General features: G+C 64.4%; 43 protein-coding genes and 4 pseudogenes (1 of these 47 only partly in view). 22 read left to right on the top strand and 25 right to left on the bottom strand.

What is annotated here, in order from left to right; translation table 11 throughout:
- Window positions 1-855 precede the first annotated feature (855 nt).
- The gene (gene mihF, locus CJ179_RS34625; protein WP_073366961.1) at window positions 856-1173 is read left to right on the top strand and encodes an integration host factor, actinobacterial type; all 318 of its coding nucleotides are present in this window, start codon (window positions 856-858) and stop codon (window positions 1171-1173) included.
- Between the two features lie 81 nt (window positions 1174-1254).
- On the opposite strand, the pseudogene CJ179_RS34630 reads toward mihF, so the two are convergent.
- Window positions 1255-1429, bottom strand: a pseudogene (locus CJ179_RS34630) (histone-like nucleoid-structuring protein Lsr2); the annotation flags it as partial.
- A 546-nt stretch (window positions 1430-1975) separates the two neighbouring features.
- Between CJ179_RS34630 and CJ179_RS34635 the strand changes: the two are divergent.
- Window positions 1976-2455 carry a helicase associated domain-containing protein gene (locus CJ179_RS34635; RefSeq protein WP_073366968.1) on the top strand — a complete coding sequence of 160 codons (480 nt, stop codon included), beginning with the start codon at window positions 1976-1978 and terminating at the stop codon, window positions 2453-2455.
- Window positions 2456-2758: 303 nt separating this feature from the next.
- On the opposite strand, the gene CJ179_RS34640 is transcribed toward CJ179_RS34635, so the two are convergent.
- Entirely contained in the window at window positions 2759-3871 is a 1113-nt protein-coding gene (locus CJ179_RS34640) for a hypothetical protein (RefSeq protein ID WP_073366960.1), read from the bottom strand.
- Between the two features lie 260 nt (window positions 3872-4131).
- Window positions 4132-4908: an integrase gene (locus tag CJ179_RS34645; RefSeq protein ID WP_255284930.1), complete on the bottom strand. Its 777-nt coding sequence runs from the start codon at window positions 4906-4908 to the stop codon at window positions 4132-4134.
- A 2392-nt stretch (window positions 4909-7300) separates the two neighbouring features.
- On the opposite strand from CJ179_RS34645, the gene CJ179_RS34655 reads away from it, so the two are divergent.
- Together CJ179_RS34655 and CJ179_RS34660 are read left to right on the top strand one after the other, a co-directional pair.
- Window positions 7301-8221 carry a ParA family protein gene (locus CJ179_RS34655; RefSeq protein WP_073366958.1) on the top strand — a complete coding sequence of 307 codons (921 nt, stop codon included), beginning with the start codon at window positions 7301-7303 and terminating at the stop codon, window positions 8219-8221.
- Complete coding sequence (locus CJ179_RS34660; RefSeq protein WP_073366957.1) at window positions 8218-8937, top strand: hypothetical protein; 720 nt, start codon at window positions 8218-8220, stop codon at window positions 8935-8937. The genes CJ179_RS34655 and CJ179_RS34660 overlap by 4 nt, the downstream gene beginning before the upstream one ends.
- 863 nt (window positions 8938-9800) lie before the next feature.
- Here the strand turns inward: CJ179_RS34660 and CJ179_RS34675 are convergent.
- The 4 genes from CJ179_RS34675 to CJ179_RS34700 all read right to left on the bottom strand — a co-directional run bounded on the left by CJ179_RS34675 (window position 9801) and on the right by CJ179_RS34700 (window position 21278).
- Window positions 9801-10658, bottom strand: a complete 858-nt coding sequence (locus tag CJ179_RS34675; protein WP_095864385.1) for a ParA family protein — start codon at window positions 10656-10658, stop codon at window positions 9801-9803.
- Between the two features lie 120 nt (window positions 10659-10778).
- The gene (locus tag CJ179_RS34680) at window positions 10779-12377 is read right to left on the bottom strand and encodes a ParB/RepB/Spo0J family partition protein (protein ID WP_257015929.1); all 1599 of its coding nucleotides are present in this window, start codon (window positions 12375-12377) and stop codon (window positions 10779-10781) included.
- 4499 nt (window positions 12378-16876) lie between these two features.
- A complete protein-coding gene (locus tag CJ179_RS34690; RefSeq protein WP_005262432.1) occupies window positions 16877-17104 on the bottom strand; it encodes a hypothetical protein in 228 nt (75 codons plus the stop codon).
- Window positions 17105-20924: 3820 nt separating this feature from the next.
- Window positions 20925-21278, bottom strand: coding sequence for a DUF3500 domain-containing protein (locus CJ179_RS34700; protein WP_095864388.1), 354 nt, complete (start codon window positions 21276-21278; stop codon window positions 20925-20927).
- Between the two features lie 117 nt (window positions 21279-21395).
- Here CJ179_RS34700 and CJ179_RS34705 point away from each other — a divergent pair, with 117 nt between their 5' ends.
- Together CJ179_RS34705 and CJ179_RS34710 are read left to right on the top strand one after the other, a co-directional pair.
- Entirely contained in the window at window positions 21396-22802 is a 1407-nt protein-coding gene (locus tag CJ179_RS34705) for a DUF2252 domain-containing protein (protein ID WP_073366952.1), read from the top strand.
- A 487-nt stretch (window positions 22803-23289) separates the two neighbouring features.
- Window positions 23290-23877: a histone-like nucleoid-structuring protein Lsr2 gene (locus tag CJ179_RS34710; RefSeq protein ID WP_095864791.1), complete on the top strand. Its 588-nt coding sequence runs from the start codon at window positions 23290-23292 to the stop codon at window positions 23875-23877.
- A gap of 176 nt (window positions 23878-24053) precedes the next feature.
- Here CJ179_RS34710 and CJ179_RS53170 read toward each other — a convergent pair.
- Window positions 24054-24265 (bottom strand): annotated as a pseudogene (locus CJ179_RS53170) (alpha/beta hydrolase); the annotation flags it as partial.
- 105 nt (window positions 24266-24370) lie between these two features.
- On the bottom strand, window positions 24371-25423 hold the full coding sequence (locus CJ179_RS34720) for a 3-keto-5-aminohexanoate cleavage protein (RefSeq protein ID WP_073366950.1): 1053 nt from the start codon (window positions 25421-25423) through the stop codon (window positions 24371-24373).
- Window positions 25424-25610: 187 nt separating this feature from the next.
- Here CJ179_RS34720 and CJ179_RS34725 point away from each other — a divergent pair, with 187 nt between their 5' ends.
- The 3 genes from CJ179_RS34725 to CJ179_RS34735 all read left to right on the top strand — a co-directional run bounded on the left by CJ179_RS34725 (window position 25611) and on the right by CJ179_RS34735 (window position 28656).
- On the top strand, window positions 25611-26615 hold the full coding sequence (locus CJ179_RS34725; protein WP_095864389.1) for an AraC family transcriptional regulator: 1005 nt from the start codon (window positions 25611-25613) through the stop codon (window positions 26613-26615).
- 217 nt (window positions 26616-26832) lie between these two features.
- Window positions 26833-27240, top strand: coding sequence for a carboxymuconolactone decarboxylase family protein (locus CJ179_RS34730; RefSeq protein WP_095864390.1), 408 nt, complete (start codon window positions 26833-26835; stop codon window positions 27238-27240).
- A gap of 57 nt (window positions 27241-27297) precedes the next feature.
- Window positions 27298-28656, top strand: coding sequence for an MFS transporter (locus CJ179_RS34735; protein WP_095864391.1), 1359 nt, complete (start codon window positions 27298-27300; stop codon window positions 28654-28656).
- Window positions 28657-29302: 646 nt separating this feature from the next.
- Here CJ179_RS34735 and CJ179_RS50835 read toward each other — a convergent pair.
- Both CJ179_RS50835 and CJ179_RS52270 read right to left on the bottom strand, forming a co-directional pair.
- Window positions 29303-30085 (bottom strand): IS630 family transposase, encoded by a 783-nt coding sequence (locus CJ179_RS50835; protein WP_218834862.1) that lies wholly within the window; start codon window positions 30083-30085, stop codon window positions 29303-29305.
- Window positions 29974-30444: a helix-turn-helix domain-containing protein gene (locus tag CJ179_RS52270; RefSeq protein ID WP_095864392.1), complete on the bottom strand. Its 471-nt coding sequence runs from the start codon at window positions 30442-30444 to the stop codon at window positions 29974-29976. Before CJ179_RS52270 ends, CJ179_RS50835 begins: the two co-directional genes overlap by 112 nt.
- A 617-nt stretch (window positions 30445-31061) precedes the next feature.
- Between CJ179_RS52270 and CJ179_RS34755 the strand changes: the two genes are divergently transcribed.
- On the top strand, window positions 31062-31256 hold the full coding sequence (locus CJ179_RS34755) for a hypothetical protein (protein WP_095864394.1): 195 nt from the start codon (window positions 31062-31064) through the stop codon (window positions 31254-31256).
- A gap of 104 nt (window positions 31257-31360) precedes the next feature.
- On the opposite strand, the gene CJ179_RS34760 is transcribed toward CJ179_RS34755, so the two are convergent.
- The 4 genes from CJ179_RS34760 to CJ179_RS34775 all read right to left on the bottom strand — a co-directional run bounded on the left by CJ179_RS34760 (window position 31361) and on the right by CJ179_RS34775 (window position 34495).
- Window positions 31361-31852: a hypothetical protein gene (locus tag CJ179_RS34760; protein WP_095864395.1), complete on the bottom strand. Its 492-nt coding sequence runs from the start codon at window positions 31850-31852 to the stop codon at window positions 31361-31363.
- Between the two features lie 255 nt (window positions 31853-32107).
- On the bottom strand, window positions 32108-32347 hold the full coding sequence (locus CJ179_RS34765; protein WP_095864396.1) for a hypothetical protein: 240 nt from the start codon (window positions 32345-32347) through the stop codon (window positions 32108-32110).
- A 59-nt stretch (window positions 32348-32406) separates the two neighbouring features.
- Window positions 32407-32730, bottom strand: coding sequence for a hypothetical protein (locus CJ179_RS34770; protein WP_257015930.1), 324 nt, complete (start codon window positions 32728-32730; stop codon window positions 32407-32409).
- 820 nt (window positions 32731-33550) lie between these two features.
- On the bottom strand, window positions 33551-34495 hold the full coding sequence (locus CJ179_RS34775; protein ID WP_095864398.1) for a phospholipase D family protein: 945 nt from the start codon (window positions 34493-34495) through the stop codon (window positions 33551-33553).
- 168 nt (window positions 34496-34663) lie between these two features.
- On the opposite strand from CJ179_RS34775, the gene CJ179_RS34780 reads away from it, so the two are divergent.
- Entirely contained in the window at window positions 34664-34885 is a 222-nt protein-coding gene (locus tag CJ179_RS34780) for a hypothetical protein (RefSeq protein ID WP_095864399.1), read from the top strand.
- Between the two features lie 112 nt (window positions 34886-34997).
- On the opposite strand, the gene CJ179_RS34785 is transcribed toward CJ179_RS34780, so the two are convergent.
- A complete protein-coding gene (locus tag CJ179_RS34785) occupies window positions 34998-35549 on the bottom strand; it encodes a maleylpyruvate isomerase family mycothiol-dependent enzyme (RefSeq protein WP_095864400.1) in 552 nt (183 codons plus the stop codon).
- Window positions 35550-35927: 378 nt separating this feature from the next.
- Here CJ179_RS34785 and CJ179_RS34790 point away from each other — a divergent pair.
- Window positions 35928-36825 (top strand): IS5 family transposase gene (locus tag CJ179_RS34790; RefSeq protein ID WP_257015979.1). Its coding sequence is split into 2 segments (ribosomal slippage): window positions 35928-36266 and window positions 36268-36825, totalling 897 coding nucleotides; the frame shifts between segments, so codons are not numbered across the junction.
- A gap of 223 nt (window positions 36826-37048) precedes the next feature.
- On the opposite strand, the gene CJ179_RS34795 is transcribed toward CJ179_RS34790, so the two are convergent.
- Together CJ179_RS34795 and CJ179_RS34810 are read right to left on the bottom strand one after the other, a co-directional pair.
- Window positions 37049-38224 carry an IS701 family transposase gene (locus tag CJ179_RS34795; RefSeq protein ID WP_373560174.1) on the bottom strand — a complete coding sequence of 392 codons (1176 nt, stop codon included), beginning with the start codon at window positions 38222-38224 and terminating at the stop codon, window positions 37049-37051.
- 728 nt (window positions 38225-38952) lie between these two features.
- Window positions 38953-40077 carry a helix-turn-helix transcriptional regulator gene (locus CJ179_RS34810; protein WP_095864401.1) on the bottom strand — a complete coding sequence of 375 codons (1125 nt, stop codon included), beginning with the start codon at window positions 40075-40077 and terminating at the stop codon, window positions 38953-38955.
- 107 nt (window positions 40078-40184) lie between these two features.
- On the opposite strand from CJ179_RS34810, the gene CJ179_RS34815 reads away from it, so the two are divergent.
- The 3 genes from CJ179_RS34815 to CJ179_RS34825 all read left to right on the top strand — a co-directional run bounded on the left by CJ179_RS34815 (window position 40185) and on the right by CJ179_RS34825 (window position 43138).
- Complete coding sequence (locus CJ179_RS34815) at window positions 40185-41204, top strand: methyltransferase (protein WP_095864402.1); 1020 nt, start codon at window positions 40185-40187, stop codon at window positions 41202-41204.
- Between the two features lie 27 nt (window positions 41205-41231).
- Window positions 41232-42359 (top strand): NAD(P)/FAD-dependent oxidoreductase, encoded by a 1128-nt coding sequence (locus CJ179_RS34820; RefSeq protein WP_074873023.1) that lies wholly within the window; start codon window positions 41232-41234, stop codon window positions 42357-42359.
- 431 nt (window positions 42360-42790) lie between these two features.
- Complete coding sequence (locus CJ179_RS34825; RefSeq protein WP_073370088.1) at window positions 42791-43138, top strand: Lsr2 family protein; 348 nt, start codon at window positions 42791-42793, stop codon at window positions 43136-43138.
- A 688-nt stretch (window positions 43139-43826) separates the two neighbouring features.
- Here CJ179_RS34825 and CJ179_RS34835 read toward each other — a convergent pair.
- Together CJ179_RS34835 and CJ179_RS34840 are read right to left on the bottom strand one after the other, a co-directional pair.
- Entirely contained in the window at window positions 43827-44216 is a 390-nt protein-coding gene (locus CJ179_RS34835; protein WP_257015931.1) for an RES family NAD+ phosphorylase, read from the bottom strand.
- Window positions 44217-44267: 51 nt separating this feature from the next.
- Window positions 44268-44774, bottom strand: coding sequence for an antitoxin Xre/MbcA/ParS toxin-binding domain-containing protein (locus CJ179_RS34840; RefSeq protein WP_073370094.1), 507 nt, complete (start codon window positions 44772-44774; stop codon window positions 44268-44270).
- A 147-nt stretch (window positions 44775-44921) separates the two neighbouring features.
- Here CJ179_RS34840 and CJ179_RS34845 point away from each other — a divergent pair, with 147 nt between their 5' ends.
- Window positions 44922-45635, top strand: a complete 714-nt coding sequence (locus CJ179_RS34845; protein ID WP_095864403.1) for an HNH endonuclease family protein — start codon at window positions 44922-44924, stop codon at window positions 45633-45635.
- Between the two features lie 76 nt (window positions 45636-45711).
- On the opposite strand, the pseudogene CJ179_RS34850 reads toward CJ179_RS34845, so the two are convergent.
- Window positions 45712-46297 (bottom strand): annotated as a pseudogene (locus CJ179_RS34850) (helicase associated domain-containing protein).
- Between the two features lie 763 nt (window positions 46298-47060).
- On the opposite strand from CJ179_RS34850, the gene CJ179_RS34855 reads away from it, so the two are divergent.
- The 4 genes and pseudogenes from CJ179_RS34855 to CJ179_RS34870 form a co-directional block, all read left to right on the top strand.
- Window positions 47061-47228: a hypothetical protein gene (locus CJ179_RS34855; RefSeq protein WP_240319533.1), complete on the top strand. Its 168-nt coding sequence runs from the start codon at window positions 47061-47063 to the stop codon at window positions 47226-47228.
- A 17-nt stretch (window positions 47229-47245) separates the two neighbouring features.
- Entirely contained in the window at window positions 47246-49036 is a 1791-nt protein-coding gene (locus CJ179_RS34860; protein WP_095864404.1) for a hypothetical protein, read from the top strand.
- Window positions 49036-49833 (top strand): hypothetical protein, encoded by a 798-nt coding sequence (locus CJ179_RS34865; RefSeq protein ID WP_095864405.1) that lies wholly within the window; start codon window positions 49036-49038, stop codon window positions 49831-49833. Before CJ179_RS34860 ends, CJ179_RS34865 begins: the two co-directional genes overlap by 1 nt.
- Before the next feature lie 365 nt (window positions 49834-50198).
- A pseudogene (locus CJ179_RS34870) lies at window positions 50199-51418 on the top strand (cutinase family protein); the annotation flags it as partial.
- A 107-nt stretch (window positions 51419-51525) separates the two neighbouring features.
- Here CJ179_RS34870 and CJ179_RS34875 read toward each other — a convergent pair.
- Together CJ179_RS34875 and CJ179_RS34880 are read right to left on the bottom strand one after the other, a co-directional pair.
- On the bottom strand, window positions 51526-52452 hold the full coding sequence (locus CJ179_RS34875) for a ScbA/BarX family gamma-butyrolactone biosynthesis protein (protein WP_095864795.1): 927 nt from the start codon (window positions 52450-52452) through the stop codon (window positions 51526-51528).
- A gap of 346 nt (window positions 52453-52798) precedes the next feature.
- Window positions 52799-53062 carry a hypothetical protein gene (locus CJ179_RS34880; RefSeq protein ID WP_179377744.1) on the bottom strand — a complete coding sequence of 88 codons (264 nt, stop codon included), beginning with the start codon at window positions 53060-53062 and terminating at the stop codon, window positions 52799-52801.
- A gap of 107 nt (window positions 53063-53169) precedes the next feature.
- On the opposite strand from CJ179_RS34880, the gene CJ179_RS34885 reads away from it, so the two are divergent.
- On the top strand, window positions 53170-54036 hold the full coding sequence (locus CJ179_RS34885) for an N-acyl homoserine lactonase family protein (protein ID WP_095864407.1): 867 nt from the start codon (window positions 53170-53172) through the stop codon (window positions 54034-54036).
- Window positions 54037-54090: 54 nt separating this feature from the next.
- Here CJ179_RS34885 and CJ179_RS34890 read toward each other — a convergent pair whose 3' ends face one another.
- On the bottom strand, window positions 54091-55182 hold the full coding sequence (locus tag CJ179_RS34890) for an AbrB family transcriptional regulator (protein WP_095864408.1): 1092 nt from the start codon (window positions 55180-55182) through the stop codon (window positions 54091-54093).
- A 4-nt stretch (window positions 55183-55186) separates the two neighbouring features.
- Window positions 55187-56317 carry a zinc-binding dehydrogenase gene (locus tag CJ179_RS34895; RefSeq protein ID WP_095864409.1) on the bottom strand — a complete coding sequence of 377 codons (1131 nt, stop codon included), beginning with the start codon at window positions 56315-56317 and terminating at the stop codon, window positions 55187-55189.
- Between the two features lie 152 nt (window positions 56318-56469).
- On the opposite strand from CJ179_RS34895, the gene CJ179_RS34900 reads away from it, so the two are divergent.
- On the top strand, window positions 56470-57671 hold the 5' portion of the coding sequence (locus tag CJ179_RS34900; RefSeq protein ID WP_257015932.1) for an aldehyde dehydrogenase family protein. It continues 235 nt past the right edge of the window; only the first 1202 of its 1437 coding nucleotides appear in the window; the start codon lies at window positions 56470-56472; the stop codon falls past the right edge of the window.

Raw genomic sequence — 57671 nt, forward strand, 5'->3', positions numbered from 1 at the left:
CGTGACCGAACAGGGCGAATCATGCCGTACCGACGCAAACATCACCACCGAACTCCGCTGCGCAATCGATTCGGCGCGCCTCAACCCGGAGTTTCGCAAGCTTTCGCAGGACATCTATTGCGCCGGCATGCATAGGCATAGCGCCACCCACGCGACAGGGCCGGCGCTCGAATTATCCACCCTGCAGGAGAGCACTTCGGTGGAGAGCACGGATTGGGGTGGCACACGCGAGATCGCCTCTCGAAGTCGCACAGCAAGGTTCCAGAACGAGCGGGTACCACCTCAACCGAACAAGTAACTCCGTCGATCCCAAGAGTGCGCCACAACCCCATGAAAGGGGAGGCCCAATTTCAATCGAGCATGCGGGATCGAAGAAACGACGGCAAACTGCATAGTGGTTCCACCGGGCTGAAGACGGCGCGAACGGCGGCAACACACCGATTTGGCCGCATCGACCTTCCCGAACTCGACCTACTTCGATGACGTCACACCGCCCTGACGCTCCGCGAGCTGATGGTTCAGCGGAATCATGACGATCCTCCGGCGGACACCCGCCACCCGCGTCCTCTGCATTCGTCTCAGCCGCAATAGCTTCCGCTTGAGGCGGATCTGCTCGGCGATCATCAACCACCCCAGATGTAGGAACATGTTCGCTGTAAGTCAAGGACGTCCATCGCCAGCGAGGGACTCACACCTATCACTCCATCACCAACGGACATATCCGGCGGACGTGAAAAGAGACACCCGAAAATCAGTCCCAAGTCGATCAGTGGACGGGCATGTCCGCCCGACCTGGCACGATGACGAGGGACAGCCGGACAATCTGGCTGAACAACGCACTAAGGAGCAACCCTCATGGCATTGCCTGTCTTAACTCCGGAACAGCGCGCCGAGGCACTGGCGAAGGCAGCCGAAGCACGCAAAGCGCGTAGTGAACTCCTCTCAGCTGTGAAAGCTGGAGACCTCAGCGTCGAAGCGGTGCTCGCTAAGGCCGAGACCGACGAAATCGTAAAGAAGACGAAGGTGTCGGCACTGCTCAAGGCGCTCCCCGGCGTCGGATCGGTGAAGGCCGCGAAGCTCCTTGAGGAACTGTCGATCGCCGAGACCCGCCGTATCGGCGGACTCGGAGCGAACCAGCGCCAGGCACTGATCGAAGTGTCGTCCGCCTCCTGACCTTGGCCTGATCACAGCCTCCGGCCAACGCGAAATGAGCTGGCTGGAGGCTGTTTGTCGTATTCACACGTCAGCGTGAAGTCAGTGTGCTGCGCTGTACGCTTCCTCGATCTGAGCGGGGATACGTCCACGTGCGGACAACTCGTATCCCTCCGTGGTTGCCCATTCTCGAATTTCCTTTCGCCCGCTTGCGCCCCTACGAGGGTTCCACCGCGGGAGTCGCCCGACGTTTCCTACCATCGACCCGAGTTGCATACGGCCACTCCGTCGCTCTTCATTCGCACGAAAACTCCGAGAACCTGCCGTAAGTCGACTTCAGCCTTCAGGCGTAGACGTTCAGAGATAGCCCGTTACTCCTGCGACCACGGCCGGGTCACAGCGAGCGGATTCTGCCGCATCTCGGCGGCTGAAGGACCAGTGCAACAATGAATTTTGCGGGCCGGATAGAACCCCGCCTCAGATTCAGAACCCCAGAATCCGCGAGAGGCAACGGCGTACGACCGTGACGCATCTCAACAGTGCCGCGTGCCATCGCCCGCTGACCCCTTCCGTCCGAGCACGCTGGCAAGCGCAATTGAAATGACCTTCACGCACTTGTGGACCCTCGGATCCCGCACCGCTCAACACAAGGCCGGACAGCACGATCGAGCGGTCCGAGGCGTGCCGAGTCCAAGTCCCAATCTGGCGGTCGCCCACTGTTCTCCGGGTGATTTTCGTGACATGCGGTCAATCCGGTTGACATACTTGAAGATGGGCCTATCTACTTGACGAATATATGGTTTTCAAAGAAGGACTGATTTCGATGCGAACTCAGCGGTCCGCGGCCTCGGCGCTGGAGCTGTACTCAGCTTTCCGGCAGCAATACCCTCGAACCCCAATTCCGGAGAACTACGTAACTGAGTGCGGCTTCCGGCTCGGTCGCTGGCAATACCGCCAGCGCGTTGCTCGGATGCTCGGCACTCTCCCGGCAGAGCGAATTCATCAGCTCGATTCGATCGGATTCGTGTGGAGCGAGGATGATGCTCCTCTCCCAGCCGTGACCCGGACCGACAGCAAGCGACGTCGAATGCTGGCCGAGATCGCCGCTTATCGAGAGCAACACGGCAATGCACTCGTTCCCGCGAACTATGTCAACGCTGATGGCGAGCAGGTAGGTCAGTGGCTCTACCGGGCGGTGAAGAAGTGGAGAGCTGACGCGCTCCCTGACGAAGAACGTGGCCCACTCGCACTTCTTGGAGTCTCACCGGGACCGCGACCACGCGGACCTAGAACCGCAGCGTAACCGCCGACGCACAAATGAAGACACCGATCCTGCGCTCGCAGTGATGGCTACCGGCGCCTACGCATCTTCGTGAGATCTGAGTTGCAGAGGTCCCGGGTGCTCCAGGTGCCGGGAATGTCGCAGATCACCCGACGGCGGTTCTGACACAATGTGCCCCGGGGCATCGCATACGTCCGTAGTGCACGATGGAAATTCGCACCACTGCTCGGGTCTCAGGCACGGGGGCTGTTCATTGAACTCTCATCAGGATCGAGCCGTCACTCCGGACTTGGATCATCGGCCGGCGGTCGCACCGATCCAAGACTAGGACAGACCCATCTGAGCGAGTAATTCCTCAGTGCGACTGAGGATCGCGTCGGCCTTCCGATCGATGTCCTCGAAAGTCTCAGTAAGGTCCCCCAATGCCCGGACATCTGCATACTTCCGTGCGATGGCCGCTTCGTACTGCTCGGTGAGCTGATCCGGGTCGAGCGATACGCAGTCCGTCTCGTTCTCGGAGCTGTCGCCCGAAGCTGGAGACACCTCACCCTCCAACTCGATCGCAGCAGATGTCGTATCTGGCGGATCGGATCGGGTGTGCCTCGATGAGGCGGTGCCCGTCAGATATGCGGTAGCGATCGCCGAAACCGACTTGCTCGACACCCCTCGGCGATCGCGGCGGAGTGCAGCGAAATGCCCCCACTGATCGAAGCTGGGCAACAGGGGACCGTCTTGGCCCTCACACAGACCCGGAAGCTTCCCATAGGACTCAACCGTGTCATCGGAGATTTCGTGAGCACTGGCAAGACTTCGAGCGAGCACGCGGTTCGAGGGGTAGCGATCAAAGAACGCCTGCAGCCGCGCCCATCTCAGATAGATCGCGACGGGGCAGCAACGAGGGTTGTCCGCCAATGGATGGAGGTCCACATCGTGCCCGGCACCAACGGTCACGATGTTCCCGTCATACGTGATGTCGCTACGTTGAAGGTGCCCGACTTCGGTCGCGGATATTCCGACGATGCAGTTGAGAACCAGGAGCAGCGCATCCCTTCGGCCGAATAGTCCGTGAGGCCAACCGACCGTCGGCACGGTCGGCAGCACCTCGCGTGCGGCGCGAGAGAGTTCGTCATGCTTTCCTGCACGCGCTGACAGCGCCTGGCGGATCATGCGCGCAGAACCAGGCGCTGGGTATCCGCTGGCGGTGTGAACCCAATTGATCGCTGTGACACGGCGCCGTTGGGTGGCACGGGCCGCCGGATGCGCATCAAGGAAGCTCGCGAGAGCAAGAGGATCAGCGGGCAGTGCCGATGCCTGGAGCGCTGTGCACCAATCAGCGAAGAGAGCCCAGTCGTATCGGTAGCGTGAGCCCTGACCGCGCCGGGCGAACAGCGCGGAAATATCCTGCACGCCTTTGAGTTCTGCCTGCCCGATCGCCACTGTATGAGGTTATGCAATCCGACGTCGCCAAGCACGCACCCGAGTCACTGTGTCGCAACAAAGACCTCTTGCCGCCTGAGACGGGTCCACCGCGCGAATTCGTTCGGCGGTCACCCGCGGGCGTGTGCTGCGGTGCGAACGATGAACTCCGCCACAGCACCCTCGCCAGGCCGACCCTTTTCCCGGTGAGCTCCATGAGTGTTGTCGGCCCGGCGCCAACTTGTTCCGACGCTCATGCCCGACGCCCGATGCTATGCCACTCAGCCCGTGCGGCGAATAGTTCGGCAAGACGGCGAATCATTGTCCAGGCGCTCCGCAACAGACCCGGCCCGCAACGACTCTCCCCCGACCCGTTCGACGAACTCGCTTGAATGGCCTGCGAGCGCTGCGCGCCGGCGAATCGCGGCGTGGATCGCAGCCCCCGATAGCGCGACCAAGTTGATGTTGCCGTTCGCGCGGATGGCGCGGAAAACGGGTACCGCCGGACCGTTGACGCCTGGCGCCGTGGAAAGGCAGACGTGGCCTTCGAACTCGTCGTGTTGGTGGAGCAATCGAATTACACCCGGACGACCGAAACCGTCGGCAGCCGAAACCACCTCGAGCCAACGCCCGTATGCGCAGGGAACGCACATTGTGTGGTCCGGCGATGACTGGACGTGCTTGACCAACCCATCGCCGGCAAGGTCCTCCTGCAACCGAGAGCTCCGGATTCGCAGACCTCCGTCGCGGCACCACGTCACGTCGGCAACGGTGAGCGTCGACAGCTCGCTGCGCCGAAATTCAAACGCGAAACCCAATAACAAGAGTGCGCTGTCGCGACGCTCTCGCGCACGCTTGACCCAGGTGGTCGCATCGCGGCGACTCGAACCGACAATTCCTTCGAGCTCGCCGATGCGAAGTGGGTGTGCCCGTTTAGTTGGGCGGTCGCCGTTCTTTCTGTATTCCCAACGTGCGTTCGCGAGCGCATCCTTCACGCAGGGTGACCGACCTGGCACCGGCAATCCGCATACGCGATGCCAATAGTTGATGGAAGCCACCCACCGACTCAAGGTCGCAATGGAGTACATCCGATCGCCGGTCTCGGACCTCTTCTCCGCACTCTCACGCACATAGTCAGAAACCGCACGCGGATCGGTGGGCATCAACGAAACTTCGCGAGGTGCACACCAACTCGCGAACCTAACCCAGTCCTGCCGGTAGTTTCGCGCAGTGCTGGCCGATTTCATTCGGTCGAGTTCAGCGGTGATTCGAGCATCAACTCCTGGCAACGAGTTCGTCGCTCCGCCGACCGCGGGAACAGCAAGCATTACCTCCGCGGACGGCGAGCTTCCAGGGTGTGAAGCATCTTGATGGCTCACGTGCACATCATGACAGGCGTAGGCGTCGACTTCGTGGATCTCCGATGAACTGCGCCGCGATCGCGCCGCCACGGTCGAGGGTATCCCGTTGCTGGAAGTGGTGATGCACCGTGCATCACCCCTGTCACTGCCGCGGTCAGCGGTGTCACCGCTTGTCGGAAGTCGTGATGCACCGTGCATCACCCCCGTCACTGCCGCGGTCAGCGGTGTCACCGCTTGTCGGAAGTCGTGATGCACCGTGCATCACCCCCGTCACTGCCGCGGTCAGCGGTGTCACCGCTTGTCGGAAGTCGTGATGCACCGTGCATCACCCCCGTCACTGCCGCGGTCAGCGGTGTCACCGCTTGTCGGAAGTCGTGATGCACCGTGCATCACCCCCGTCACTGCCGCGGTCAGCGGTGTCACCGCTTGTCGGAAGTCGTGATGCACCGTGCATCACCCCCGTCACTGCCGCGGTCAGCGGTGTCACCGCTTGTCGGAAGTGGTGATGCACCGTGCATCACGCAGTTGCACCCCCGAGTGTCCACTCCCCATCCCCCTTCGACGCTCGAGCCATCCCCCGATGGCTACTCTGTACGCGGCGAGAGTCCGGCGCCGCTCCACGCAATTGACGATCACAACTTCCATCGCTGTGGTGATGTCTATACTCTGAGAAGGGCCCTGACCTGGGAAGTCCCCGTAACATCGCGTTCTACGATTCTTTTAGCGTGGGTCTGATAACCGATTGCGGAAGTGACTGGCCGCAGGTCCTTTTGTTCGGGATTCCGCCGGACTCCTCCTCGCCGACGAGGAGTCCGGCGGACGTATATGCTTGCCCGACGATCCGCACCGAAACCTCCTGGCCAGGCATTTCGTGGCCATTGGGCACTCCCTTTGGCCAGCACGACATGTGTGACGGTTCCCAGTTCGCCGGCATCAATTGGTCACCGGCTGGTTCTGCAAGACCGATACCTAGAGCTAGTTGATGCTGACGTAGCGAGTACGTCCGACTTTCCCCCGGTGTAGTCGGAATCCGCTGGAGTTCGTCCGTTTTCCTCGATTGGGCGCTCGATGAGGCCGATCGCAGGGAAGGTGCGTACCCTGCCGGTATTACGTCACGTGACGTAATATCGGACGGGTGCAGCGCCGTTCCAATGCTGGTCAGCCACAAGGTTCACCCGGGTATCGGTGCGGCTACCATGGCGCGTCCCGGGGACATGCTTCACCGATCATCGCACTAGCCGACGATTCCATCATCAGGTCGTGCAAGTGACCAGACGTATGGCCTTGCATATGGCCTTAAGAGGCGTCCGTGGGAATCTTTGCAGGAGTCGAACATCGACACCATCTGTGAACAGTCTGCGCTCGTGGTGGCGCTCAGATTGAACCTCGGCCAGCGCCTCAGCCCCTCCCCCAGATCGGGGATACGGCAGAAGAGGCCACTTCACCCCTCTGAGCAGGAGGTTCTTGATCGGCACGGCGCAGAAGCCGCGTGGCCGCCTTCGACTGCCGCTGGCAAGAACCAGGTTCCTGTATCCGCTGGAAAGCGGTGCGGCGAACGACTCATCGCCCTCCAGTCTCGTGCCGCGGAACGCGCAAAGGCCACTCCCCCAATGTGCAAAGCCAAGCATTCGGGAGGCCACACTGCCTCCATCCGAGTCGCTTTGGTGTGCACATTGGGAGCGAAAAATACCTTCTGACATGGACTTATGTCTATGACACTAGATATGGCCTTAGCTATGACGTAGGCAAGTACCTCAGCTCTGGGCGGACCGAAGATCCTACCAACGCCCTGATCAGGAACCTCTACATCGACCATCTCAATCACCTTGACCATGACCTGGTCAACCACCTTTGAATCAGCCATGTGCATGATCGTCATCCCGACCAATCCCACGATGGTCTACAAGACCTTTGTCATCACCAGTCGACAAGACCAAGACAAAGATCCGTGACACAGCCTTCCCAACTACTCCTGAACAGACACGGATCATCGCCTGAGCCACGGTGGCACTCATGACGTGTTACACCCCCTTATCCAAGGGCGTGTCGTTGGCCGTCCCACCTATCACACAGTCGTACCGTGCTAGGCATGTCACCAACGCAGCTCCCGCGCAGTCTGCTAGTCGCCAACCAAAAGGGCGGTGTCGGCAAGAGCTCAATCGTCGCAGCGGTCGCAGCCATGGTCTCAGCGGCGGGACGCCGGGTACTCGTCGTTGACGCGGACCAGCAAGCGAACGTCACAACCTCGGATCTGGGTGCCGAGGGGGACAACGGGAAGAGCCTCAGCATGGCCCTTCAGTACGCACACCCACTAGGACCCATCAGAGAGGTCCGACCGAATCTCGACCTCATCTCCGGGGGACCGGCACTCGCGGTTATCGGCGCGATCGCGGCCACCGCCGCCCAATCAGGGATGGATCTGCGGGCCAATCTCGTCTCCGCCCTCACCGAATTGCAGTCAGTCGAACACTACGACCTTATTCTGATCGATTCAGGCCCAGGAGATGCCCCACTACTCGACGCACTGTTGGGTACCGCGCGGTATCTCCTCGTGCCGACCAAGGAAGACGATGCAAGCTTGTCCGGTGTGGAGCTCCTCGCAGCTCGCTATCTTCGAGCGCGTCAGAGCGGTTCCCTCATCCAACTTCTCGGTGTCGTTCTCTTTGATGCAAACCCTCGCGCGACAGCCCGGAACCGTGAGATTTTCGAGCAGGTTGAGGATCTGCTCGACGGCAGCGGCGCTGCGCCGTTCAACACCTTCATTCGGTCCGAAAAGGCAGCCGCCGTTGACCTCCGGAACGGTCACCTGACCCCTGCCGAACTGGTCGCCGCCGCCGAGGACCACCTGAAGAATCGGATCCAGCGACTACGCGACAAGAAGCGCATCGGCGAGCGCTTGTGGTCCCGAGACCCCTCCGGTCTCGCAAGCGACTACCAATCACTTACCCGCGAAATTCTCAGCCGCATAACGTCGGCGGAGAAGAATGAAATCTCCGGGGGAGTGGCGTGAGCGCCCGACGCCGGAAGGCTGCATTCAACCCGGGCGCCCTTGGAGATCTCGATGACTTGCTCCCCACGCTGAGCATCGTCACCGAAACGGTCGACGAGACCCCGCAATCCGCGCCCTCATCGGACGATCAAGAAGAAGAGGATGCGAAGGCCGTCGCGAAACCCTCACCCCTGGTGTTGCCCGAGCCGCCCGAATCAGACGACGCCTCGCCAGAATCAAGGAACGTCGAACCTGAAGCCGCCCAACCGCAGTCTGAAGCGTCAAAGCCGGTCCTCGCACCCCGCCGGAAGCCCAAAACACGCAACGACAGCAGCACCGCACCGATACGGACCGCTCCTCCTGAGGTCTATCTACCCCCGGCGGTGTACACAGCACTGCGCCAACTCACGCTCGAGGAACGGCAGCGCGACCGTGCGACCGCGCGACCGTACGGCCAAGTGGTCCTCGATGCAGTTGAGAGGCACGCTGGCGAACTTCAACGCCGTTGGAGCACAGAAGAACCTCAATCAAGCGCTGGGCTCTTCAAGCGGCGGGAGACCAGTGCACAACCGCGCCGCCGACGGCACAGCGAAATCCAGGCTCGTGTACCCCTTGCCGGGATCATTGCCTCCGATACCGCAACACTCGATGCGCTTGCCGAAGAGTGGTCGGCGGGTAGCCGCAGCGCGCTGGTCGAGCACGCACTCCGCCTGTATCTCGGTGTCAGGGCTGACTGAGACCGACAACCGAACCGGGGCACGCACGTCGATCATCGAAAGCGGCGAAGTGGTGGGCGGGGAGGATGGCCCCGGTGGAGACCCCTGTCCCGATATGGTGACGCGGTGACAGTGACCGCAACCAGGTTCTCCCGAGACACAATCGTGGGTCTCGTCGTGCTCCTCGCGTTCGGCCTCGCAGCGCTCGGACCCGGTCTCTCGATGGGCTGGAGTTGGATCTGGGGCCGCAGCGTTACCTCGGTTGCCGGGATCTCGTTCCTGATCATTTTGATATTCGGCGGCAGCGCTGCAACCGCGTACGCATGCCGTGGACTGTGGAGCCGAATCCGTCGCCCATCACGAGATTGACTGTTCGCCACGACACGATCAGCGCGAACGAACCCGCCGATGCACTATTGATCGCGACGAGGCACCGGACGGCCACCACCTGATCCTGGCTCACAACCCACGGCGCGGCGCGCGGCACTCGATCGGCAACCCCTGGTTGGACCATGACCATCCAGCACAGGGCTCCCGCGCCGCCCAATTACGCCGACGACGGCTTGCTACGCCAATCCGCCCTGCCCTGGAGACTCTCCGCGCCGGGCGCCCTACCTCACACCGCCTTACCGGGCTCCAACGGCTCAGCATCAGGCTGGATCGCGCGACCATCGTTGTAGGTCTCGGCTATCACTCTCAGTTGCGCAGCGAACGCCTCCTGCGTGAACTGCATCAGAGAGTACGGCCGCCCAGTCTTGCGCCGCACGAGGCGTACAGCGGCCCGGGCGAGCGCGTGCAGATCATGAGGCACATTGACGGTACTCGTCCCACGCGAAGGCCGCATATGCCGCCCAACATCGTTCACCACAGGTGGCCTCCAGCCCCTACGCGACCACTGCCCGTTGTCCGAACAGACCCAGCTTCTGCATGTGAGTCAGCGCGGCTCGGTAGTCGCTGGTGACCGTCTTTGCCCTGTAACCGTAGATCGGCACCGGAACGTAGTTCGTGTAGGCCTCGTCCACGATGCTCGCGCGGCGAATCGGAGGCGTCACCCGGTCCTCGTACTCACTCAGCAGATCGTCCATCTGCTCACGGTAGACGTCGCCGATCGGCGGCACCGCGCAGGGAACGATAGACAGCAACGGAACATCGACTCGGTAAGTCCGCTTGATCTTCCGCAATTCCTGCTCCAACGCCGGGATGCCCTCGTTCTCCTTACCGGACGGCTTCGTGCACGTGATCAGACCCCACGACCCGTACGGTCCTTCCTCCTCGACCGTTGTCGCGAGAATACCGGCGATCACGAGAACATTCAGAGAGCCGGGGGAGTCGATCAGGGTGACGTCGACCGGATCCGCTTCTTCGAGGGCGTCACGCAGATGGAGCACACCACCGGTCACCGCGGGCAACTCCACGATCAATTTGTCGAGCGTGTCGCGGGCGGCGGGCACAATCGTGAGGTTCGGAATCTCCTCATATACCGGTTGGTCACCTTCGTCGTAGCCCCGAAGCACCCGCGCGGGGCGTTCGACCTCCTTGATGGAAGCGTTGCGCCGCAGAACATCGGCAGCGGTCTTGCCAGAGGCCTCGGGATATCCGAGCCACGTACTCGCGTTTGCCTGACTGTCCATGTCGAGAACTCGGACGCGGTATCCATCCTGGGCGAGCAACGTCGCGGTCGACGTGACCGTCGTGGTCTTGCCGGCACTACCGGACAGGGTTGCTACAGCGTAGGTAGCCACGGGAACTCCTTGTGGTTTGAAGGTTCTGGATTTGGTTGATGTCCACTTCCGGGTGATGCACGGTGCAACACCCGGCGGAGGGAGATACGAACGTCGGTGATGCACCGTGCATCACCGGGATCACTCGGCGACCCGAAGCGCGCGTCGCGCAGCGTCGAGGCGGGCTTCCTCCCAAGCGGTCGGCTTATAGTCGGCTCGCTCAGACAGCAGGTCCAGATACGTGAGGTCCGACGGCCCCCACTCGCGAGATCCATCCGCTGCCGCAAGTTCATAACCTGCGACCGCGCAGGCCCAGGCAATCTCACTGCGGCGCTTCTCGTCGCCGTTCTGAGCGCTCACCCGGAACTCGGTCGCGTCGAGACCCTCCAGCCGCACGTATGCCTGCGCCAACCGCCACCCCTCCGCACTCGTCGCGAGCGCGGAAACGCCATACGCGTACTGGTCGATGAAGTAGGTCACCAACTTCTCCCGCGACGGGACAGTTGCCACGAGCTTTATGCCCGCTTCGCGACGCGCCTTCACTGCGGCCGCCCTCGCTTCCGCCTCTAGCTTCGCGGCATCCTCAACCTCGTCAGAGGGTTTGTCGACCGCATAGTAGACAAGCGTTCCCTGACCCGGATCAATCGCGCCGACGACGTCGGCGCTCGCGAAATCGACATCGGATACGTCGAACAGACGATGCTCATGAAAGCTCGCACCGAACCGCTCGCGGGGATCCACAATTTCGAGACCCGCAGCCAATGCTTGCGCGCGCGAGTTCCGCTCGGTCAACACACGTTCAGCGGCACGCGTAGGGCTCATTCCGCGCTCCGCAATCAGCGTGAACGCCGCGAGTTGCTCGGAACGACGGGCGTCCGTGTCCTGACCTGGTTCCCCCTTCTTCTGCCAGCTTCGAGCAGGACCGTAGGGGAGTGCTCCCGCCAAAGCGGCACCCTCGGCGCTGCGAATCGCGTCCTCCGCGATCGCCGCCTGGACCTCGGGGGCAAGAAGTAGCAGCGACAATCGCCTGGACACGGTCGCCTGATCGACGCCGAGCTTCTCGGCTATGGCGCGCTGCGACAACCCCAACTCGGAATACCGAGCGAACATCTGGGCCTCAGCGATCTCCGAGAGATCCTGGCGTCCGAGATTCTCCAACGTCATGGCGTCGAGGTCGCCGTGATCGTCCATCACTGCGTCATCGATCACCGCCGGAATTGTTGCCAAGCCGGCTGCAATAGCGGCGGCGCGGCGACGGTGCCCGTAGATGACGACATACTCGGCATCGTCACCAATCGCGTGCGCGAGGTCGGGCCGTTTCGCGAGGAATCCCTCCCGGGTTACGAGCAGCCCGGGAACCTTGATTCCGCTCGCCCTCGCACCATTGACCAGTTCATCCCACTTCGGATCACCAGTCTGAGGCTTCGACCTGTCCGGATCGTTGAAGGGGTGTGGGACGGTCTGATGCACCGGCACCTGCACAACAGTCTGACCATCGGCGGCTGCCAGACCTACAAGTGCGGCGGTGATGCCACCCGTATCTCCGTCACCATTAGACTGCGCAGGGACACCGGAGGATGCTGCGGCGGCGAGTTCCTCACTTTCCTCGCCGCCCGCGTATTTGCGAAATCGACTCGCCGTCTTCCTACCTGCCGGTTTACGCGCGGCCGGCTTGCGCTTCACCTCGGCCGGACTGGTCGATGAGCTGGCCACCATTTCGGATGTAACTCCGGCGTTCATCGTCCTCCATTCTCGAAGCATGCTTTGCATGTATTTGAGAAGGAGCGTACTGGGAACGAACTGCCTCCGTTGGTATCTCCTGCGGCGTGTCGCACCTTGGGTGATGCACGGTGCATCACCCAAGGTGCGCGCCTGGTGATGCACCGTGCATCACGGGCCCGTTCACGCTCCGACGAGCATGCCATCAACTCACTACCCAGTAGTCAACGCCACCGGCGCCGGGCGGGGACCCCTGGTGATGCACGGTGCATCACCGGGGAGGATTGCACCGGGTGATGCACGGTGCATCACCAGGGTTGGTTTCACTGCCAAATCAACCCTCAGCGGTCTAACGCTTACGAGTGAGGAACGGGCCATTCACCCCCGGGGTGATGCACCGTGCATCACCGGATGGTTCTCACTCAGAACTACCCAGCTGCGTCGACTGGGGGCCATGCCGTCCGCTCAACTCCTGCGAGTCAATGGCACCGAAACCAAGGTCGATAGTCCGCCGTCCGGTGATGCACGGTGCATCACCCCAGAGGAGCGGGTCCGGTGATGCACGGTGCATCACCGGGGGATCGCGCCGGGTGATGCACCGTGCATCACTCAAGTTGGTTTCACTGCCAGTTCAATCCTGAGCGGTCTAACGCTTACGAGTAAGAGACGGCTATTCAACCCTCGGGGTGATGCACGGTGCATCACCAGAGCGTTCACTCTCAGAACCACCCAACCGCATCGACTGGGGGCTCATGCCTTCACCGGAAACAAGGTGCACAGTCCACCCGTGTGATGCACCGTGCATCACCCGGGGAGTATCGACGTGATGCACCGTGCATCACGGAACCGTTCACACTCGGAACGACCGTGTCATCGACTCACTACCCAACAGTCAACGCCACCAGGTCACCGGGCACGGACCCCTTGGTGATGCACGGTGCATCACCCAAGAGCGGATCTGGTGATGCACGGTGCATCACCAAGGGATGGCTCACGATGGATACTTCATCCGCTTGCTGACTCAGCCTGCACGCCCACGCTCACACACGAAGCGCTCAGCAAACCTTCTTAGCCACTGCTTCAAGCTCCGCGCCGGGAGGCTTATCAATTAGCGGGCGCCGATGCCATTTCGGTGGCCCCTCTACTTCGCCGAAGGCCAAGCTGTCCAGTGGCGATATACGCAGGCGAACTCGACTCGCTCCAGTCGGCAAACACTCAATGCGGGATCCCGGACAAGTAGCAATCTTTGCCTAGTGCCAGGCAAAGGACTACCGCGGCAAAGATCGCGGCTTCATAGCCGGCCAATGCGACTCGGATCATGCGCCGCTCGATCCGTCCAGTCGCGAGTTGGCTGGATCCTGCAGTCATCCGCACCGTGTGCCCCTGCCGGCGAACGTCAGGACCCGTCCGACCGAACTCATGGGTGATGCACGGTGCATCACCCAACAGGTTCAGGCCAGCAACTCACGAACCAAACCCCCGAGGTTCCAGCTCGGCGTCATCGCATCCACGCGACCGCATAGGAGTTGTCGGTTGCCAGTACCCAAAAAGTTGTCGCCGATCATCCGTAGCGACACAGACGACAGACTAGACGAGCCCCGTGAACTGCCGCCGGACACAGACACGGACACGGACACGCGACTCCGCATCCTTGTTGGAATGGCGAGCACGCATCCACGCGGGTTTGACGTCGCACCCGAGGAGCTGATCGATAGCACGCCTTCACTGCTTACGTTCACGCCCGTCGATGTTGGACAGCGGCTCGACGTCCATCCTGCAGTGCCGCTCGCGTCCGAAGCCGACGCCTTCGATCGCGGCAGAGATGGTCAGCTTTCCGACACCAATTTTGCGCCGAGCCTGATGCGACAGTCACTTGACTCAGCAGCTTCGAAGGATGGTGGTCCAGTGGGTTCGTGGGTTCCATCGTGGCTGACAGTGTGTTCGAGTAGGCGGCCCTGTAGCCAGGTACCGCGGATCTATTCGGGGGAGGGGCACCCAGCACTCGCGGTTCTCATCGCGGACGACAAATGCTCTCCGCCGACAGTCATTCGACTCAAGATTCGCGGAACGAGACCCCAGTAGAGGCGGTGCTGTCGATCAGTTCGCATCAGTCACAGGCGCATTCAAATTGCGGTGGGTCATGCGCTTCGTGCATTGCCGGCGTTGTGCTAGCGCTCAATCTGCAATCTTGCTGCGGTCCGTGAATCGTGTCTCACGCGGGAGCCCGGTGGTGTCCCTGTCAAACGAGGTGCCAAACTACTGCTGGTCGGCTAGTAGTCCATGCGCACCCTCGAATACTTGCGGTGAATCGGTTCGTAAACCCGTTACCGCCGAATAGTTTCGACGTCGGTCCGACTGCGGACACACAGGCACGGTTCACCCACCCCTCGTCAGGATCAGCGGCGAACCGATCCCGATCGCCGTGCTTCCTTGCGCGTAACACTTCATCTCAGCTTCGAGGGAGCGGGCAAACGAAACTGCGGCTCACTCGCGTTCTTTGCTTGCAGTCAAAGGCTATGCGACAGACGGAAAACGACGCTGGTGTCCGGAGCGCACGGACAGTCAACCTGTCCTGCCGATGGCAATTAGTGGCGGTGCTACACGCGAGGGTCGCGGACGCGGTCAGACAACGTCCTGAGGTCTAGGAAATCAGGTGGGGTCGTTGCCTTTCTGCATTCCACTCGTAGCCGGGATTGATCCTTGGACCGGCCACGCGCATTGCGGTGGCAAACGACGATGCTGCGAATCACCGAGGGACGTCTGACCTCCGCGCGTCACCTGCGCCAAACTGGTTTGCCGCATCGGCCGTGTTCAGATCTGTGCCCCACCCTTTCGTGGATCGTGCATCGCCGCGAATGCCTGCCTACACCTCTGACGATGCCCTGGGGACGCCGCCAGCTGATCTCGGCGACTGAGACGCGCATCGCGGTCGGCAATGCGCTGACGGGCCTCCTGGGCCGCTTTTTGGGCCATCTCTGAGGGTGAGGGGCGCGTCCAATCGATCTGCTTCATCCGCCAACGTAGGTATCCGACTGGGTTCTCGATGTGCTGTGGCCACACCCAGCCTCTCTGCTGGGTGTCACGCGTGAGCTCAGCGGCGATGTCACGTCCGGACCAGCGACTTTCGTCAACGCCAGTACTCGCGAGAACCTCGCAAACTGACCCGATATGCGCAGTTGAAGCGAAAACGGGTGAATGAAAAAGCAGGTCGGCGGCAGTGCGTTGCAGCTCAATCGGTCGCGGGTGCCGCCCCGGGATCCCTGCATTTTTTGGTTGCTCGCCTGCGCGCGTTCGCGCGCGCTTTGGTGATAACTCTCTAACAAGAGATAACAACTTAAATCCCCTAGAAGGGGATAGGGGGCCACGAGCGACCAATTGGGGATAAGTCGAGCGAGGACGAACGTTGGAGCGACGAACCTTCTTAGCTACCTTCTTAGTCGCCCGCCCTACCGCGATGACCACGGACTTCGGCGACATCAGTGCCCAGACAGACGCCGCGCGACGTTGAATCCGCCCGTGATGAGATTCAGCAGCGTGCGCTTCGTCACCGCTCAGGTACCTCCCTCGCACCATCTCTCGGGCGACGGAAAGAGTTCGAAGTGCCCTCCTTGCGCGTTTCACCACTGACACGCTGACTCCGCTGCGATGGGCGATCGTGTCTCTCGAGGCGCATACGCGCCGGCCCGTCGACCGCTCTGCGAACGAGGCCATCGTCACAGCCACTGCGAACACGAACTCTGTGCTGACATTGAACCGTCGGCAAACCTCGCTTCCGGTCCGGGAGTTCAGCACTTTACGGACCTGAACTTGCCAAGCAGCCCTCCCGGTCCATGCCGGCGTAGAGGCCTGTCGGCCAGGATCAACGGGTAGCGACCAGGAACGACCCCGCTGCTCGCTCTCCGCGTTGAGCTGCTCGACACGATTGACGCGGTCAACAGCTGCGGCGACGAAAGCGTCCCATTCGGGGTCTTCGGTCGAGGAAACGCCCTCACCGGGGTTAATGGGAACAGGGTTGGAGGAAAAAACGGCCGCAATTGCGGCGGAATTGGGGTGCATGACGCGCCTTTCACGCGCCCTTAACCAGGTTGTTGCCGTGAGTCGCTGGCATCACCAGCAGGACATGGCTTACCCTGACAAGAGCGCACGGTATCGACACGACTGCTCGCGGGACTGCCAATCACAGGAGCGGTCGTGTTGGAACGGCCAAATATGGGCGGTGGGTCTCATCCGAAAACGGTGGGACCCACCGACGTTTTCACTACTGGAAGCGACACCTCCTCACGGCATGCGTGAACGCCAGCAGAGCCGGCGACATGAGGTCTGCGTCTACGGAATTGTCACGTTGACGCTGAGATGAGAGGCCGCGTACACCACTATCACGTCGTGTCGCGCGCGCACGACGAATCGAACGCTCTATACTCATAGAAGGCAGACCTCCTCCCTTGCGTGGCGGTTTGTACGACGAGCGGAACCCCCGGAGCTGGCGAGCGAAGGGGGGTTTCGCCTTTTTTGGGCTCTGTTCAGCCCGTCATCGGCAACTCTTCCTGTCTGGCTTGCGCCGGAATCGCTGGCTCGTTCTCGAGAGCCAGCTGAACAAGCGCGATCATTCGATCGGTGATTGTCTTGACACGACCATCGTCAACCGGTGCGAGAATCCGGTCGGCGATCTCCGCGGGGAACTCAACCCCGATATGGCGAACGGCGACGTCGCGGGCTGGGCGCCCGCCCCGACTTTTCCGAGTTGTCATGCCTTAAATCCTGCTCTTTGGGTTTAACTAAACCGCGCAGCGACACGCCGAGTTAAATAAAACTCGAGATTGACGCACAGAGGCCTCTTTCGGACACAAATCTGGGTCCGAATCGTATGCGAACGGCACCCCGCGATGGGCCGATATATTTGATCAAATAGTGCGTGAACTCCATAGGCAATCACACCACCCCAGAAACGTCACGTGATGAATCAAATCTGTGTGATACCGAGAGTCACACTGCCCCACGGTGTCCGGAAGCCGGGCCACAGACAGCCACCACGACCGTCGGCGTGCCACGGAACTCAGCCCAAATTGAGAATCGGCCATCCCGGCGACGTCATACTTTCAGCGCCACGAGAAAATGGTGGCAGGTCTCGCTCAATTGATGGCGTGCAAACGCCCCCGACGCTTCCACGTCGTCACCGAACCCGAACTCCCGTCGAAACCACAAATGAACGCTCTACCTCAGAACTTCCCATGTGGAGATGCCGCGAATATGCCATTCATCCGGCGAAAGAATCAGATCTTCCACGCCAAAGTTTCCTCGTGTGAAAATGGGCGCCGCACCGCAGTAGGCGCATCGACGTGCGGGGGACTCCGAAAAGACCGACCGGGTGCTCGCACGGTTCGACAGATCGCCGGCAGTGTCGTCCGCGCCGGCGTGCAGTATCGGCCGCACCTCGGTACTGCAGCAGCGGCGCATCCAAGTGCCGGCGCTGTTCAAATCGCCCGCAAACGATGGTGCTGGGCGGATGCGTGATTCCGCATGTCGTGAACAGACGAGGGAATGTCGTGCCACAAATACGTCAGTTCGACAGACTTGGTGAACAGAATCGCTGAATGCCACCGACTGGACCGGGCACAGCACCTCTGTTCACCTCTGAGCGTGCCGCGATCGATGTGCATATCGATGAATGCCGCGCGGGGGACGCAGACTGGTCTGCCGCTAGCGAACCGTATTTAGCTCGGCGGCTCTGTGAAGGGCAGCATCTGGTAGCCGAACGAGACGGAATATTGGGATGCCCCGCGAGAGCGAATTCGTGTCGCCGAACCGCATCGGCTCGCAACGCTCAACGTTGCAGTGCGCGCGACACCCTGGCGGGCATCCAACGCCGCACTGCTGTGGAGTCTTCCGTGACGGTCGTCGGGAACTGATACCAACCACCGGATTCGGCAACGACCTCTCTGGCGTACCGGTCGCGGTCGACCTTGAACGGCGTCGATCTCGGTTGCGGCGTCGACGAACGAGCAATTCCTGCGCCGCGCGGAAGCTGACAAGTGCGGCCTTCGCGACGCCATGTCATCGGTTGGAACTGGGTGGGTCGGATCGTCGAGGTTAGAAGTGTGGTGGCTTCACGGCTGAAGCGGAGGGGAGCGGTCGTGATCCAATTTGCGGATCCTTGAAGTCGCAGGAGTCGACGGACCTACGTCGCTCCGCTTGTTGGGGGTGTGCTTCCGGATGGAGTGAGTAGCAGCGGGGTAGTGATGGGAGAGTGTCGGGCCGTGTCGCCAGACGGGCGCGTCGAACGGTGATGGCTTCACGTGATGCACGGTGCATCACGTTGAAGTTGGTGATGCACGGTGCATCACCGGAGGCGGACGTCCGGTTAGGGGTGTTGGAAGGCGCTTAGCAACCGGCGTGATTCTTGAGCCGGCTGGTGGGGATGCTCGCGCGTGATGCACGGTGCATCACGTTGAAGTTGGTGATGCACGGTGCATCACCGGAGGCGGACGTCCGGTTAGGGGTGTTGGAAGGCGCTTAGCAACCAGCGTGATTCTTGAGCCGGCTGGTGGGGATGCTCGCGCGTGATGCACGGTGCATCACGTTGAAGTTGGTGATGCACGGTGCATCACCGGGGGCGGACGTCCGGTTAGGGGTGTTGGAAGGCGCTTAGCAACCAGCGTGATTCTTGAGCCGGCTGGTGGGGATGCTCGCGCGACGCGACACGCATCCGTCATTCGACTGCTCGCGAGAGGTACCTCAATGCCGTTGCAGCGTGGCTTGCATTGAAAACGCAACGGGCAGACATCGCTATTGCTTGCCTGTTCGCCTAGAATCCCGCCGTGACGCGCGAAGCTTAGCTCTCCGATAGGAGATGAGCGGGAGATCGCCCGGCTTCCCCGAACCGCGCGGCGCATCTGCGTCGACGGTCTTGACGTTCGCGCTATTCCACCCACTCAAGCGCAGTGCTGCGAATTTCGACCGGACGCATCGGTCTCCAACTCTTCAGGCTCGCCTGTCCGGCGACGTGGACTTCTTCACGGAAGGGTGCAGAACCGCCCACCTTAGCGCGGATGTCGACGGGCGCTTGGGCCAGATCGGGCCGGGTCTTCGCGGCGATTTGCACCGGATCTCGCGGGCTTCACATTGCTGTCCGGTGGCCCTCCGGCCCGAGAAGTTGGATCCACGGGCATCTCTTGCGACGGATCTTCTCCTCTCCGCGAACGAAGTTGGTGTGATTGCACGGATGGCGCCAGACGGACATTTCGGCAGCGCGGTCTGGTTTGAGATCCGCAGCGTGCTGACAATATGCACGGTGCCTAACGTGGCACCGCTTTCTGCTTTGGCCCACGCGCGGAAGATTCTTGGGGGCGGCAGTGCGGGCGCCTTGCGGAGGAGAGCTTTTCGAACCGGAGCGAGTCGCATCGCGTAGAGGGCGATCGGATCTGGGTGATGCACGGTGCATCACCCAGAACGTCTTCATACGCCGTGCATCAACAAACATGAAGTGCATTGCGATATCGGTTGATGGCAAGACGGAGTCGTGGTCATTGTCGGAGCAAGCGCTTGAGGCTGCGACAGAATGACGGCTGGTCCATTCTGTCGCGATGGGTCGGATACCCCGGCTTCTCATCGAGCCCGTAGTCGAGTCTGGCAGGCGCTGCGTGCTGGCTTCCGGGCAATCCTAGTCGGAGTGAGTCACCCGCAAACGGTCCTGTCAAACTGTCTGAGGTAGCAAAATGGTTGCTCCCCTTAGTATTTCGTCGATTTCCGAAGCGCACATCAATAGCTCGGTGAGCTGTGGGATCGGATGCCCCGACGGGAAATCGCGCCGGTCAAACAACCCGATAGCTAATGCGCGAAACCCCGCCGGAGCTGGCGTACGGCGGGGCCGCTACACCAGCGGTCGAACGTGGCTGCAAAGTGTGAATTGCACTCAGCTGCTGTGTGTTTAGCTGGCCGAGTGGACACCGGCAACCCGCAGATCGGATCAGCCGGTGCAGAACAGATCGTATGATGCCGAACGCCTACGCCCCAAAACAGTGGCGTACAACACATCACTTTCTTTTCCTCGTGTATCAGATGGGCGCGACCCACCGGCGCACATCGTCACTTTTCGCTGCGCGTGCAGTTCTAGAAACGTTTCGGGGTACATCGTGGCGCCGCGTTGTGCTGTCGGTCAAGGCAGCGATGACATGCCGATGGCCGCTGATCCAGCCGCCGTGACGGGCGCCCTCTGTCTGGTTGTGGCGGTTGCGAATCTGACCAGAGTTTCCAGCTTCATCGCCGACGACGGGACCCGCAAGGCCTCCCGCGCGGCCCGCACCCACCACGAAAAGACGCCACGATCTGGCGATCTACCCCTGCGCCCACCGAGGCCAGGACGGTGACGTCGAGGGCTTTCACATCGGGCACCGGCCAGAGGGGTTGGGCCGCGGAAACATCGACCGGGACACGCTCGCCGAGAATCAGCGGACAGCGCTTTTCGAAGGCAGTCCGCGGACGGGGGTGCGCAGTGACACTGATACAACGCCAAGGGATCACCGTCGGCCATCGAAATCGCTTGTTCCATTTACTGATACGGAGAATGGAGATTCATGCGACAGTACTTCCCGCCCGCTGCGGCATGCGGACAGGTCCCCAGCTCGAGGTCGTAACGCCCTCGATGTCGGCACCGGCTGATCCTTGCTGACTTGCGATTTCGACGTAGACGTGGGGCCCGGAGGTCTGGAAGTAGGTGCCGTCCCCCCGAGTCATGTCGTATTCGATTGCCCCGGAACAATTGTTGTACGTCTCATCGATGGTCGCCTCGATTTCCGCGAGCGTCTGGGAGGTGGTTTCTTCGTCGGCTGGTCCCACCCATTTCGAGATGACGTCGAGAAGAAGTTGTTTCTCGGCTGGCGACCGTTCGCCGCGAGTGTTAGGTATCCGTCGATATGCTGCACGCATCCTTACTGCTCACAGCGAAGAGACGGTGATCGAGTTGTCTGATGCGCAACGTGGCCAACCCGGACAAGCTGCACGCTGTGGTGGCCGGCCCATCCTCGACGTCGGCGCGCAGTAACCGTGGACGCGCACATCGTGTTGCCAACCATCGACGGGCAGTCGTTCGCGTCGTTGCGCCGCCGGGCCACGCCGAGGGCGGAGCGGTACGCGCTCGGCAAACGCCTGCGCAAGCAGGCACCGCGGTCCGCGCTCGGCGAGTGGCGCGCACCGGACGATCGCCCCGACGTGGTGGATCAGATCGGTGTGTCGCACCAGGGTCGGGTGGAATCGCTCATACCGGTCAGGGTGGGGCGGATGGCGGCCTCGCCGTACGGTTTTCTGCGCGGCACCGCGATCGTGATGGCCCAGGACCTCGCCGGGCTGCCGGCGACCGGAATCCGGCCGGTGATCTGCGGGGACGCGCATCTGGGCAACTTCGGGTTCTACGCCTCGCCGGAGCGCGACCTGGTGCTGGATCTGAACGACTTCGACGAGGCGCATCCCGGCGGCTGGGAATGGGACCTGCGGCGCTTGACCGCGAGCATCTGGGTGGCGGGCCGGCAGAACTCGGCGACCGAGGGGCAGTGCGAGAGTGCAGTGCAGTCCTGCGTCGCCACCTATCGCGAGCATGTGCGCTGGCTCGCGGAACAACCATTGCTGGCGCGCTCGTTCGAGCGACTCGACCTCGACCGGCTGCACGCGACGGCGTCGGACGAGTCGCTGCGCCACGAGATCACCCGCGCCGCGGAGCGGGCTCGGCGCCGTGTCAGCGACCGGGCGCTGCCCCGGTTCACCGAGCAGGGCGAAACCGGCCGGCGCATTGTGGAGGAGCCGCCGCTGATCACCCGGGTGTCCGAGGCGGAGGCCGAGCATCTCGCCGCCGGGCTCGACGAATACCTCACCACGCTGCCGAGCCACTGGGCACGGCTGCTCAGTGGCTACACCGTCGTTGACGTCGCGCACAAAGTGGTCGGCGTGGGAAGCGTCGGACTGCGTGCCTACGTCGTGCTGTGCGAAGGGAGCAGTGCCGACGACGTGGTGTTCCTGCAGCTCAAGCAGGCGCGTCGATCCGTCGTGGCGCGCTTCGTACACGGCGAGTCCGCCTGGCACGATCACCAGGGCCGGCGTGTGGTCGAGTACCAGCAGGCCCTGCAGACCGTCAGCGATCCGTTGCTCGGCTGGACCACGGTGGAGGGCCGGCAGTACTACGTGCGGCAGTTCCGGAACATGAAGGGAGCGGTCCCGATCGACAACCTCAGCGCGGCAGCGCTGACCGACTACGCCGGCATCTGCGGGCGCCTGCTTGCGAAGGGCCACGCGCGGACCAGTGGTGCGTCGATGATCGGCGGCTACGTCGGAAAGTCGGACACGCTCGACGTCGCACTGAGCCGGTTCGCGCACGCCTACGCGGATCAGACCGAACGCGACCACGCCACTTTGGTCGACGCGGTGAAGCGAGGGAAGTTGCCGTGTGAGCCGCCGACGTGAATCGGTGTGTATTTGTCGTCCGGCTTCGCGGCGGCCACACGTCACTGCTCTTCGCGTACCCAACCGTCGCCGCTACCTGGGGCAGCTCCTTGGCGTCGTAGAGCCGTTGAACGGGTTCGATCTGGTCCACCGCCGCCCCGACGGCCGGTCGACGAGGGCGTCACGATCGGCGTGAGCCGCCACGGTCCGATCGAAGTTGTCTCCGAGCCATCGGCGTACGCGGCACGGGAATCACCGGCCTCGTGACAGCATCCCGTGGGCCCGGTGGCAGAGTAGCGGCGGCCTGCGCCGTCACATGCGGAGAAAACGGGGAAACTTCCGGCATTGGGAACGCCCACCGCCGATGGACGGTGTGTGCTGATGATTAAGCGCCCCTGCCTGGGGTACGGCTTAAGCACCCCCGCCGGGAACGGTTCCAAGACGTATCTCGTCGCCCGCCGACGCCGAGGTGCGCGGGGGGGCAACTCGGGAACTGTGGGTGAGGGCGATGAAAACCAGAGGTCAATTGGTGGTGGCCGTCGGGACGGGTTATCTGCTGAGGGGCTGGACTGCGAAGCTCGCCCGTTCCCCGGAGATCGCCAAGCTCGGTGAGACGATCCGGGGAGAATTGATGAATGCCGCGAAAGCCGCGACGGTCACCGCGGTCAACTCGCGTATCGATTCGCTGAACAGCCGGCTCCAGTCGAGCGGTGAGAAACAGGTCTGGGACATGAGCGAGGCGACCGGCACCAAGCGAGGGTCGGGCCAGATCCGCGACAGCGACGTCGTCGAGGCGGAAGAGAGCGAGGAAGAGCCCCCCGGGGGTTACGAGTCCGCAGATGGCGAACAGGAGTGGGAAGACGGAGCGCTACCCGAGGACGATGGACAGGAGCAAGCCGAGGAGACGGACGAGAGCGAAGAGGCCGAGCGGCCCGCACAGGAAGAACAGCCGAGGCGCCGCCCCCGCACCCGACGGACCCGGGGCGCAAGCACGGCCAAGGAAATCCGCGAATGGGCCGTCCATGAAGGTTACGAGATCTCCGCGCGCGGCCGCATACCCGCGGACATCGAGCAAGCTTTCCGCGACGCTCACTGATAACCGGGTGGTGTTCGACTGTCCAGGCTCGTGAGACCAGTGCCGGATTGGTCATCTGGTGCAATACCGGGCGTGCTAGTTGACATAAGGCAGTCATTATCGTCACGTCGATAATGACTGCCTAACAAGATATATGGTACATACTCCGGTCTCCGGCCTGCTCGTGGTGTTCGCAGGTGCACGGCGATCAGGACACCGGCGCTGTGCGCCACCAGGACCACCGGCCCCTCGGCCTGGGCGAAGAGCGCTTCGAGGGCGGCGATCCGGGCCGCCACGCTCAGCTTGTCGTGCTCGAGCGGCGGAACGACGCGCACCCGGTCGAGTCGATCGGCGAGAGAGTCTGCCAGTGCTCGGCGACGTGGTAACGCAGGCCGGGCACGATGACCACCGTCGGTTAGCCGTTGCTGTTCATTGCGCTACCAAAGATGTTCTCTCACAGAATGACCGGCGGGCCCGACGTTCACGCGAACCCCGACCTCGGTCAGCGGTTAGGTCAGGCGTGCCGGGTGAAGCCGACCTGACCGGTCTTGCGGTTCGGCGCGAAGCCCAGCTTGGCGAGGGTCTCGTCCGCGTCACGGTAGGTTTCGCCGATCCGGTAGATCTCACGGGCCTCCTTGCCGGTGGCCACCTCGCGGCCGAGTTCGCCGGCGATCCGGACCAGCTGCTGGATCTGCTGGACCGAGGTGAATTTCTCGCCCTTGCGTCCCCAGATGGTGTCTTCATTGCCGCAGCGAGTGTGCAGGCCCATCGCGATCGCCATCGCGTTGACCGGCAACACGCTCCGCATCAGCGTCTCGAGCGTCAGGCACCCACCGTCCGGGACCCGCTGGATGAAGTTCATGATGTTGTACGGGTTCGGGCCGTCGAAGCCGCCGCCGATGCCGACCCACGTCAGGTTCAGTGGGCCGGTGTAGACCCCGCGCCGGATCAGCCGTTCCACGGTCTCGAGCTGGGGGATGCTCGACAGCTGGAAGTGCGGCTGAATTCCGGCCGCCTGCAGCCGGCGCAGGTGCTCCTCGACCCACGTCGGGCCGGCGGGCACTGTCATCTCCCGGTAGGTCTCCATGAGCTCCGGACGCGCGAGCGACGTGCCGGCGATGTCGTCGGCGGTCATCAACTCCATGATGTTCATCTGCGAGGTGTTGATCGCGATCGTCACCTGGTCGGGTGCGGGATCGAGGTCAGCGAGCATGTGCCGGGTATCGTCGGACAGCCACTTCGCATCGGCGCCTTCGCCTTCGGGTGCGAAGGAGATCGATCCGCCGACCTGCAGGATCATCTCCGGCACCGCCTGGCGCAGCCCGGCGAGGAGCTCGTTGAACTTCGAGAGCCGCTTGGATCCCTTGCCGTCGAGTTCGCGCACGTGGATGTGCAGGACGGTGGCGCCGGCCTCGTAGCAGTCCACCGCCTTCTGGACGTGCTCGTCCATCGTCAGCGGCAGGTCCTCGCGGAAGTCGTCCGGCTCCCACTCCGGGCCGTACGGAGCGGCGGTGATGACCACCTTCTCCTGGTTCTCGGGGAAGAGCGCGTCGTCGTGGAAATGCATCGTGAGACTCCGTTTCTCGGTGGGGCAACGAATGCGAGGAAGGGGCAGAAGGCCTGTCGCGCTGCTCTTCTGTGACTTAGCTAACACGACCGTAGTCAGGAGGCCCTCAACACACTTACCCTTGCGGGACATATTTATTAACCCTTAGGGACATCCCGGCCTCGCAGCGGGCCGGAGAGGAATCACGGTGTCGAAGCCCCTCGCGCGTTACGCCGCACTGACCGGATACGTCGAGCTGGGACGCTCGCTGTCGATCGACCCGGTCCAGCTGCTGCGCAGCGTCGGCCTCGACCCGGCGGGCCTCGAGATCCAGGACCGCTGGGTGCCGGCCGCCGCCGTTGCACGCCTCCTCGAACTCTCGGCCGCCGCGTCCGGTCGCCAGGACTTCGCTCTCAGGCTCGCCGAACGTCGGCGCCTGTCGACCCTCGGCCCGCTGAGCGTAAGCATCCGCGAGGAACCGGATGCCCGCAGCGCGCTGCGGATGCTGATCCGCTACCAGCACACGTACAACGAATCCCTACGCATCCGGGTAACCGAACGCGACGGTCTCTCCGCCATCGCGCTCCACGTCGAACCCGGCGAACCGATGCCCGTTCGCCAGTCCGTCGAACTCGCCACCGCCGTGACCCACCAACTGCTGCATTACCTTCTCGGGGACCGATGGCAGCCCGTGTCGGTGTGTTTCGAACACGGACGACCCGACGACGACAGCACCCACCGCCGCATCTTCGACGCACCCCTGACCTTCGGCGGCGACTACTCCGGGATCGTCACCTACACAAGCGATCTTGATCAGGTGAACCGACTCTCCGATCCGCTGCTGCGCAACTACACACAGCCGTTTCTCGATGGCCTGGCGGCGCCGGAGGAGCCCACCCTCACGATCCGGGTCCGTGAACTCGTCGAACTCCTGCTGCCGACCGGCCGCTGCTCCGTCGAGCAGGTAGCCCGCAGCCTCGGTGTGGACCGGCGCACGGTACACCGACACCTGGCCAAGTCGAACCTGACGTTCACCGGGGTCGTCGACGCGACCCGCGCCGAACTCGCCGGCCGCATGGTGACGGGCCGACGCCACACGTTCACCGAGATCTCCGAGATGCTGGCGTTCTCCGCACCCAGTAGCTTCTCCCGCTGGTTCCATCAGCAGTTCGGCATGAGCCCGCGCGAATGGCGCAAGCGCTCGGAGGGCTGACCGACCGCCCGGGCCGGTGTGTGAACGAACGGTTCAAGGCCGCCGAGAACCTGAACGGTCCGTTCACGTGGACGGCTGTCCCGAAATGTACAGAATGATGTCCCCGAGGGTTAACTACCCGGAGCGCGCCGGAGCTAACGTGATGCACACCACATCCGCTGTGAAAGACAGCCTGCATCACGCCCCAATTGCCCCTCCTCTGTGAAACGAGTGCCGCGTGCCGACGAATCCCGACACGATCCCCACGCCGACCCTCGACGCCATGCGTCGCGACGGCAACTGGAACCCCCTGTGGAACACCCTGTCCGACTGGGATCCGGAGTGGACCGAGCAATTCATGGCGATGAACGCCACCCCGGCCCGACGCGGGGTCTTCACTCCCGAATTCGTCGAACTCCTCAGCATCGCGATCGACGCCGCCGCCACCCACATGTACGCACCCGGCGTGCGACGGCACATCCGGATGGCCCTCGAACTCGGTGTCTCCCGCGAGGAGATCCTCACCGTTCTGCAGATGGTCAGCGTCCTGGGTATCCATGCCTGCAACCTCGGCGTCCCCATCCTCGAAGAGGAACTCGACGCTCACGAACGTCGCCAGATCGCCGCGCTGCGCACCGCGCCCTGATCCCCGACGTCCGCACCCTCACCCCCCACTTCGGTCCAGTAGCCCCCAGGAGCCCCCATGGGACTGTCCACCACCACCGATCAGCCGGCCGAACCCGCCGTCGACCCCCAGTTCACCGGAACCGCCGCCGAGCGACCCGCGACCCGCCGCCGGATCTATCCGTGGCTCGTGTTCGCGCTCACCTTCGGTTTGCTGCTGTCCGACTACATGTCCCGCCAGGTGCTCAGCGCAGTCTTCCCGTTCCTGAAAGCCGAATGGGCCCTGTCCGATTCCCAGCTGGCCTCGCTCACGAGCATCGTCGCACTGATGGTCGGCCTGCTCACCTTCCCGCTGTCACTGCTCGCCGACCGGTGGGGCCGGGTGCGGTCGCTGATCCTGATGGCGGTGCTCTGGAGCATCGCCACCCTGTTCTGCGCGGTGGCGGCCAACTACGAGCAGCTGCTCGCCGCCCGCTTTCTCGTCGGGGTCGGCGAGGCCGCCTACGGCAGCGTCGGTATCGCGGTGATGCTCAGCGTCTTCGCGCCCCGCGTCCACTCCACTCTCAGCGGTGCGTTCATGGCCGGCGGCTCATTCGGTTCGGTCGTCGGCGTCTCACTCGGCGGAGTCATCGCTGTGCACCTGAGCTGGCGGTGGTCGTTCGCGGCGATGGCGGTGCTCGGCCTGATCCTCGTCGCCATGTTCCGGGCCGTGGTCACCGAACGCCGACTGGCCGCGCACGCGGTCGACCAGGACGCCGCGCCGGCCGCTCGCCCCGACAGCCGCCCGATCCGGGTCCCGGTCTCGACGCTGTTCACCAACCCTGCCGTCTGGTGCGCGTACCTCGGCGGCGGACTGCAGATTTTCACCTCCGCCGTGCTACTCGCCTGGACCCCCAGCTTCTTCAACCGCTACTACGGCATGGCTCCGGACAAGGCCGGCGTGATCGCCTCGGTCTTCGTGCTGCTGATCGGCACCGGCATGGTGGTGTGCGGCATGATCACCGACCGCGTCAGCCGCCGCAACCCGGCCGGGAAGTGGTCCAGCGCCATCGCGTTCTGCGTCATCTCGCTGGCCGCCCTCGGCATCGGACTGCAATTGGAGACCGGTGCGGCGCAGTTGACCCTGATCGGCATCGGCGCCTTCTTCTCCGCCGGCTCCTCCGGTCCCACCGCGGCGATGGTGGCCAGCCTGACGCACCAGTCGGTGCGGGCCTCCGCCCTCGGCAGCCTCACCGTCGCCAACAACATCCTGGGACTGGCCACCGGACCGTTCGTCATCGGCATCCTCGCGGACCATCGCGGCCTGCTCGGTGCACTGCAACTGGCCCCGCTGGTGTACCTGCCGGCGATCGTGGCACTGTTCGTCGGCAGGCGGATGTACGCGGCCGGCCTCGCGAAGCTCGCGGCACAGAGTGCCGCCGCAGCAGCCAAGGCCTGATCCGCGGCCGCCCCGGACGGCACCTGGTACACCGCCAAGCCCAAACAGATCACGCTGCTCGAGACCTGGGGCGGGACATGCCGGTGATCCCGAGCACCGAACCCCCACACGGGCGATCTCCCAGGTGCACATCACCGCGGATCGCCGGGTCGCGGACCTGACCTCGAACGCGGCCGCCCAGTTCGCCGTTCACCGCTGAAGCTTCACCGAGACCAGGCCCTGTGCTGTGCAGAAGTCGTTGATGGTTCGATCGCTAGTGGCAAGCAAAGTCATTTTGATTCATAGCATTGAACTGCAAGTGCTTTCGTAAGTTCCGCCATAGTCCACATGTGTTTTGGCCTACGGCGACAACGTCTTCGCCGGCTTTCTGCCGCTTTTACGGTGCGCGACACCAAAATGGGTGAGCACCGTTCAGTCGCTCGGTGGTTGGCGAGCGCGTCTCGCGCGGCCCCAGGTGGCAGGGGAGAGCGGGCGGAATTTCATCACATTTCATCACGGTGACGTAAGTGCCGAGGCGGGACCGGTTGTCTATTTTCTTCGCTGGTAGCCGGATGGTGCCGCGGAAATGGCATGGTCATGAATCGTGCGCTGAACAGTTCGCGCGATGGCGGTGGCCACAAGGGAGGCAACTAGTAGACCGTCGCGGCTAAGTTTTGGGATACAGGTGGCGGAGTTTGATGCGGGCGTCGTCGGTGGTGAAGTGCCACTGGACCTGGCGTTGATCGGCATTGGTCTGCCGTTGCCAGGCGGCGAGTTCGGCGTTGAGGGTCTCGAGGTCCTCGATGCGCCGGCCCAGACACTGACGGGTCAGCACAGAGAGTTCGATCTCGGCGATGTTGAGCCACGAGCCGTGCTTGGGGGTGTGGTGAATCTCGAGCCTCTGTGCGAGCGCGAACGCCTCGGCCGGCTCGAAGGCCTCGTAGAGCGATCCGATGCCGTGAGTGTTGAGGTTGTCCATCACCAGCACCACCGTCTCCGCGTCCGGGTAGTCCACGCACAGTAGCTCTTTGACCTGCCGAGCCCAGTCGACTTTGGTGCGCCGGGGCTGGGCATCGGCACGCCGCCATCCGGCCAGAGGCTCGACCCAGCAGAAGATCGAACAGGTCCCGTGCCGCACGTACTCGGAGTCTTCCTTCAGGTCGCGCCCCGGGCCTGCAGGGATCGGGTCACGCACGTGAGCGAGGAGCTGGTAGGGCTTCTCGTCCATACACACCACCGGGCGAGAGGGATCGTGGGGGCGGGCGTAGACCGACAGGACATCTTCCATCCGAGCCGCGAACTCCGCGTTCGCTTTTGGTGGGATGGTCCAGCACTTCTTCAGGTGAGGACGAAGTTTCGTTTTTTTAAGATCCGGCCGATGGTCGAGTGGTCCAGGTCGGGGATGTCGTCGACCAAGGCGACGTGTTTCTCCAGCAGTCGCAGCGACCACCGGGCATGTCCCGCCGGGGGTTGCGTGCACGCCAACGCAATCAACCTGGCCTCGATCTCGCCGGTGATCTGCGACGGGACCGGCGGGAGGTCACGCTGCTTGCGCCCGATCGTGGCCTCCACGTCCTGACTGGTTTCAGCGAACCGCTTGGCCACCAGCCGCACCGTCTCACCCGAGACCCCCAACCGTGCTGCGATCACCTTCTTCTCATCGACCTCCCCGACCGAGGTGTCCAGCGCCAGCAACACCCGGGCCCGTCGGATCATCGAGGCCGGATGCACCCCGGTGGTGGTCAATCGTTCCAAGAACTCACGATCGGCCGAGCTCAACGTCACCGGACGCTTCTTCTGCGAAGGCATGACAACAGTCCTGACCGGCAGAGGGGAAGGTGAAGTCTGCCGCCCCCAACCTAAACGAAACAGGGCAGAGCTAAGAAGCGACACGCTACTAGCTATCGCCGCTACGCTAGCTAGCGGCGAAATTGTGTTGCGTGGGTAGTCCAAGACGAGTTTGTCGCGTCAATATCGACTACCCGGAAGTCGGTTTCGCGTCGAAGGAGGCTGAGGTGGAACCAGTCGATGACTTTGACGGAGATCTTGTTCAGCGGTAAGGGCGAGAGCATCAGCTACGCGATCGACGGTGTCGACTACGCGATCGATCTCGAGGATGGGCGCGCCACCGAGTTTCGCGACACCCTCGACCACTGCATCGCGGGTTGGTGGCGGTGCGCGCCGTTCATTCCGTGGCCGCATCCGCGCCGAGACTGGAATCCTTCCGCGAGGCCCACTGATCCGGCATTGCACGCCTGGGGATCGGTGACGACCGAGCGGCGCCAACTGAGACTTGTCGTAGTAGATGACGCTGCCAGTTTCGGGTGTCATGAATGCGTCAGGACCGGTCTTCGGATCTCTACCTCGTCGGTCGGTCGTGCCATGCTGGTGCCACGGTTCGGCGTCGTTGCGAGCGTGAGGGTGACATGACTGTGCAGGTGATCCAATCCCGTGGACACAATGGGTGGACGGTGCGGTGCGATCTGTGTGAGCACCGATTCGATGCCGCGGTCGCCGGAAAATCAGCGGCGGTGGCGTTCGCCCGGATCAACGGGTGGGTCGTCGGCGAGACCATCTGGTGCCCGATGTGCGCGACTGCCCGCATCACTCGAATCGCCTAGCGTCTGAGTGTCAGACGTCAGCGCTGCGGTTCGTTCACCGGACAGTTCCGACAACCAGGAATCGTCCACACCCGCTCAACATCAGCTCTCGGGGTCTCCCACGGTCACCGATGGGCATCGGAGCCGAAGGTGGTGGGGAAGGGGCTGGGCCCGAGCGTGAGGGTGAACGACGTGGGGTGGAGTCCGACCTGAGGCCAGCTGGTGATGACGGTCAGTGATCCGGTGGTCGGGTAGGTGCCGATCCAGTGCTGCGGCGTGGTTCGGTAAGGCCCGGATCCCTCCGGGTCGGGTTCGGGGATCGAGTGGAATGGGTCGGCAGGGCCGCCGAGGTCATCGGAGAGGATGCACACGGCCAGATAGGACCACTGCGCCGACCAATCGAGGGCGTTGGTGAGGGGTCGGGTTTCATAGCGCACGAGGTCGGCGCGGACACCGGTGACGCACAGCGCGAACCGCAGCAGCAGCCCGGCCGCGAACGCGGTCGCCGCTGACAGTTCGAGGGTGAGGTCTTTCTCGGCCACGATCGGCATCGCCGCGTGCACGGCGATCCCTCCGGTGGTGGGCGGCGCGAGGGCCGGCCAACGATGGCGGCGCATGCTTCATCGTCGCATCACTCGGCCCGACGGGGTCTGTGAATTTCCTGAGAGTCCCTCCCCGCGACAACGATTCGGATACGAAGCCCTAAATCCGCGGAGCTGATATCGGGGTGCCAACCCCTTTGGGGGTGTGGTGCCGCCGAGGAGTGCAGGTTCTGCTCCCGGCCCACCGAGACAAGACGTACGCATGACGCGGGGTGACCCTGCGCCACCACCGGCACGAACACGCCAGCGGAGCAGAGCATGCTGGCAGTGTCAGAGGGCGGCGGTGATCAGGCCGGCGATGCCGGAGACCGCGACGAGCGCGAGGAGTGCCAGCGCGACGGACCCGAGGACGGTGCACATGAGGGTGGTCAGCAGGGCCAGGCCGATGGTCACAGTGATGCCCGCTTCCCAGGACTCGAGGAGCGCCGTGTCGTTCGGTGCGGAGTGGTCGCGGTCGGTGTCGACGGTGGTCGGCGTCGTGGGTAAACGCGGGCCGGAGACGGCGGTCACGGCTGGTGCGAATCCTTCCGAGGGTCGGGCAAGGGAGATGTTAAGGCTGGGTGCGCGGATCACAGGTACTCCAGCACGGGAAAGAGAGCGATCGCGGACACAGTGATCCCTGCGACTCCAGCGACGACACCGAGCAACGCCCGCAGCGAGGCGGGCTCATCGTCCGCCACACCGGACCGGGATGCGGCGAGAGCGCCGCACACCACGGCGCTCACGCCCAGGACGAACCCGAGTCCGAACACCCAGAGCGACGCGATCGACAACGCCCCCAAGGCGATCGACACCGATGGCAGCCGTGATCCACCGCGCGGCGCCCGCGGTCGTGCGTGCGCGGAGGAACTCGTGTCGCCGGTGACAGCTGATCGGATTCGAGCGGCGGTCATGAGCCTCCTTCATTGCGTCGGGTGGCCCGGTCGTCGATGCCACGAAATCCAGATGTGTCTCGTCGTTCCCAGGGCAACCGTCCGGCTCGGAGCCTCGGCCCGGATCGCAGCAAAGCGGCTACGCCTGGACCGGCGACTGTGTTGGGGCCCGGCGGTGTCTCGCTGGTCTGAGTCGTGGGTTACCGAGAATTTAGCACTCGAGGTGGTGGAGTGCTAATGATTTTCCGGTCGGCTCAGGAATCCTCGCGGAGGACAGGTCGACGAAGGCCGCGTTGTCCTTTCATTTCTCCCCACCGAGGTGATCGCCGAGTCTCGCGGTGAGGACGATCGACGGTGAGTCAGCGCTGGCGCTCGAACAGATCATGATGTTGTGTCAAGTGATGGCCTGTCGGATCGTGGAACACCCATGCGGGCCGGGGACAGGATCAAGCTCAGCGCTGAGGATCGGGGCCCTGCGGGCACCTGTCGGGATTGGGTCACCGCCTGCAGGAGTTGACGGTCCGCGCGGTGTCCGAGGGGATCTGCGGTCGAACCTCGATCAATCCGCCGGGGTCCGGGAAGGCGGTGATCGGGGCGTTCACCGGCGACAGGCCATCTCACGAGTCCTCGCTCACCGGCCCGACCTAGAACAACGGATCGACGACATGAAGAGGGCGGTACCACCCGGGATACCGCCGGAACGCCGGCCGGGACCGCATCGGCACCCTCCAACCGGGCCGCAACAGTGTCGCCGCGATATCCAGTGCCGTCCAGCGTTTCAACGGTCGGGCTCATCGGGTTTGTGCAGCTGACTTTCACGCTGACACAGGCTCGCTGAGGATCAGAGGTCCCATAACCCCAGCAACGCGGACCGGAGGCCAGGGGAGCGGACGAAGTGGTCGGTCCGCAGCCGTGAGCCAGGGTGCCCGAGATCGGTCAGCGCCTTCTCTGCGTCTGGGAGGGGGAGCGGGGACAGGCCGGTGCGCAGGCGCAGGAAGTACAGAACCGCTCCACCGGACCGCGGGATCTTCATGGGATCGGACACCACGACGGCCGGGGCGTAAATCCACTCGTCATCGGCGGAGACGAAGACGATCACGTCGCCCCGCTTCACACCGCTGGGCTTGTCGAGGCGAAGCGATTCGAGCTGGTACTTCGCCGCCGGGCCGCCGCGGCTGTGGTGCCGGCCCCGCTGCTCGTCGAGGATTTGTTGTTCGGTGCGGGTGGGTTCGTAGTCGACGGCGTGTTTGACGAACATTCGGGTCACCGGTGTGGGCAGGAAATCTGTCTCGGTGCGAACGCGGCCGGTGACCCCGGGCAGGGGGACCGCGCGGCCGGTCTCCCACTCGAGGATCGCGTCGTCGAGGAACACCTGGTCGACCTCGGTGATCTCGTCGAGGCTGTCGATGAACTTCCGCACGGAGGCGATGATCTCGGGGTCGTCGGTGATGACTACGGCGTCGTCGGCAAGGGTGGAGTTTTCGGACGCGTTCGCCGACCCGATCACCGCCCGGGTGTTGGTCGCGATCACCTTGGCGTGCAGGGTCGGCGAGGACAGCACCCGTACCCCCTTGTTCAGGTAGTGCGCGAGGGCGGCGGGGGAGGTGGCGTGTGCCCGGATCGCGGCCTTGGAGGCGTTGACGACCAGGACGTCTCCGGTGCGCAGCGGGAGCAGCTCGGGTGCGTCCTGTCCGAGGTAGCCGATCGCGGCGTACCGGGCGCCGCGGGTGCGGATGGCGCGGGTGATGTGTGGCCACGGACTCGGCCCGTGGAAGGTGGTCCCCATACCGACAGACGGTAATCGACGCCGGGCTGGGGTACTGCGCCACTCGTCACCACGCCCGGAACCATCAGGATATGGCCCCTGTCTCGCACAGGTTTCGGCATAGCGACGGCCGTCCGGCGCAGACGCCGACAGCACGAACGCCGAAAGTGTCAACGGTGTGGTCGCCAGATGACGCACGTTTGCCCCGGCACCAATACCGTCAACCGCACCGAATACCACCTGCGCCGCCGCAATCTCGCCAGCCCCCTCGCCGACGTCCGCGGCCCCGCCGTACGTACCCGCGCCGTCGCCACTGCGATTCGCATCGGCCTCACCCGTGGCGAGGCCACCGCGACGATCGAGGAACGCATCCGGGATGCCGAGACCGCTGGGCGACCTCTCACGCTCTGATAGCGCATCGACGGCACACCCACGAAGTCAGCCGGATTGTGATTCGTCGGCCGGGAGCCTCGCATGTGCTCTGCGCGGCAGTCGCTTTGCTCTACGCAGTTCCATTGAGGTGCTATACGGCGCGGCCGAGGAAGTTCAGCAGCCGGGTCTGCACGTCGGCACTGTCTGTGGCCGCGATCTTGGCTCCGTAGGCGTGGGGAAGCCGGATCTGGGCATCCTCTGCCGCCAGAAAGGACCAGGCCACCTCGACAGCCTCGGGATCGAGGCGCTCGGTTTGCCCGGTGGCGCGCGCGAAGTCCCACGTATGGATCAGGGTGTCGGCGCACGCCATCCGCCGCACGAAGTGCTCGAAAGGCAGGTCGCCGAAGTCGACACCCAACACTTGTCGGGCGGTTGTCTCCGACTCCAGTGCGGCCTGGACCTCGGCCGTGGCATGCAGCCAGGCGGCCACCACGTCCTCCCCCGCGGCCGGAACCTGGTAGTCGTCGCCGGTGAGTCCGGCGCAGGCCCGCCGGTGGTTTCCCACCACATGGGCAGCGACGTCCCAGGCGGTCCAGCCGGGGCAGGGGGACGCCGAATTCCAGCGGTCCTGCGGGCAGCCCTGCAGGCGATCGGTGAAGTCCTGCGCCACGCGCGAGTACAGACCTGCAATGCTCGATTCCATCCCCAGAACCGTACGCGACCGGCTCTCCCGGAATCTGTGCGGAAGCGACCTTTACCCCCGAGCGTCAGAGCCAGCGCTGTGCGGCAAATTCCTGCAATCGGACGATCCCGAATTGTATTCCTCGGTTTTCGATATCGCTTGAAGCACACGGATGGCATTGCTCGCAATCGTGGCGAAGCTGTCCACGCGAGCCAGAGCAAATGCGTCTTGATGCGTCACGAATTGCGTGGTTAGCGTCGGTGTGGACGCCGCCGATCGGTCGGTACATGCACCAGCAGGCCGGAGCACACGAAAGGCTGAACCTTGACCAAGGAGCTAGGGCGTGTCTCCCAATGATTTGGGGTGTTATGCGGCAACATGTTTGCTGTGACAGAGGTGATGGATCGATATCAGGTGTTGACCGAGAAGCAGTGGGCGTTGCTTGCGCTGCTGTTACCCAGTTCGGATGGGCTGCGGGGGCGGAAGTTCCAGAACAACCGGCTCGTGGTGGAGGGGATGCTCTACCGGCTTCGTGCCGGGATCCCGTGGCGGGATCTACCTGCGCATTTCGGCCCCTGGAAGACGGTGTGGAAACGGCATCGACGCTACGCGGGGGATGGAACGTGGGATCGGGTACTCATGGCCCTGGCCGCGATGGCCGATTCCGGTGGCGATCTGGATTGGGCGGTGTCGGTGGATTCCACCGTGGTGCGGGTGCACCAGCATGGCGCCAACGCCGCGCGTGACACAGGGGGATCTGCCGAATTACACGAATCTGCTTGACGAACCGGTCGATCACGGCATCGGCCGGTCCCGCGGCGGGTTGACCTGCAAAGTTCACCTGGCATGCGACGGTGCCGGACGTCCCTTGTCGGTGCTGGTGGGTCCTGGCCAGGCCGGCGACAGCCCGATGTTCGGCCCGCTCCTGGAGGGCATCTGCGTGCCGCGCATCGGTGGCGGCGCACCCCGCACGCGCCCGGACGAGGTCCGTGCCGACAAGGCGTACACATCCAAGGCCAATCGAGAACTGCTACGCAGCAAGGGCATCAAGGCGGTCATTCCCGAGAAGTCCGATCAGGTGGCCAACCGCAAGAACAAGGGCAGCGCGGGCGGGCGGCCACCGAACTTCGATGCCGAGTCGTACAAGGGCCGCAACGTGGTGGAAAGGGCCTTCAACAAGGCAAAACAGTGGCGAGCGGTGGCAACCCGATATGACAAGCTTGCCCTGACCTACCGGGCCGGATTCCTGCTCGCCGGCATCGTCGAATGGCTTAAATTATTGGGAGACATGCCCTAGTACTACAGGGCTAATGCCTGGATCTTGAGTCGGCGTCTGAAGTGGTGTCTGCGGGCATCGGCTTGGTGCTCGCGTCGGAAGCATGACCAGTGCAGTGCGTGCTCGATCGCGTCTTTGGCCAATTGGCGGACGTTGAATAGCCGTCTGATTTCGGCGACGGTGAGGGGAATCTTGCGTCGGGGCCGGATAGTGGCCTCGGTTGGGTGCTGCCTGCCAGGCGTCGCTATTGTTGATCTTGGGTTTTCAGGTCTTTCAGCAGCGGATCGGGCGACCCCTTTTTGTTCTTGTGTTTGCGGGCGCAGACGGTCAGGAATGCGTGGGCGAGCATCGCCAACGTGACGTGCCGATACCAGGCGTGGTACAGCCGCACCTGGTAATCATCAAGTCCTACACCACCTTTGGCGGCCTCGAAGCATTCCTCGATCGGCCAGCGGGCTCCGGCGACTCGAACGAGCTCTCCGAAACCTTCGCGGCGCGGATTGAAGCAATGGTAGAAAGCGAGTTCGCCGTCATCGATCGAGCGGCGAATCATGTACTGGTGCTCTGGGTCGTCGGAATTGATCAGCGCCCAGTCGTAGACCCGGAAGCCTTTCGAGCCGATGCCGCAGGCGCGCCGCTGCCAGTCGTTGGCGGCGAGCCGTGCGGCGCGCTTGTCGATGGCGCCCTGTCGGCCGGTGTGGTCGGTGAACGCGGTGTTCTTCGGTACCGCCATCACATAGGCGATCTCGGCTTCCTCCAGGTAGGCGCGCAGCCCCGGGTTTTGCCCGAACTCTTCGTCGGCGGTGAACCACTCGAACAACAGCTCGCTCCACCGCGCCCGCTCGATCATGGCCATGACCTGCTTCGGCCTGGTCGCAAACGTCAGGTCGTCCGGGATGCCGGCTTCGGCACACCGAGCCGGGCTACCGAACCAGGAGTCCTCGGGCACATAGAGTTCGCGATCGATCAGGACACGGTCGCGGCCGGTGGTGACGTAGGCCAAAAAGGTGCCGATCTGGCAGTTATCGACACGCCCCAGGGTTCCGGAGTATTGCCGTTGCACGCCAGCAGATTTCTTGCCCTTCTTCGCAAACCCCGTCGGATCGGCGACCAGAATTCCGCGCGGGTCATTGAGATGCTCGATCGCATAGTCGCATACCAGGTCGCGCAGCGCGTCGGCATCCCACAAGGCAAGGTTGAGGAACCGCTGCATCGCCTTCGGTTCCTTCTCCCCGACATACTCGGCGATGGTCCAGCCGTTCTTCCGCTCGATCGGCGCCAGCAGCCCCCGAAGATACTGCCCGGCATGCCGGAGCGAGTTTTCGTGAACAAACAACGGCTCGATGCGGGCAAGGACCTTGTCGAACTCGGACGCCCATTCCTCCAGATCTACGACAGACACCGCATCAGGATCGAGCACCGGACCATTCTCAACACGCGCAGCCACCACTGCAAGATCCCACGCGCTGCCCCAAGATCAAGTCAGACACGCCGACCGATAGCCCTGTAGTACTAGTGGTATCAGCAAGGAACGGCAACCTGACTGAGCCGGTTCGACGATGGCTCACGGCAGCCGGATGGACGGTCACACCGGATCTCTTTCGCCCGGACCACGCATGAGACTTGAATGGAGCCCCCTGCGGCAGGGGGATGGAATACGGCACCTTTCGAATACCGCACACCACCAGCCTTTAGGGCGGTGAGCCTGCCCGGTCCATCCCGCCGCTCGCGTGCGCAGTAAATATTGCGTTTCGTTGTTCCTCCGCTGATCGCGCACGCCCTACCGCCGTCGAACAGTCGAAACCGATCGTTTCTCGACACCGCCTCTCACCGGCGGATTCGGCATGTGACTCACGGCGATAAGTGGCATTGATTTCGCGGCTTTATATGGCGCTGCCTGCCGGACTCGCGGAGCCGGCCGTTGGTCGTGTGAATTGGGATTGGGCTTGCAGGACGAACGGAGGGAATCGGGGCCACCTCCGTTCGCTGCGGCGGCGACAGAATGTGCGAGGGGCACCTTCCCGGTCGACGGCAAACTGTCGGTGAGCGCCAGCGTCGTGGAAGGAGAGATGGTTCGGGCGGTGAACCTTCTTGGTTGGCGCGCCATTGGCCGTGAAGCAGATACGCACAGCTGAGAGTTCGGCGAATTCAGTTGATGCCCTTCGCCCACCATCCGGATGGCGGGGATGCCGCAAGCTCCCAGCGTGGCGCGTAGTGCTCGAGGAATATCTGCCCCACCAGTTCCCCGCGGCTGCGCACCCCGGTCTTGTCGAAGATCGACTTCATGTGGTCTTGAATTGTGTAGACGGATAACGACATTGCGTGCGCCATCTCCTTTGTCGATCGCCCTTGGATGCACAGCGCAGTGAGATGGCATTCGCGTGGGGACAGTCCGTAGGCCATGGCAATGACGGGCGCGATCTCATGCGGCGTCGCGGGTTGGATGATGACGGCGGTGCGTCCGTCTTCGACGCCGGAAAGCCTGGTCCCGTACAGCAACAGCCAGGCGCCGGATCGCGTGCGTACCCGCGAGCGCGCGGCAAGTTCCAGCGGATCGGTGCCCGGTTCGATCGCCCGCGCCCGGGCCGCGATGGCCTGCACGACCTTCGATTCGAACGGCGTCGACGGCGCCGGGACCTCGACGATTTCGTCGATCCAGCGTTCCGCGGCGGGTGAGACCGATTCCGGGTTGCCCGCGGCGTCGAAGACCACCACGCCGGGGCCGTAGTCCACGGTCGTCACGGCGGCCTCGACCTCGTGGAGCATCGAACGTCGCAGACCGGTCGCGAGCGCGGGCGCCAGCGCGGCGATTGCGCGGACGTGCTCGGCGGTGTACCACGGTGCGCCCGCATCGCGCAGGAATGCCGCTGCACCCCAATAGACCCCGTCCGACACCAGGGAGACCCGCAGCTCGTCGCCGATTCCGTACGCCTCGTGCGAACGGTGCCGTGCACTGCGGGACAAATCTCCGTGGGTATCCAGACTGAGTGCACCCGCCAGGCGGCCACTGTGCGCAAGAAACGCCCACTTGTCGACGTCCTCGACCTCGTATTCGTAGTGCGCCAACCAGGATCCGGAACACCCGACGTTCCGGTTGACGCTGCCGGTGAACAGGATGGTGCCCGGGTCGACGGTGTGCCAGCAGCAGCGGTCATGTGGGATCACCGTGCGCAGGGCCGCGCTCATTCGCGCGCTGTACCCCACCCAGTCCAGCTGGTCGGCGGCGGCACGCGAGATTTGATCGCGGACGCGTGGCAGCAAGCTCTGCGCCATGTCCGAAGTGTATCGCAGCAGGTTAGGGCTGCCTACCCCAGAAATCTGGGTGAATTCCCCAGGATTCAGGGATATGACGCAGAACCGACCACGACGACGCTGGTTTCATGACGATGACAGCCCATACCTCCGCCGAAACCGACCACGACCTGCCTGACCCGGAGCCGATCATGCAGCTGGCGTCCGGGTTCATGGCCGCCAAACACCTCTTCGCCGCCAGCGAACTCGGTTTGTTCGAGGCGTTGGGCGAGGGCCCCACCGACCTGCATGGCCTGGCCGCCCGCACCGGGCTTACTGCCCGAGCCACCCGGATCAGCGCCGACGCCATGGTCGCGCTGGGTATGCTCGAACGCCGAGGCGAACAGTATGTCAATACCGAGACGGCGGCCGCGTTCCTCGCCGGCGGATCGCCCGCCGACCTGCGTCCGCTGCTGCGGTTCTGGGACACGATCAGCTTCCCGGCGTGGGAAGACCTGGCCGGCGCACTCGCCCGCGGGCCGAAACGCCAGATCTTCGACCTCGACGCCGCCCTGCAACCCATCGCCTCGATCGGTATCGAGGCGTTTTCGGCCGGCCCCTCGCTCGCCCTGCCGGACACGGTCGATCTGTCCGGCAGTCATCGACTCCTCGACATCGGCGGCGGCACCGGCTCCTGGTCCATCGCGGTGGCGCGCCACTGCCCGCAACTGAGCGCGACCGTGTTCGAGCTGCCGGCGGTTGCCCAGACCGCGCAGGACCGCATCGCGTCGGTCGGGTTGGAGGGGCGAATCGACGTATGCGCCGGCGACGCGATGGCCGACCCGCTGCCCGCCGGATACGACGCCTTCCTGGTCGCGAACCTGGTGCATTACTGGTCGCCGGAGCAGAATCGTGCGCTGCTACAACGCATTCGCGACGTCGCCGCACCCGGCGCCACGCTGCTGATTGCCGACTTCTGGACCGACCCCACCCACACCCAGCCGGTCGCGGCCGCCCTGATGGCGGGCGACTTCGCGGTCCACCTCGAACACGGCGACGTCTACAGCGTCGGAGAAGGCATCGCCTGGCTGCAGGACACTGGCTGGCGCTACCGCGACCATCGCTCGCTCACCGGCCCGATGAGCGTCATTGTCGCCGAAACCGCATGAAACAAGACAACACCCAAGGAGCACACGATGAGCGAGCATCAAGTCGCAATCGTCGGTGCCGGCACCTCCGGGGTCGCGGCGGCGGTGGCCCTCGCCGACCGTGGCATCAACCCGTTGCTGCTCGACCGAGCCGACCAAGTCGGTTCGTCGTGGCACTCTCGTTATGACCGGCTGCGACTGAACACCGGCAGGCAGTTCTCCCACCTGCCGAACCGCCCCTACCCCAAGGGCACACCGACCTTTCCCACGCGGGAACAGGTGATCGAGCATCTCGAGCGGCACGCACGTGCGGACGGGATCGAGCTGCGCCTGGGCTGCCCGGTGGAACGGCTCGACCTAACGGACGGGCACTGGCGGTTGACCACCGCTGCCGGTTCGGTCGACGCTGCCGAGGTGGTGGTCGCGACCGGCTTCGATCATGAGCCCTTCGTCCCGGACTGGCCCGGACGCGGGGACTGGCGGGGTGCACTGGTTCATTCCTCGCAGTACCGGAATCCCTCGCAGTACAACGGGAAACGGGTCCTCGTGGTGGGAGCGGGCTGCTCGGGCATGGAAATTGCCTACGACCTCGCCACCGGAGGCGCGGCAAAGGTCTGGCTTTCGGCTCGCACGCCGCCGAACATCATGCTCCGCCAGGGACCTGGTGGCATACCGGGAGACTTCATCGCGACGCCGCTCTACCATGCCCCGGTCCCTGTCGCGGACGCAATCGCTCGGTTCGGCCGGGAGAGGAGCATCGGCGACCTGCGCGAGTTCGGATTACCGATCCCCGACGAGGGGATCTTCGCCCGCAGCGCCCGCCTCGGCGTGGCACCGGCGATCGTCGACAAGGAGCTCATCGCCGCGATCCGAGACAGGTCCATCGAGGTCGTTCGCGGAGTCGAGTCACTCGACGCGGACAGCGTGTGGCTGGTGGACGGTGTGCGAATCGACCCGGAGGCGATGGTCTGCGCGACGGGGTTCCGCCAGGAACTCGAAAAGCTGGTCGGGCACCTCGGCGTACTGGACGAGCGAGGTTGGCCGCACGCCACCGGTGAAAAGCCGGCCGCCGAGAGGTTGCGTTTCATCGGGTTCGTGCCCAGGCCGTCGCAGATCGGGTTCGCGGCGAAGCAGGCTCGCCGCGCGGCCCGAGCGATCGCGCGGGAACTGCGGTGAGCGTCGGCGGTAGGATTCTCGTGCCCTGCCCCGGCGCTCGAACAATGGCGGGTCTGCGCGGAGATGGCCGACCGGTCAGATCCCCCCACACAAACGGTCGTTCATGAGACATCACTGACCGGTTGACGTTTACCCAGGTCGGATGTGTAAAGAACACCGTGTACGGAACAACGTCACGTTGTCCGGGGTACGCGATACATTCCCCGATGTGAGGATCGGGTACAGCCGAGGACGCCGAGTTCCCCTTCTCGCAAAGGCTTCGAACACGCCTTCCCGACGCATCGACCGAGGTCGTATCCACTACGCGGCGGCCCGCCGGGCCAGGCCCAGCTTTTATGGGAGCGGCGTCGTCACAGCCGAGCTAGCGGCGGGTACGTGGTACGACGAGTACTGTTATCTGGTCTGTACCGGGAAACTGAGGAGTGGAACCTGTGGCACGCAAGGTCGTGGTGGAGCTGGTCGACGACATCGACGGGACCGAGTTCGGGAGCGACGGTGAGAGCATCGGCTACGCATTCGATGGAGTCGAATACCAGATCGACCTGAAAGACGAGCACGCCAAGGAGTTCCGCGAGACGCTCGAGTACTACATCGACCACTCCACTCGCGTCGGCGGCCGTAAACACCGCTCCGACCGGGCAGTCAACCCGGAGGTCGCGAAGCGCCAACCGGGTGAGACGAAGAAGATCCGCGCCTGGGCGATCGAGCAGGGCTACGAACTCTCCTCCCGCGGACGCATCCCCACCGAGATCGAGCAAGCCTTTCACGACGCTCACTAACATCCCTCGTCCGGTTCGACGGCAACGACGACCCTTCTCGCGGAACACCGCCCCTGCCCGCCTGCTGAAACCTAGGACGGCCACCAACCGACGTGGACACGCAGTAAATCTGTGGGCGCTCGACGCGAGCCTCCTCTCACCGCGATGTGGACCCGTGGTGGCAACTGGCATTGACGTGATGCCGATTCAGGCGAACACCGGGCCGGGATCAGCTACCGGATGGGGTGTGGATTCCCGTGGTTCGGGCGGCAGGGCCACCCCTCGCCGTTCGGTGTTTCGCTGTCGGTGGAGCTCGAGTTCCCATCGGACGAAGTCGTCGAGGCTCGGGTCATCGGGGTGCATCGTCACATTCGGGTGGACGCGCGTGCCACCAAGTGTGTTTCACCGTGTATCGATCTGGCTAGCAGCGTGCTGACCAAATTCTGATCCTCTGCGTCACTCGCCTCCGCGCGGGAGCGGCGTCTCGCCTCGGCAGTCCAATAGTGTTGTGTCACAGTGAATGTGGGATGGAAAGCACGGTGATCCCGGTATCCTGTTGAAGTTCCTGAATCAGGTCGCCGCGCTCGGTGAGGGTGCTGGTCGCGATGACCGAGGAGTTTGGCGGCCGCTGTCCCATCTGTGGGTCGGGCGCCGGCGTCGCCGAACAAGGCGAGGCGCGCGTGGGTGTGGGCAAGGTCGTGCCGCGCCCCTACCGGATGCCGTCGAACCCGGCTGCACGCAGGGCCGATGCCCACATCTGGGTCAGTTGGTAGTTCCCGGTGGTGAAGATTTCGGCGGTGACCCCGAACTGGGCGGCGGTGTTCGAGGTCAGGTCTGCCAGCACCCGGTCCGTAGTGATTGGCATGCGCGAGACCGCGCGGGCGGCGAGTTCTGTACCAGGTATCACCCGCATGCCACCCCACGTTTCGAGCGGGGTGATCTGCTCCGACTCGGCGGTGTAGCAGGTGCCGTGGGTGTCGGCGAGGTCGAAGCGGCCGTACTCGGCGTTGGCGAACCACCAGGGTCCGTGTTCGGCGCCGTGACACCGGAAAGCCTCCGTCCCGGCCGGGCAGCGCCGGGACGGAAATCGATCACGCAAGTGTTCCGGGGGGTGGGGGTGCGAGCAGGTGCAGAGCGGTGCGGGGTGAACTCACGCGGTGAGCCGCCCGGTGGCCGTACGAGCAAGATCGACCGCCGAGGGTCCGTCCCCGTCGAGCAGAGCCTGTCGCGGCGTCCGGCCGCCGAGTTCGGGTTGTTCGGTCATCAACCAGGACGCGGCCATCCACCGCGTCCCGTCAAATTCGGCCCACAGCCGCAGGATGTCCTTGATCCCGAGGATGGGACGGGCGGGAGTGGCCCCGTCGAACCCGGCGACGGAGTATCCGGCGGAGCCGTCCTCCGCTTCGAGGCGTAGGACCCGGTGCTCACGCACCGCCTGGCTCAGGGCCTGCTTCGTCCAGCCGGTCACCTCGAGCACCTGCTTGTGGGTGAGGATCGCCCCGATGTGGTTCTCCCAGGCGCGGCGCGCCTTCAGGCCGGAGAGCACACCGCGGATCCCGTTCTCGACGTACGCGGCGTCGCCCGGGTTCAGCTCCGTCTGGTCGAGCCCGCTGGCGGCGAGCTCGGCGGCCACGATGTCCCGCAGTGGTGTGCTCATGCCCTCATCATCCTTGGTCAAGCAGGTCAAGTCAACCAGGTCAAGCGAACGCTGTGGTCCGGGCCCAGTCAGTGGCACTTACGCGGTTGTCGGAGGCGACCGCAATACTTCAATCACACCAGTCACACAGGAAACAGGAGAACACACATGCGCCCTCGCCCCCGAACCGCGTTCCTCGCTCTCGGTGCGGTCACCGTGCTCGGTCTGTCCGGGTGCTCGGCCATCGCCGATGCCGATCCGGGAACCGGCTCGCTCGGGGGCGCCCCAGCTGCCCCCGCGCCGGGGTTCGATCCCGCGCCGGCGCTGGCGAAGCTCGAGACACTCGCCCTGAAGGGCCGCGCCCCGAAGACCGGCTACACCCGCGAGCAGTTCGGCCCATCGTGGTCCGACGACAGCGGCGTCGAGGGCGGCCACAACGGGTGCGACACCCGCAACGACATACTCCGACGCGACCTCGAAGATCTGACCTACAAAACCAGCACAAAGGACTGCGTCGTGGCGACCGGCACCCTCCATGACACCTACACCGGCACAACCATTTCGTTCGTCCGGGGCCAGGACACCTCCACCGCGGTGCAGATCGATCACGTCGTCGCCCTGTCCGACGCCTGGCAGAAAGGCGCCCAGCAGCTGCGCCCGGAGCAACGCCGTGACCTGGCGAACGATCCGCGCAACCTCCAGGCCGTCGACGGTCCCACCAATTCGCAGAAGTCCGATTCCGACGCCGCATCCTGGCTGCCACCGAATAACGGCTACCGGTGCACCTACGTCTCCCGGCAGATCGACGTCAAAGCGCTCTACAACCTGTGGGTGACCCAGGCGGAGAAGGACGCGATGAGCCAGGTACTGCACTCCTGCTGACCACCCGTTCGGGGTCGGTTCGCGAGGGCAGCGGTGGCCACCACCGCAGCCCGCAGCCCTCGGCGTACGGGGACGCTCATCCAGGTGCGGGAACAGCATTGCTGCCAGTGGGATTTGCGGTCATGTTTCCCGCTTCCATCCGTTGTCGCCGGGTGTGGCGGTGGTCTGCCGATCCGGTGTCCTGTGCCGATGTTCGCGGACCCCGCGGCCGTGGACCGGGGGAGACCCCGAGCGCGGCGAGCGGGCGACGCTCCTCGTCGGGCAACGCGTCGGCACGCCACTCCTTGACCGCCCGGTAGAGCCACTGACCTACCTGGTCACCGTCGGCGGTGACATAGTTCGCGGGCACCAGCGCGTTGCCGTGCTCTTCGCGGTAAGCAGCGATCTCGGTGAGCATCCGTCGGCGCTTGCTGTCGGACCGTGGCACGGCCGGAAGTGGGACGTCGTCGTCGCTCCACACGAACCCGACCGCAATCGAGTAGCTCGATGCGATCGGGAGGCAGGGTGCCGAGCATACGGGCGACACGCTGGCGGTCCTGCCAACGTCCCAGTCGGAAACCGCATTCGGTGACGAAGTCGGCGGGGATCGCGGTGCGGGGGTGTCGGTGTCGAAACGCGGCGTAGAGCTGCAAAGGCGAGCCTGCGGACCGGTTAGCGCGCATCGAGATCGCATCCTTCCGAAAACCGTCACGTCGTCGGGATCGTCATCAATTCAAGTATGTCAACCAGCTTGACGATCTGCCACGAAAGTCGATCCGTGTTGGGCTGAAAATTGTGTGCGGATAGTCGGGTCTGGCAGGGCTCTTCCGTGCCCGGCGTCGTTCAGCGCTCGCCTGCGCCACCGGGACCCGCACGATCGGCGGTAGCGACCAGTCGGCAGCCGTCGCAATTATTCGGGCCGCTGCGGCAACTGAGGGTTCCGCAGCGTCGTCACTCGAAAACGCCGCTCGAGGCGAGATTTCAGGCGGGGGAGGTATGTCGATAGCGTCGCGGCTCCGCCAAGCGGGTCCAGGACCTATACCTTTGGTTCTCGTCTGACCACGTGCCGGAGCGGTGTCTTGCGTGCAAGTTTGCACGTATGCTTGCAGGCGTGCTTGCAGGCGTGCTTGCAAGCAGAGACGCAAGCACGTATGTTCTCTCCCGCAGGCAGTTGTCACCGACCACGGCAATTGGGTCGCCGACAGCGGTACAACGCGGTCAGCACCTTCAACGCGGAAAGGACACTCTCCGATGCCCAACCCCCGTGGACTAGGAAACCGATCCGTGCCAGCCCGGAAGCCCGCGGGTGCATATGAACCCCAAGTACTGTCGCCTACATCCACCGAAGACTCGCTCCCCGGCGGGGAGGCGGCGACACCTCCTGGTGTCTCCGCGCTGGAGCCCAAGACGAGACCCGAAAAAGAGCCATTGAATACTCGCGTGCTAGTGAGCACGTCCCAGAGACTGGAGTGGTTCACCAAAGAACACGGGTACACGGTGACCAACGTCGTTGATGTCGCGCTGCAGGAGTTCCTCGCGCGCAAGGGCGTTCCCGACGTCGACACACTCCGTGAGATAGTCGCCCGTGCCGGTGGCCCCGAGCTCGCCGACTAGACGGGGGAGGGCGGTCGATGGCAGGTGAGGACCAATACGCGCTGTTCGAATTCGACGATGCCACTGTAGAAGTGGACGAGGACGGTGTTCCCTCCGAAACCGAATCCGACGAACAGCCGGACGTCGCCGAAGAAGTCTCCACCACGCAACCTCCCGAGGCTGACCGTGACACGACTATCACGCCGGTATGGGAGACGCTTCCCGCTGGAGACGAGGCAGATGGCCACGCGCTGATCGTGACCGCCGACCGAACCTACATGCCGTCCGGGCGAGAGCTCACCGGGCCGGTCGATTCGGTCGAGAAACTCGACAAACTGATTCGCTGGGCATCTCTCACGCCGCTGGGTGCCCCTCCGCAGGTGTGGATCGTCAACCACGGCGCGTGCGAGGCATTGGGGTGGGTGATCGATCCGGGCAGCGAAGACGACTTCGACGACATGGAAGCGCTGCGCACCCGCGCCGCGTCCGACCTGACCGCCGTCCTTCAGGCCACCCTCACCCCGATGCTCAACGCAGGATGGGAGCTGCGCGGCGATCCCGGGCACGTGGTGCACCTGTCCCGCAGCATCGGCAAATTCACCTCGATGGTCGACGTAGTAATCGAGCCATACGTGTGGACCTACTGGAACAAGGACTTCGGCTGGAACAACCGGGTCGGCGAGATGGGCATCCTCGGCTCACCCACCGCCGGAACGTATCTCCCCGACGACGACCTCCCGGCAGCACATGAACTCGGTCGCCGGTTGGCCTGGTGCGCCAAGCACCTGGGGGTGCTCCCGGGACCGACACCGGCCCGGACCGGCGCCGCCCTCGTCGACAAAATCAAGCGTGAACGCACCCGCTCAGGCAAAGGCATCGTCGTCACCACACCCGGCTCGGTCCCACCGCTGGACGGCGCGCCGCGGGGAGATCTCGAACCCGCTGTCGGCTGGACCCGTGTCCCGGACGCGCAGGATTTGGACGGGGCGAGCCGGTTGGTCTCGATCGACCAACGCGCCGCCTACCTCGCATCCGCGGGCATGCTCGAATTCGGCTACGGGCAACCCCAGCACCTGACTGGTGACACTGCTGCGGCTGCGGCGGTGGGGGAGAAGGGGGCCCCGTTCGGGCTGTGGCGGATCACCCTGCCGCCCGGGCAAACTTTGTCGCTTCCCGCGAAACTCCCGTTGCCGCATCCGCACATGCTCGCGGACCAACCGGTACAGACCTGGGTGACGACGGTCAGCCTCGACGGGCTGTGCTCCCCGGTGGCAGACGGAGGAATCGGCGCCGATCTCGACGACCTCGACATCACCGAGGCCTGGGTCTACCCACAGCAGGGCCGGGCCCTGGACAAGTGGGCGAAAATCCTGCGCGAGGCCCGCAAGGCCGCGGTGGACACCGAGGACGCGGCGACGAAACGGTTCCTCGGCACGTGTTACAAGGGCTACATCGGGCGGATGGTCAACCCGGACATGTGGACTGCCAAGCAGATGCAACACCACCACCAACCTTTGTGGCGTGCGTCGATCATCGCGCACTGCCGGTGGCGCGGCCGCCGGGTGGCGATGCGGATTGCCCGAGAGCACGGCCGTTGGCCGGTCCGCACCGTCACCGACTCCTGGGTGTACCTGCTCGCCGACGGGGAGGACATCGCCGACGCGAGTGAGGCGCTGGGGAAGATGTCGGTGGAGAAGGACACACTCCTGTCCGACCCGCTCCTGTCCGCTTTGGCGTCGGCGCAGGACGTGCACGACGTGAATCTCGCGATCAAGGCGGCGTTCGCCGACGACGAGTTCGCCGTCGACGAAGGGGAGGGGGCACTCTGATGGCCCTGCATCTTCCGAAGCCGCGCACCACGAAGCCGGCACAGCAGGCGGTCGGTCTCGACGGCCTCAAGGTGTCCGTGGCCAACGCCGCGACCAGCGGTGTCGAGAAGTCGAAGCAGGTCAAGTCCGGGGGTTTGGCCGGGCTGACCAGCAAGGTGTCGGTCACACAGCTGCGGAAGGAGCTCGGCAACGAGGGGCTGCGGCAGGCGGCGATCGATGCCGGCCGCACCCCCCCGTCGGACCGTACGTTGCGCAGGTGGGCGCAGCAGGGGCGCATCCCGCATGCCGATGTTCTCGAGCGTGCCCAGCGGCGGGCGGCGATCGAACGCCTCGGCGGCATCGACGCGGTGGCCGCGAAGATCGGCCGGTCCCGCTCCGCCGTCTCCCGATACCGGTCCGGGGAAACGAACGAGTTACGCGCCGACGCCAGCAAGAAACTCAAAACCGTGAAGGCGCAGGACATCATGAAACGCGCAGGGGTGCTGCGGCCGGACGGAACCCCGAAACGGGCGGTCATCCGGGTCAGGGGTGGCGTGATGGTGCGCAACGGTGCCGACGAGGGCTACGACTATAGGGTCCGCACATTGGATTTCGCGAACTCGGACACCCCGTTCAGCAGCGACGAGTCCCGCGAACTGGCCGCCGCACTGGCCAACGACGATCACGCCCGAGTCGTCGCCTTGCTCGAGCGGCACGCCACCCTCGACTACCCGGAGAACAAGGGCTTCGACAAATACAGCGACCAATTCGGATTCCACTTCGACCACATCGACTCCGTCCACATCGACTGGATCTGACCACCGGCTGGACCGAAGCACCGGGGGACGTGACGCTTTCCGCAGTCAGATCGCGAAGCACCGCTGTCGCAGAGAGCGTTGCTATGTCGGAAAGCGCTGCTATCGCAGCAGCACTGCTATCGGAGCTAGCGGTTCTCGCAACGCTACGGGAGTGTGCGGCGGTGGCCGGGTAGTAGGTGAAGGCGACCCTCGAATGAGGGCGGCGAGGGCGGTTATCCACATACCCCGTTGAATTCGGCTGCCGGATTCGGGCACCGTATGCACCTCACCCCAACTGGTGCGCTTTGTCGGAGGCTGCGCGTGGCCTCCCGGAACCCGCACCGCGGGGTGAGCGTCAGAGTTCGCCGGCGACAGATGAGGTGCCCATGCCCGCAAGACGTTCGAGTGCCCGCAGCGTGGTCGCTCTCGTTGCGTGCGCGACCGTCGCCGGCGGTGTCGCGTTGTCCGCCCCCGCGATCGCGCACGCCGACCCCACCAGTTGTGCGGCGACGTTCAACCTGCTGATCCCGGGGACCTGGGAGACCTCCGAGAACGCCGACCCCACCCGGCCTGTGGGGATCCTCGCACCGGTCGCCGAGGCCATTACCGCCGCGCACGGTGACCGGGCGAAGGTCTACACCCTCCCGTACATGGCTCGCGCGTTCGACAACGGACACACCTACGCCGACAGCAAACTCGACGCCCTCGACAGGGCCACGGCGGTCCTCACCGAGGTGGCGAGCACATGTAAGAACACGAAGTTCACGATCACCGGCTACTCCCAGGGCGCCGACGCCGCAGGCGATCTCGCCTCGCGGATCGGAAACGACACCGGGCCGGTGCCAGCCGATCGTGTCCTGGCCGTCGGCCTGCTCGCCGACCCCGGCGCCGGCACCAAAGGTGCGGCGATCGTTGGTCCTCGCACCTCTGGTCGCGGCATCGCTGATCCCCGTCCGCAGGGCATGGGCACGCTCTCGGGCCGGGTGGCCTCGATCTGCGATCCTGGCGACCTGTACTGCTCGATCCGCAAGGGCGACAACCCCCTCCTCGGCTCGCTCGGATCGATCCTGTCCAAGACCCCCAGCACGAACGGCAACACCAGCAACAACGGCGGCAACACTCAGCTGGCCACCGCGATGACCTCCGACTTCTCCGGTGCGGACCTGCCCGCGCTGGGCCGCAACGTCGCCGCCCTCCGGCAGCAGCTCTCCGAGCCGAACGTCAATGTCGGCGGTGTTGCAGCTACGGCATCGTCCATTGCAAAGACACTCGCCCCGCTCGCTGATCTGATCGACTCCGGGGCCCCACGTGCCGCTACCGGCAGCTCGCCGCAGCCCCGGTGGGGAGCCCCGAACACAGTGCCTCCCAGGTGCTGTCCCAGGCCGGGGCGTCCGATCTGTCGGCCGCGTTGGGCACCGTGACGATGATCGCCGACACCGCACGGAAACTGACTGACTCGGGCTCTTCGACCGTGGCGTCGATGTCGGGGGACGCCACGCAGCTGTCGGCCGCGGTCACCGCCCTTGGTGGTCAAGTCGCCCCGCTGACATCCACTCCAGCCGATGCGCTTGGGGCGGCGTCGAATGTGCTGTCGGTGCTGAAACCGATCATGCCCGCAGACCGGCAGCCGGATATCGAGCGGATCCGCCAGGCGCGCAGCGTCGGCGCACCCGGTATCGGTGCCGGGCAGGTGGCGGCACGGGGCTGAGCAGATCAGCGGCGGGCAAGCCGTACGCATCCCGTGGTGACGTCGGCGCCGGCCTGCCGGATCACCGCCCGCACCGACAACGGATCCCCGTCGAGGGCCCGGACACGGACGGTGGCGCGCTGGTCGAGTTCGGCGAAGCGGTGAAACACCGCGTCGATCGTCTCCAGGTGTGCGTCCGGAACCTCGAGGGCCGCGAATGCGCTCTGGCGTAGCGCCTCCAGGAGCAGCATTCCGGGCAGGTGATCGAGTGGGTGGTCGAACAACACCGGGTGGGTCACGTCGACCCGCAACTCCCACTCGCCCGGCGCGGCCTGCCGGCCGAGGACCACGTGCTGGTCGTCGACGTGCCCCACCACGGCAGGCGTAATGGCGGTGCCGCACCTCGCCGGGCCGGGGGTCTGCGGGCCGGCGGTGCCCCACCGTGCCCTCGTGTAGGCGGACAGCGGGAGTGCAGCGGCGACACCGGATGCCGATCCGATCCCCCGGCCTGCCAGCCAGAACCGCAGCTCAACCCGGAAACTCGACAGCACCTCACCGCGGTACACCAGATCGGACAGTGTGGCGGTCGCCGTCACGTCCGCGGCCGCCGCGCCGACCTCCAAGGCGTCGAGGTGCGCGCGGACGTGCAGGTCTTGCATGATGAATCGCCGGTTCAACGGCACCCGGTATCGGCTGTGGGCGAGGTAGATCGCCGCTTGTCGCAGTGTTTCCCCCAGCAGCATCGGGTCGTACAGGCCGTCTCGTGCGCGGTAGAAGCCGTGCAGTCGCGGCCACTGTGCTGCGACGGCGAAGGCGTTCGGCCCGGGGAGCTCGACGCAATCGGTGAGGAAGACCTCGGCGACCGCCTGGCGGTGCACGTAGCGGCGGGTCACCGGCCGCTCGAAGGACAGGGCGGGAAGTGCCTCACGCAGCGGTTGGCATGCTCGCGTCACGTACCCCTCCACGGAAACCGACCGGTCCTATATGCCGGGTTGTCGAACTATAGAACTGGAGTCGGACAAACCGGTCAGCCGGGTGGCGTCCCGTGGCAGGTCTACGAAGAAACTGCGGAAAGCGAGCACGGTTCGGGATTGAGCCGCCGCCGTCCAGTAAGACGTGGGAGGGATCTTCGACAACTCGCCGAAAGGCGGTGTCAATGACGGGCGAATCTTTCACCCGTCCAGGCTCGCCGCGAAAATGTCATTCACCGACCCTACGAAGGCCTGGGTAGGAAGGCCCGCAGCACTACAAATACCTTATCGCCGTGCGATTTCCGCCCTGTGGCCGGTGGATCGAGGTTCAGTCGCCCGCCCGGGTCAGGTAGGCCTCGCGGAGCTGCTTCTTGTCGAGCTTTCCGTTCTCGTGGCGCGGAAGCTCGGCTACAGAGTCGATGCTCCTTGGGCACTTGTACTGGGACAGGCGCGACGCACGGAACCGAAGGAGTCGCTCCTCCAGGTCCTTGGAGGCCGGAACGCTCGCGGCGAGCTGCACGACGGCCTTGACCTCTTCGCCGAGATCGGCATTGGGAACACCGAACACCGCTGCGTCGAGCACCGTGTGCACTAAAGATATACTATAAATTACCTAGCATTGAGCGACATTGAGAAGTAGGTAGGGAGCTATCCGCCTTGCTGTCGTCGCGATGCTACGGATCGACGTGAGGACGAACTATGAATAGCGCGTATGAGGTGTTCGCTCTGCGTTACGCCACGCTGAAGTGGAGCCGCAGCAAGGCGTACCACTGCTACGGGGTGTACGGGGAGGAGGATTCGTCCTGCGACCTCGATTACTACTTCTGGCTGGTCCGCAACGGCGAACGGACTGTCCTCGTCGATTGTGGTTTCGACGACGAACGTGGTGGGGCGCGAAATCGGTTGCAGCAGACAAGTCCGCTGGAGTTGCTGTCCCGGATGGGAACCCGTGCCGAGGATGTCGACCACGTGGTGCTTTCGCATATGCACTACGACCACATCGGCAACATCGACCTTTTTCCGAACGCCACGTTCAGCATGGCGCGCGCGGAACTCGAGTACTGGACCGGACCGTATTCCGATCGTCCGACCATCGCCTGGCCGGTCGAGAGCGAGGAGGTCCGGATGGTGCAGCAGCTGGCCAGTCAGGAGCGCTTGGAACTGGTCGAGAATTCGTACGAACTGTTCCCTGGACTCGTGCTGACACAGGTGCCGGGCCACACCCCGGGACAGCTCGTCGCGGAGGTGTCTAGCGCCAGTGGGCGGGTTGTCCTTGCCTCGGACGCCGTGCACTTCTACGACGAGATGAACCTGGACCGTCCGTTCTCGACCTTCCACGACCTCGCCGCGATGTACCGGAGCTATGAGATGTTCCGTGACTTGGATGCTCGCCCCGACACCCTCGTCGTGCCGGGCCACGATCCGGACGTCACCCGGAAGTTCGAGGTGGTCGCCGACCAGTGCATCGACCTGACCAGGCCAGTGGACCTGGACGAGCGGCCGCGATCGGAGGCGGAACTGGTCGAGGCGGCTCACCGCCTCGCCCAGCGGCCGCGGCATTGCTGAGGCGAGGGGCGGCAGGTCGACGACCTGCCGCCCCTCGTCTGCGTGTCCGAATGGTCAGTTTGCGGAGTCGGGTTCGCTGCCGCGGCGCTTGATGTAGGCCGCCATTGCAACGCCCATCGCCAGGGCGAGGAACAGGCGCAGCACCTGGCAGGTGACGATCAGGCCGACATCGGTGCCGGCCTCGAGGGCGAAGGCGGTGACGGCGGGCAGACCGCCGGGGGTGGTGGCCAGGTATCCGGTGAAGACGCTCACCCCGAGTGCGCGGGCCATCAGCACGCCGACCCCGGCGCACGCGGCGAGGCTGAGCAGCAATGAGATCAGCGCGAGTGGCAAGATCGTCGCGATCTTGCGCAGCACGTCCCGCGTGAGGTCCAGGCCTACCATCAGCCCGATGGTGGCGAACCCTGTTGCCAGGATCGGCACCGGCACGTCGTGTGAGGGAAACACGTCGAGCAGGGTCAACGCCAGTGCAATGAGCATCGGCAACATCAGCTTCGACGCGGTGAACGTCAGTACCCGGGCCAGCGCGAGACCGGCCAGCAGTGACACGCCGGTGAACGGCAGTCCGCTCCAGTACCCGTCGTGGCTGGCCGGGATGCCCGATCCGGCGCCGCCCCCACCGAGCAGCGGCGCAATCAGGGGTACCGACAGGACTACCACGAGGACCCGGAGGTACTGCACCGACACGACGGTCGCCTCGTCGGCCTTCAGTTCCCGCGCCATCGCGGTCAGTCCGGACGCGCCACCGGCGATGGAGGCGAAAGTGGCGGTCGATCCGCGGACGTGTGGGGAGATCCGGAGCAGCTGCCCGAACACGAGGGTGAGCGCGAGAGTTGCCACCGCGCTGCCGAGGGTGACGCCGGGATGTTCGGCGAGGGTGCCGACGACCGACGAGTCGATCATCGAGCCGGCCTGCACGCCGATGATGCCGAGTGAGACTCCGCGAAAGGTGTCGGGCATCTTGTGCGGTGAGCGCATGCTGAGTGCACAGAGGCCGCCGGCGAGCACTCCGGCGAACAGATACGGTGACGGTGCCTTGACTGCGACGAGCACTGCCGTCGTCACCGCGAAGGTCCCGGCGACGATCAGCCAGAATCTCATGCCGTCGCGTCTGGTGGTGCCGCGTCGTCCTTCCGTCCGTGTCATCGGCTCACGCGTGGGGGAGCAGTATTTGGCGGATGACGGTGCCGTCGTGCAGGTGGTCGAGCGCACCGTCCAGTTGGCCGAAGTCGATGGTTCCCGACAGCAGTCTGTCCACCGGCAACCGTCCTTCCTGGTAGAAGCGCAGGAAGCGGGGGATGTCTCGATCGGCGATTCCGCTGCCCAGCAACGATCCTCGCAACACCTTCTCCTCGGAGACGAGTTGGGTGTGCGGGTACTGGTGGAGGGCCCCGGTGGCGCCGACACCGACACAGATCACCTCGCCTCCCTTGCGGGTGACGGCGAAGGCCGGTGCCAGCGCGGCGGTGCTGCCGGAGATCTCGAACGTGCGGTCGACGCCGCCGTGCGAGATCTCCCGAACCTTGTCGACGAGGTCCGGGTCGCCGGCCTCGACAGTGTGGGTGCAGCCGAGTTCCTTGGCGAGCTGGAACTTGCCCGGCAGCAGGTCGATTCCGATGATCTGTGATGCGCCGGCGAGCCGGGCGGCCATCACGGAGACCAGACCGACGCCGCCGAGCCCGAAGACGGCGACGCTGTCGCCGGGTTGCACACGCGCGGTGTTGAATACCGCGCCGGCCCCGGTGACGACGGCGCACCCGAAGACTGCCGCGACCTCGAGCGGGATCGAGGGGTCGATCTTGACCAGGGAGTTCGGCACCGTCACGGCGTACTCCGCGAAACATGAGATGCCGCTGTAGTGGTAGACCGGCTCGCCGTCCAGGCTCAGCCGCCGCGCACCATTGGGCAGTAGGCCTTGGGCGCGGCTGACGCCGACGTTGTCGCAGATCACCGGTCGGCCCTGTACGCAGTACACGCAGGTTCCGCAGCCGCCGGCCACCGTCATTACCACGTGGTCGCCGGCGCGCAGACCCTGGACACCGGGCCCGACCTCGCGCACGATGCCGGCGCCCTCGTGACCGCCGACGACGGGCAGTGCTCGCTTGCGCAGGCCGGCGACCACGGACAGATCCGAGTGGCAGACGCCGGCGGCTCGGACCTCGACGAGGACCTCGCCTTCGTGGGGCCCCTCGAGGTCCACCTTTTCCATCCTGAAGGGCCTGCTGTCGGAGTAGGGCAGGGCCAGGCCCTGCTCGTGCATCACAGCCGCTTTCATCCGCATGTCAGCTCTCCTCGGTCGGGGCGTTTGTCGCGGGGCTCGTAGTCACAATAAATAATATACACTCTATGGTGACTTCGGACGCTCCCGGGTATGGCCCGCATACTCGCCTGAGCGCGGACCGGTGCCGCGTCGAAACACAGAGGAGAACCAACGTGTCAGGTAGCAACTCACAGCCGGTCATCGCGCGGATGCTGGTCGGGAAGCAGTGGCGGGACGGGCAGGCGGCCCAGGAGATTCGCGACCCCTGGCGCGGTGACGTGGTCGGGCGCATGCCCGTCTCCTCCGAGCGGGATCTCGACGACGCCCTCGAGGCCGCGCGGGCCGCGAGCGCCGTGATGGCCCGGATGCCGGGGTACGAGCGTGCGAGGATGCTGCACCGGATCGCCGACACGCTGCTCGCGCGCGCCCACCAGATCGGCGAGGTCATGACACGGGAGACCGGCAAGGCGATCCGGGACGCGGTGGTGGAGGTCGAGCGGGCCGCCGACACCCTGCGCCTGTCGGCCGAGGAGGCCGTGCGCATCGAAGGCGAGCACGTCCCGATGGACGCCTCGGTTGCCGGCGCGGGAAAGATCGCGATGGTCATGCGATTCCCGGTGGGGGTCGTCGCCGCGATCACACCCTTCAACGCGCCGATCAACCTCGCCGCGCACAAGCTCGGTCCCGCCCTCGCCGCCGGCAACGCCGTGGTGATCAAGCCGTCGCCGAAGGCGCCCCTGTGCGTGCACATGATGATCGAGGCCGTCGTGGACGCCGGGATCCCGGACGGCGCCGTCAACATCGTCTACGGCGATCTCGTGGGCCCGAAGCTGGTGGCGGATCCGCGGGTGGACTTCGTCAGCTTCACCGGATCGATCCCGGTCGGCAAGATCATCCGACGGGACGTCGGGATGAAGCGCGTGGCTCTCGAACTCGGCGGTGTCGGACCGACCTTCGTCCACCACGACGCCGACCTGACGGCCGCAGCAACGGCATGCGCTCGCAACGGAATTCAACTCGCCGGCCAGAGTTGCGTGTCGGTGCAGAACGTGTTCGTCCACCAGGACCGCCACGAGGAGTTCCTCGAGGCACTCGCGCGGGAGGTGCGTACGATCCGGTTCGGCGATCCGCTCGACCAGGCCACGGAGGTGGGCACCCTGATCGACGAGCAGGCCGCGATCCGCGTCTCGGGCATGGTCGCGAGGGCACTCGACCGCGGCGCCGAAGTGCTCTGCGGAGGCAACCGCAACGGAGCGCAACTGGAGGCCACCGTCCTCACCCGCATCGACTCGTCGATGGACGTCGTGACGGACGAGATCTTCGGGCCGGTCCTGTCAGTCCAACCCTACAAGCAGATCGAGCCGATCTTCGAGGA

Origin of the sequence: Rhodococcus sp. ACS1 (genome assembly GCF_002300155.1) — a bacterium.
In the GTDB taxonomy this organism is placed as follows: Bacteria; Actinomycetota; Actinomycetes; order Mycobacteriales; family Mycobacteriaceae; genus Rhodococcus_F; species Rhodococcus_F koreensis.

What these genes read in the sequence shown, in the direction of transcription:
- CJ179_RS34815 (WP_095864402.1), top strand. Translation starts at nt 40,185, where the DNA reads ATGACGATGACAGCCCATACCTCCGCCGAAACCGACCACGACCTGCCT.
- CJ179_RS34680 (WP_257015929.1), bottom strand. Translation starts at nt 12,377, where the DNA reads ATGAACGCCGGAGTTACATCCGAAATGGTGGCCAGCTCATCGACCAGT.
- CJ179_RS34780 (WP_095864399.1), top strand. Translation starts at nt 34,664, where the DNA reads ATGACGCACGTTTGCCCCGGCACCAATACCGTCAACCGCACCGAATAC.
- CJ179_RS34690 (WP_005262432.1), bottom strand. Translation starts at nt 17,104, where the DNA reads ATGACAACTCGGAAAAGTCGGGGCGGGCGCCCAGCCCGCGACGTCGCC.
- CJ179_RS34890 (WP_095864408.1), bottom strand. Translation starts at nt 55,182, where the DNA reads ATGACACGGACGGAAGGACGACGCGGCACCACCAGACGCGACGGCATG.
- CJ179_RS34710 (WP_095864791.1), top strand. Translation starts at nt 23,290, where the DNA reads ATGAAAACCAGAGGTCAATTGGTGGTGGCCGTCGGGACGGGTTATCTG.
- CJ179_RS34760 (WP_095864395.1), bottom strand. Translation starts at nt 31,852, where the DNA reads ATGCGCCGCCATCGTTGGCCGGCCCTCGCGCCGCCCACCACCGGAGGG.
- CJ179_RS34840 (WP_073370094.1), bottom strand. Translation starts at nt 44,774, where the DNA reads ATGAGCACACCACTGCGGGACATCGTGGCCGCCGAGCTCGCCGCCAGC.
- CJ179_RS34735 (WP_095864391.1), top strand. Translation starts at nt 27,298, where the DNA reads ATGGGACTGTCCACCACCACCGATCAGCCGGCCGAACCCGCCGTCGAC.
- CJ179_RS34895 (WP_095864409.1), bottom strand. Translation starts at nt 56,317, where the DNA reads ATGCGGATGAAAGCGGCTGTGATGCACGAGCAGGGCCTGGCCCTGCCC.
- CJ179_RS34810 (WP_095864401.1), bottom strand. Translation starts at nt 40,077, where the DNA reads ATGGCGCAGAGCTTGCTGCCACGCGTCCGCGATCAAATCTCGCGTGCC.
- CJ179_RS34785 (WP_095864400.1), bottom strand. Translation starts at nt 35,549, where the DNA reads ATGGAATCGAGCATTGCAGGTCTGTACTCGCGCGTGGCGCAGGACTTC.
- CJ179_RS34775 (WP_095864398.1), bottom strand. Translation starts at nt 34,495, where the DNA reads ATGGGGACCACCTTCCACGGGCCGAGTCCGTGGCCACACATCACCCGC.
- CJ179_RS52270 (WP_095864392.1), bottom strand. Translation starts at nt 30,444, where the DNA reads ATGCCTTCGCAGAAGAAGCGTCCGGTGACGTTGAGCTCGGCCGATCGT.
- CJ179_RS34845 (WP_095864403.1), top strand. Translation starts at nt 44,922, where the DNA reads ATGCGCCCTCGCCCCCGAACCGCGTTCCTCGCTCTCGGTGCGGTCACC.
- CJ179_RS34770 (WP_257015930.1), bottom strand. Translation starts at nt 32,730, where the DNA reads ATGACCGCCGCTCGAATCCGATCAGCTGTCACCGGCGACACGAGTTCC.
- CJ179_RS34635 (WP_073366968.1), top strand. Translation starts at nt 1,976, where the DNA reads ATGCGAACTCAGCGGTCCGCGGCCTCGGCGCTGGAGCTGTACTCAGCT.
- CJ179_RS34655 (WP_073366958.1), top strand. Translation starts at nt 7,301, where the DNA reads ATGTCACCAACGCAGCTCCCGCGCAGTCTGCTAGTCGCCAACCAAAAG.
- CJ179_RS34700 (WP_095864388.1), bottom strand. Translation starts at nt 21,278, where the DNA reads ATGCGTGCAGCATATCGACGGATACCTAACACTCGCGGCGAACGGTCG.
- CJ179_RS34720 (WP_073366950.1), bottom strand. Translation starts at nt 25,423, where the DNA reads ATGCATTTCCACGACGACGCGCTCTTCCCCGAGAACCAGGAGAAGGTG.
- CJ179_RS34755 (WP_095864394.1), top strand. Translation starts at nt 31,062, where the DNA reads ATGACTGTGCAGGTGATCCAATCCCGTGGACACAATGGGTGGACGGTG.
- CJ179_RS34820 (WP_074873023.1), top strand. Translation starts at nt 41,232, where the DNA reads ATGAGCGAGCATCAAGTCGCAATCGTCGGTGCCGGCACCTCCGGGGTC.
- CJ179_RS34860 (WP_095864404.1), top strand. Translation starts at nt 47,246, where the DNA reads ATGGCAGGTGAGGACCAATACGCGCTGTTCGAATTCGACGATGCCACT.
- mihF (WP_073366961.1), top strand. Translation starts at nt 856, where the DNA reads ATGGCATTGCCTGTCTTAACTCCGGAACAGCGCGCCGAGGCACTGGCG.
- CJ179_RS34885 (WP_095864407.1), top strand. Translation starts at nt 53,170, where the DNA reads ATGAATAGCGCGTATGAGGTGTTCGCTCTGCGTTACGCCACGCTGAAG.
- CJ179_RS34865 (WP_095864405.1), top strand. Translation starts at nt 49,036, where the DNA reads ATGGCCCTGCATCTTCCGAAGCCGCGCACCACGAAGCCGGCACAGCAG.